This window comes from Croceitalea dokdonensis DOKDO 023, assembly GCF_001306415.1.
In the GTDB taxonomy this organism is placed as follows: Bacteria; Bacteroidota; Bacteroidia; order Flavobacteriales; family Flavobacteriaceae; genus Croceitalea; species Croceitalea dokdonensis.
This window is the reverse complement of sequence record NZ_LDJX01000001.1, coordinates 173,015-230,685: the sequence shown is the minus strand read 5'-3', so window position 1 is coordinate 230,685 and position 57,671 is coordinate 173,015. Positions and strand designations below refer to the sequence as shown.

Annotated in this window: 52 protein-coding genes (2 of these 52 running past the window's edge); 34 read left to right on the top strand and 18 right to left on the bottom strand. The window is 41.3% G+C overall.

All coding sequences use genetic code 11. The features are described from left to right. The 15 genes from I595_RS00955 to I595_RS00885 all read left to right on the top strand — a co-directional run. A protein-coding gene (locus I595_RS00955) for an acyl-CoA reductase (protein ID WP_054557515.1) crosses the window boundary here: on the top strand, positions 1-735 show its 3' portion. 327 nt of this gene lie to the left of the window's left edge; 735 of the gene's 1,062 nt are visible here — the last part of the coding sequence; its start codon lies off the left edge, out of view; its stop codon occupies positions 733-735. 313 nt (positions 736-1,048) lie between these two features. Further along, complete coding sequence (serC, locus tag I595_RS00950) at positions 1,049-2,113, top strand: 3-phosphoserine/phosphohydroxythreonine transaminase (protein WP_054557514.1); 1,065 nt, start codon at positions 1,049-1,051, stop codon at positions 2,111-2,113. A gap of 18 nt (positions 2,114-2,131) precedes the next feature. Continuing rightward, positions 2,132-3,082, top strand: a complete 951-nt coding sequence (locus I595_RS00945; protein ID WP_054557513.1) for a D-2-hydroxyacid dehydrogenase — start codon at positions 2,132-2,134, stop codon at positions 3,080-3,082. A 69-nt stretch (positions 3,083-3,151) separates the two neighbouring features. Then, the gene (locus I595_RS00940; RefSeq protein ID WP_054557512.1) at positions 3,152-3,793 is read left to right on the top strand and encodes a DUF937 domain-containing protein; all 642 of its coding nucleotides are present in this window, start codon (positions 3,152-3,154) and stop codon (positions 3,791-3,793) included. Between the two features lie 69 nt (positions 3,794-3,862). Next, positions 3,863-4,357, top strand: coding sequence for a DUF6146 family protein (locus tag I595_RS00935; RefSeq protein ID WP_054557511.1), 495 nt, complete (start codon positions 3,863-3,865; stop codon positions 4,355-4,357). Between the two features lie 29 nt (positions 4,358-4,386). After that, positions 4,387-4,707 (top strand): DUF6787 family protein, encoded by a 321-nt coding sequence (locus I595_RS00930; protein ID WP_054557510.1) that lies wholly within the window; start codon positions 4,387-4,389, stop codon positions 4,705-4,707. 60 nt (positions 4,708-4,767) lie between these two features. Then, complete coding sequence (locus I595_RS00925; protein WP_054557509.1) at positions 4,768-5,070, top strand: hypothetical protein; 303 nt, start codon at positions 4,768-4,770, stop codon at positions 5,068-5,070. Positions 5,071-5,121: 51 nt separating this feature from the next. Then, positions 5,122-7,521, top strand: a complete 2,400-nt coding sequence (locus I595_RS00920; protein WP_054557508.1) for a TonB-dependent receptor — start codon at positions 5,122-5,124, stop codon at positions 7,519-7,521. 20 nt (positions 7,522-7,541) lie between these two features. Continuing rightward, the gene (locus I595_RS00915) at positions 7,542-8,093 is read left to right on the top strand and encodes a hypothetical protein (RefSeq protein WP_054557507.1); all 552 of its coding nucleotides are present in this window, start codon (positions 7,542-7,544) and stop codon (positions 8,091-8,093) included. Between the two features lie 149 nt (positions 8,094-8,242). Beyond that, positions 8,243-8,554: a hypothetical protein gene (locus I595_RS17495; RefSeq protein ID WP_172675894.1), complete on the top strand. Its 312-nt coding sequence runs from the start codon at positions 8,243-8,245 to the stop codon at positions 8,552-8,554. Positions 8,555-8,697: 143 nt separating this feature from the next. Next, positions 8,698-9,414 carry an ABC transporter ATP-binding protein gene (locus I595_RS00905; protein ID WP_054557505.1) on the top strand — a complete coding sequence of 239 codons (717 nt, stop codon included), beginning with the start codon at positions 8,698-8,700 and terminating at the stop codon, positions 9,412-9,414. Beyond that, positions 9,411-10,817, top strand: coding sequence for an ABC transporter permease (locus I595_RS00900; RefSeq protein ID WP_054557504.1), 1,407 nt, complete (start codon positions 9,411-9,413; stop codon positions 10,815-10,817). Before I595_RS00905 ends, I595_RS00900 begins: the two co-directional genes overlap by 4 nt. Before the next feature lie 113 nt (positions 10,818-10,930). Continuing rightward, positions 10,931-12,250, top strand: a complete 1,320-nt coding sequence (locus I595_RS00895) for a DUF3526 domain-containing protein (protein ID WP_470290475.1) — start codon at positions 10,931-10,933, stop codon at positions 12,248-12,250. Positions 12,251-12,262: 12 nt separating this feature from the next. Then, complete coding sequence (locus tag I595_RS00890) at positions 12,263-14,473, top strand: DUF5916 domain-containing protein (RefSeq protein WP_054557502.1); 2,211 nt, start codon at positions 12,263-12,265, stop codon at positions 14,471-14,473. A gap of 7 nt (positions 14,474-14,480) precedes the next feature. Next, complete coding sequence (locus I595_RS00885) at positions 14,481-14,891, top strand: MerC domain-containing protein (RefSeq protein ID WP_172675893.1); 411 nt, start codon at positions 14,481-14,483, stop codon at positions 14,889-14,891. A 26-nt stretch (positions 14,892-14,917) separates the two neighbouring features. Here the strand turns inward: I595_RS00885 and I595_RS00880 are convergent, their stop codons facing one another. Genes I595_RS00880 through msrA form a run of 4 tightly spaced genes read right to left on the bottom strand, consistent with a single transcriptional unit; the run spans position 14,918 to position 17,510 of the window. Further along, entirely contained in the window at positions 14,918-15,994 is a 1,077-nt protein-coding gene (locus I595_RS00880) for a succinylglutamate desuccinylase/aspartoacylase family protein (protein ID WP_083467449.1), read from the bottom strand. A gap of 16 nt (positions 15,995-16,010) precedes the next feature. Next, a complete protein-coding gene (locus I595_RS00875) occupies positions 16,011-16,292 on the bottom strand; it encodes a hypothetical protein (RefSeq protein ID WP_054557501.1) in 282 nt (93 codons plus the stop codon). A 51-nt stretch (positions 16,293-16,343) separates the two neighbouring features. Further along, entirely contained in the window at positions 16,344-16,943 is a 600-nt protein-coding gene (gene folE / locus I595_RS00870) for a GTP cyclohydrolase I FolE (RefSeq protein WP_054557500.1), read from the bottom strand. A gap of 3 nt (positions 16,944-16,946) precedes the next feature. Further along, positions 16,947-17,510 (bottom strand): peptide-methionine (S)-S-oxide reductase MsrA, encoded by a 564-nt coding sequence (gene msrA / locus I595_RS00865; protein ID WP_054557499.1) that lies wholly within the window; start codon positions 17,508-17,510, stop codon positions 16,947-16,949. 153 nt (positions 17,511-17,663) lie between these two features. On the opposite strand from msrA, the gene I595_RS00860 reads away from it, so the two are divergent. Together I595_RS00860 and I595_RS00855 are read left to right on the top strand one after the other, a co-directional pair. Then, a complete protein-coding gene (locus I595_RS00860) occupies positions 17,664-18,323 on the top strand; it encodes an ABC transporter ATP-binding protein (protein WP_054557498.1) in 660 nt (219 codons plus the stop codon). A 12-nt stretch (positions 18,324-18,335) separates the two neighbouring features. Further along, positions 18,336-19,100, top strand: coding sequence for a TIGR02757 family protein (locus tag I595_RS00855; protein WP_054557497.1), 765 nt, complete (start codon positions 18,336-18,338; stop codon positions 19,098-19,100). Here I595_RS00855 and I595_RS00850 read toward each other — a convergent pair. The 3 genes from I595_RS00850 to I595_RS00840 all read right to left on the bottom strand — a co-directional run bounded on the left by I595_RS00850 (position 19,097) and on the right by I595_RS00840 (position 23,935). Next, positions 19,097-20,845, bottom strand: a complete 1,749-nt coding sequence (locus tag I595_RS00850) for a cytochrome-c peroxidase (protein WP_172675892.1) — start codon at positions 20,843-20,845, stop codon at positions 19,097-19,099. The two genes, I595_RS00855 and I595_RS00850, sit on opposite strands and share 4 nt — an antisense overlap. A gap of 161 nt (positions 20,846-21,006) precedes the next feature. Beyond that, positions 21,007-22,614: a PhoX family protein gene (locus I595_RS00845; protein WP_245628198.1), complete on the bottom strand. Its 1,608-nt coding sequence runs from the start codon at positions 22,612-22,614 to the stop codon at positions 21,007-21,009. 211 nt (positions 22,615-22,825) lie between these two features. Beyond that, positions 22,826-23,935, bottom strand: a complete 1,110-nt coding sequence (locus tag I595_RS00840; protein ID WP_054557495.1) for a Gfo/Idh/MocA family protein — start codon at positions 23,933-23,935, stop codon at positions 22,826-22,828. A 197-nt stretch (positions 23,936-24,132) separates the two neighbouring features. Between I595_RS00840 and I595_RS00835 the strand changes: the two genes are divergently transcribed. From I595_RS00835 to I595_RS17265, 10 genes are all read left to right on the top strand, one after another. Next, the gene (locus tag I595_RS00835; RefSeq protein WP_054557494.1) at positions 24,133-25,620 is read left to right on the top strand and encodes a S10 family peptidase; all 1,488 of its coding nucleotides are present in this window, start codon (positions 24,133-24,135) and stop codon (positions 25,618-25,620) included. Positions 25,621-25,649: 29 nt separating this feature from the next. Further along, positions 25,650-26,282: a hypothetical protein gene (locus I595_RS00830; protein ID WP_245628197.1), complete on the top strand. Its 633-nt coding sequence runs from the start codon at positions 25,650-25,652 to the stop codon at positions 26,280-26,282. Positions 26,283-26,284: 2 nt separating this feature from the next. Then, positions 26,285-26,968, top strand: a complete 684-nt coding sequence (locus tag I595_RS00825) for an SGNH/GDSL hydrolase family protein (RefSeq protein WP_054557493.1) — start codon at positions 26,285-26,287, stop codon at positions 26,966-26,968. A 3-nt stretch (positions 26,969-26,971) separates the two neighbouring features. Continuing rightward, positions 26,972-27,973, top strand: coding sequence for a glycosyltransferase family 2 protein (locus tag I595_RS00820; RefSeq protein WP_054557492.1), 1,002 nt, complete (start codon positions 26,972-26,974; stop codon positions 27,971-27,973). 96 nt (positions 27,974-28,069) lie between these two features. Further along, positions 28,070-29,998, top strand: coding sequence for a BatA domain-containing protein (locus tag I595_RS00815; RefSeq protein ID WP_054557491.1), 1,929 nt, complete (start codon positions 28,070-28,072; stop codon positions 29,996-29,998). Then, entirely contained in the window at positions 29,995-31,254 is a 1,260-nt protein-coding gene (locus I595_RS00810) for a dihydroorotase (protein WP_054557490.1), read from the top strand. The genes I595_RS00815 and I595_RS00810 overlap by 4 nt, the downstream gene beginning before the upstream one ends. Continuing rightward, positions 31,251-31,580: a hypothetical protein gene (locus I595_RS00805; protein ID WP_054557489.1), complete on the top strand. Its 330-nt coding sequence runs from the start codon at positions 31,251-31,253 to the stop codon at positions 31,578-31,580. Before I595_RS00810 ends, I595_RS00805 begins: the two co-directional genes overlap by 4 nt. Positions 31,581-31,595: 15 nt before the next feature. Continuing rightward, positions 31,596-32,255, top strand: a complete 660-nt coding sequence (locus I595_RS00800; protein ID WP_054557488.1) for an alpha/beta hydrolase — start codon at positions 31,596-31,598, stop codon at positions 32,253-32,255. A gap of 46 nt (positions 32,256-32,301) precedes the next feature. Further along, positions 32,302-33,537, top strand: a complete 1,236-nt coding sequence (locus tag I595_RS00795) for a VOC family protein (protein ID WP_054557487.1) — start codon at positions 32,302-32,304, stop codon at positions 33,535-33,537. Positions 33,538-33,683: 146 nt separating this feature from the next. Beyond that, entirely contained in the window at positions 33,684-33,839 is a 156-nt protein-coding gene (locus tag I595_RS17265; RefSeq protein WP_157449612.1) for a hypothetical protein, read from the top strand. Between the two features lie 73 nt (positions 33,840-33,912). Here I595_RS17265 and I595_RS00790 read toward each other — a convergent pair whose 3' ends face one another. Continuing rightward, on the bottom strand, positions 33,913-34,407 hold the full coding sequence (locus tag I595_RS00790) for a hypothetical protein (RefSeq protein WP_054557486.1): 495 nt from the start codon (positions 34,405-34,407) through the stop codon (positions 33,913-33,915). A gap of 1 nt (position 34,408) precedes the next feature. After that, on the bottom strand, positions 34,409-35,173 hold the full coding sequence (locus I595_RS00785) for an MBL fold metallo-hydrolase (RefSeq protein WP_054557485.1): 765 nt from the start codon (positions 35,171-35,173) through the stop codon (positions 34,409-34,411). Positions 35,174-35,261: 88 nt separating this feature from the next. On the opposite strand from I595_RS00785, the gene I595_RS00780 reads away from it, so the two are divergent. Continuing rightward, entirely contained in the window at positions 35,262-36,731 is a 1,470-nt protein-coding gene (locus I595_RS00780; protein WP_054557484.1) for a hypothetical protein, read from the top strand. A 246-nt stretch (positions 36,732-36,977) separates the two neighbouring features. Here I595_RS00780 and bcp read toward each other — a convergent pair whose 3' ends face one another. Further along, positions 36,978-37,436, bottom strand: coding sequence for a thioredoxin-dependent thiol peroxidase (gene bcp, locus I595_RS00775; protein WP_054557483.1), 459 nt, complete (start codon positions 37,434-37,436; stop codon positions 36,978-36,980). A gap of 45 nt (positions 37,437-37,481) precedes the next feature. Here bcp and I595_RS00770 point away from each other — a divergent pair, with 45 nt between their 5' ends. After that, entirely contained in the window at positions 37,482-38,156 is a 675-nt protein-coding gene (locus I595_RS00770) for an endonuclease III domain-containing protein (RefSeq protein WP_054557482.1), read from the top strand. Between the two features lie 470 nt (positions 38,157-38,626). Here I595_RS00770 and I595_RS00765 read toward each other — a convergent pair whose 3' ends face one another. After that, entirely contained in the window at positions 38,627-39,208 is a 582-nt protein-coding gene (locus I595_RS00765) for an RNA polymerase sigma factor (RefSeq protein ID WP_054557481.1), read from the bottom strand. Positions 39,209-39,455: 247 nt separating this feature from the next. Between I595_RS00765 and uvrA the strand changes: the two genes are divergently transcribed. From uvrA to I595_RS00750, 3 genes are all read left to right on the top strand, one after another. Beyond that, a complete protein-coding gene (uvrA, locus tag I595_RS00760; protein ID WP_054557480.1) occupies positions 39,456-42,233 on the top strand; it encodes an excinuclease ABC subunit UvrA in 2,778 nt (925 codons plus the stop codon). 10 nt (positions 42,234-42,243) lie between these two features. Beyond that, positions 42,244-43,971 carry a tetratricopeptide repeat protein gene (locus tag I595_RS00755; protein WP_054557479.1) on the top strand — a complete coding sequence of 576 codons (1,728 nt, stop codon included), beginning with the start codon at positions 42,244-42,246 and terminating at the stop codon, positions 43,969-43,971. Between the two features lie 208 nt (positions 43,972-44,179). Then, the gene (locus I595_RS00750) at positions 44,180-45,391 is read left to right on the top strand and encodes a hypothetical protein (RefSeq protein WP_054557478.1); all 1,212 of its coding nucleotides are present in this window, start codon (positions 44,180-44,182) and stop codon (positions 45,389-45,391) included. Between the two features lie 207 nt (positions 45,392-45,598). On the opposite strand, the gene I595_RS00745 is transcribed toward I595_RS00750, so the two are convergent. From I595_RS00745 to I595_RS00730, 4 genes are read right to left on the bottom strand one after another with little or no spacing between them, the layout of a single operon-like run. Continuing rightward, positions 45,599-47,056 carry an oligosaccharide flippase family protein gene (locus I595_RS00745; protein WP_054557477.1) on the bottom strand — a complete coding sequence of 486 codons (1,458 nt, stop codon included), beginning with the start codon at positions 47,054-47,056 and terminating at the stop codon, positions 45,599-45,601. Further along, on the bottom strand, positions 47,044-48,327 hold the full coding sequence (locus tag I595_RS00740; RefSeq protein ID WP_054557476.1) for a glycosyltransferase family 4 protein: 1,284 nt from the start codon (positions 48,325-48,327) through the stop codon (positions 47,044-47,046). The genes I595_RS00745 and I595_RS00740 overlap by 13 nt, the downstream gene beginning before the upstream one ends. After that, positions 48,327-50,768: a YfhO family protein gene (locus I595_RS00735; RefSeq protein ID WP_054557475.1), complete on the bottom strand. Its 2,442-nt coding sequence runs from the start codon at positions 50,766-50,768 to the stop codon at positions 48,327-48,329. The genes I595_RS00740 and I595_RS00735 overlap by 1 nt, the downstream gene beginning before the upstream one ends. A gap of 23 nt (positions 50,769-50,791) precedes the next feature. Beyond that, positions 50,792-51,049 (bottom strand): DUF4834 family protein, encoded by a 258-nt coding sequence (locus tag I595_RS00730; protein ID WP_054557474.1) that lies wholly within the window; start codon positions 51,047-51,049, stop codon positions 50,792-50,794. 84 nt (positions 51,050-51,133) lie between these two features. Here I595_RS00730 and I595_RS00725 point away from each other — a divergent pair, with 84 nt between their 5' ends. Together I595_RS00725 and I595_RS00720 are read left to right on the top strand one after the other, a co-directional pair. Continuing rightward, positions 51,134-52,099 carry a transporter gene (locus I595_RS00725; RefSeq protein WP_054557473.1) on the top strand — a complete coding sequence of 322 codons (966 nt, stop codon included), beginning with the start codon at positions 51,134-51,136 and terminating at the stop codon, positions 52,097-52,099. A 104-nt stretch (positions 52,100-52,203) separates the two neighbouring features. Then, positions 52,204-53,325, top strand: coding sequence for a hypothetical protein (locus I595_RS00720; protein WP_054557472.1), 1,122 nt, complete (start codon positions 52,204-52,206; stop codon positions 53,323-53,325). A gap of 34 nt (positions 53,326-53,359) precedes the next feature. Here the strand turns inward: I595_RS00720 and I595_RS00715 are convergent, their stop codons facing one another. The 3 genes from I595_RS00715 to I595_RS00705 form a co-directional block, all read right to left on the bottom strand. Further along, entirely contained in the window at positions 53,360-56,074 is a 2,715-nt protein-coding gene (locus tag I595_RS00715) for a carboxypeptidase-like regulatory domain-containing protein (protein ID WP_054557471.1), read from the bottom strand. Positions 56,075-56,118: 44 nt separating this feature from the next. Then, positions 56,119-56,964 (bottom strand): GLPGLI family protein, encoded by an 846-nt coding sequence (locus tag I595_RS00710; protein ID WP_054557470.1) that lies wholly within the window; start codon positions 56,962-56,964, stop codon positions 56,119-56,121. 186 nt (positions 56,965-57,150) lie between these two features. Continuing rightward, a protein-coding gene (locus I595_RS00705; protein WP_054557469.1) for a cysteate-C-fatty acyltransferase crosses the window boundary here: on the bottom strand, positions 57,151-57,671 show its 3' end. 739 nt of this gene lie beyond the right edge of the window; 521 of the gene's 1,260 nt are visible here — the last part of the coding sequence; its start codon lies off the right edge, out of view — the gene reads right to left on this strand; the stop codon is at positions 57,151-57,153.

The following is a 57,671-nucleotide window of genomic DNA, read 5'->3' as shown; positions in this document are numbered from 1 at the left end:
GTGACAGGGAACAAAGTCCTGGCAAAACTATCATCCAATGATGAGGTGCTTTTACCGCTAATCGCAGAATTTCTGATGGAAAGGGAACCCGCATTGAGCGGACAGATGGCATTTACCCAAGAAAAACTAACAGGTTTTGATGCGGTCATAGCAACGGGAAGCAACAATACCGGAAGATATTTTGAGTACTATTTTGGTAAATACCCCAGTATTATAAGAAAAAACCGGAACTCGGTGGCAGTGCTTACCGGTAATGAGACAAAAGCCCAACTGCGAGCTTTAGGCATCGATATCTTTACCTACTTTGGGTTGGGATGCCGCAGTGTCTCCAAAATTTTTGTGCCCAAGGACTATGGTTTCGATGTTTTTTTTGAAGCTATTTATGGGTTTAAAGACATCATCAACAACCACAAATACGCCAATAATTATGATTATAACAAGGCGGTATATTTAATGTCTGAATACAAGATTTTGGACAATAATTTTCTACTCCTCAAGGAAGATACCCAATACGCCTCTCCCATCGGCACCCTTTTTTACGAGTTTTATGATACTATCACACAGCTACAAGAAAGATTTAGGGAAGACCGGAATCAGTTACAGTGTATTGTTGCCAATGGCTGTATGGGAAATTGCATGGATTTTGGCCAGACCCAACGGCCAAACTTGGGTGATTATGCAGATGGTGTGGATACCGTGTCGTTTTTGTTGAATTTACAAGCACAGCAAGGGTAATGTTAATTCATCTATTGTGAACCCATTGTGCATCACCAGCTGCCTACACAACAACATGGCACGTCTAATTCTTTGGCGTTAGCAAACGGTTTATTGAACTAAAATTTTGATTAGGCTTAAATACATTACTTTTTACATCGGTAATTTTCGCCTGAATTGACAAAATTTTTAAAAATACGCTAGGATTTAACGCAGGATTTAGGGTAGCATCAACATCAACCAAAAAAATTAAAGTTTAGAATGCAGTGGCTTTCTTTTAACTTCATTAATATTTTCTGACCTTTACCCCTTTTATACTTAAAACCTTTAACGCATGCAAAAACATAATTTTAGCGCAGGACCGTGTATCTTGCCCAAAGAAGTCATGAAAAAAGCTTCGGAGGCGGTTGTTGAACTTGAAGAAAGCGGACTTTCCCTCATTGAAATCTCCCATAGAAGTGACGCCTTTGTAGAAATTATGGAAACAGCACGTTCCTTAGCGCTGGAACTACTAGGACTTACTGGCAAAGGGTACAAAGCGCTGTTTTTGCAAGGTGGTGCTAGCATGCAGTTTTTAATGGTGGCTTACAATCTCTTGGAATCCAAAGCGGGATATCTTAACACAGGCACCTGGAGCTTAAAGGCAATAAAGGAAGCGAAACTATATGGAGAGGTGCTGGAAGTGGCCTCCTCCCAAGAGCAAAATTTTAATCATATCCCTAAAAACTATGTCGTACCACAAGGGTTGGATTACCTGCATGTTACCTCTAACAACACCATTTTTGGAACGCAATTAAAATCCTTTCCCAAGGTAGATTGTCCTCTGGTCTGTGATATGAGTTCTGATATTTTCTCCAGGCAACTGGACTTTTCAAAATTTGACCTCATCTATGCCGGCGCGCAAAAAAACATGGGACCGGCCGGAGCCACCTTAGTGGTGGTCAAGGAGGATATTTTAGGTAAGGTTAGCAGACAAGTGCCCTCAATGCTCAATTACCAGACCCATATCTCAAAAGACAGTATGTTCAACACACCGCCGGTTTTTGCCGTCTATGTATCCATGCTTACCCTACAATGGTTAAAGGATTTTGGTGGCATTGCGGCCATTGAGGAAATCAATACAAAAAAGGCCAATCTCATCTACTCAGAAATTGATTTAAATCCAGTGTTCTCGGGTTTCGCGGCAAAGGAAGATAGATCTGTGATGAATGCAACCTTTACTATTACGGATGACACCCTTAAGGATTTGTTTGATGCCAAATGCATGGAAGCGGGAATTAATGGCATTAAAGGCCATAGGTCCGTTGGTGGTTACCGAGCTTCCATGTACAACGCGCTAAGTTTGGATAGCGTTGGCGTTTTGGTGGATATTATGAGCGATTTGGAACGAAAAGGGTAGCAACCAAGAAAAGTTTATATGAAAATACTAGCAAACGACGGGATTTCAGCAAAAGGTAAAACTATCTTGCAAGAAGCCGGTTTTGATGTTGTTACCGTAAAAGTGGCCAACGAACAATTAGACACGTATATCAATGAAAATGAAATAGATATACTTTTGGTGCGGGGTGCTACACAGGTAGATAAGAAAATCATAGACTCCTGCCCAGGTCTTCAACTTATAGGTAGGGCTGGTGTTGGCATGGACAATATTGCCGCGGACCACGCTACCTTAAAGGGCATTAAGGTCATCAATACGCCAGCGGCGTCATCTGCGTCAGTGGCAGAACTTGTTTTTGCACATTTGTTCAGCGGTGCACGGTTTTTACATGATGCCAACAGAAATATGCCCTTGGAAGGTGATTCTAGGTTCAATCAACTTAAAAAAGCATATGCCTCGGGGATGGAATTGCGAGGCAAGACGTTGGGAATCATCGGTTTTGGCCGTATTGGGCAAGCTGTTGCCAACATTGCCATTGGAATTGGGATGAAGGTTATTTTTACGGACCACCGGATAACATCAAAACAATTGACACTGGAAATTTTTGATGGGCAAAGAATCATGGTAACTTTAACCGCAAGCTCCTTTTCAGAGGTATTGGAAAGTTCGGATTTTATTACGTTGCATGTCCCGGCGCAAAAGGGATACCTCATTGGTAAAAAAGAATTTGCAGAGATGAAGGATGGTGTGGGGATTATCAATGCGGCGCGTGGGGGCATTTTGGACGAGGTAGCTTTAATAGATGCCATGGAATCTGGCAAAGTAGCTTTTGCAGGTCTTGATGTGTACGAATCGGAACCAAAACCAGAGATAAGAATATTAATGCATCCCAATATATCCTTGACACCACACATTGGGGCGGCTACCAAAGAGGCCCAGGATAGAATTGGTCTGGAATTGGCGCATCAAATTATAAGCCTATTAAAATAGCTTGTTAAGAATCCTTGGCAGTCAACTTCTTTTTGTATTTTACCACACTAAAATTTAAACACTAAAAACATGTCAGGATTATTGGATTTATTAAATAGCCCAATGGGCAAACAACTTATCAGCGGAGTATCTGGCCAGACGGGACAACCAGAGAACAAAACAGCGGACGTATTGGCAATGGCCATGCCCTTATTAATGGGAGCGATGAAAAAAAATGCCACAACGCCCGGTGGCGCACAAGGTTTAATGAACGCTTTGTCCTCCAAACATGATGGAAGCATCTTGGACAACCTTGGTGGTCTTTTTGGAGGCGGTGTGGACCAAAGCGTCATGGATGATGGCGCAGGTATTTTAGGGCACGTATTGGGGGCCAAGCAGCCTCAAGTAGAAAACGCATTAAGTAGCAAAACGGGTATCGATGCCGGTTCCATAGGTCAGATTTTAAAAGTGGCCGCCCCTATCCTTTTGGGAATTTTAGGCAAACAGACAAGACAGCAAAACGTAAACAGTCCAGAAGGCTTAAACGGTTTGTTGGGCGGTCTCATGGGCGGTGGTAGTGCGGCCAATAAACAACAATCACTGATTGAAAGCTTTTTGGATTCTGATGGTGATGGCAGTATTATGGACGATTTGGCCGGGATGGTATTGAACAGCGGTGGACAAAAGAAAGGCGGACTAGGTGGCCTTTTGGGCGGTTTGTTTGGGAAATAAAAAAATCAACCGTTAAAATTAACAAGCCGTTTAGTGTATCTAAGCGGCTTTTTATTTATTTTTCTGCTAATGGATTATTCCCGATTAAAATCGCTGACGCCTATAGCATGTTTCCTACTTTTTGTCCTTTCCTGTACCACAAAGCAAAACCTCACGAAAGCCACCCAAGGTAACCTGCCCGTAGTTCTTTCTGAAGAGGAAACCCAACTCTTTGAGCAGTTGGACGACCCTAATAAGGCAAACATAGAAATGGAAGCGGACAGTACGGAATATGATATCATTATCATAGATATTGGGTTTAATGCTTGGCTACAGGGCATTGCCAGGCCTAAGGGGTATTATTCCCAGAGTTTTATGGAATCCCGCAATTATATCTATGTTCTGGAGTGGAACAGGCGCGTATTACAGCCAGACCAATTCCCACCATTATTGTATGAGCTGCAGATAGATTACGACCCAACTATTGACTATGGCTATGATGTAAACTATCAGCTTTACAATTATTTTATTTATTTCCAACGACGCTACAACCAAAGGCTTGGCCCTTTTCTTCCTAGGATTTAAAGCCTTATTTTTGCCCAGAATTTAACCTTATGGAAAAATTAAAAGAACGTTGGGGCATTACCTCCAATTTTCAGATACTGATTATATTCATTGTTTTTGGAATCACAGGATCATCATCCCTTTTTGTAGCCAGGCCCTTTCTGGACCTTATTGGACTCAAAAGGGAGGTTTTCTCCCCGGATTTCTGGTGGGGTGGGTTTTTGTATGGGTTTTTAAGGCTTGTTATCATCTTTCCTATTTACCAAGTGCTTTTAGTGGGTTTTGGTTGGCTTTTTGGACAGTTTAAGTTTTTTTGGAATTTTGAAAAAAAAATGCTCAAACGCATGGGTCTAGGTCGCTGGGTTTCTTAGAATTATGATTTTGTTAACTAAATTTAGAACCAGGAAAACGCTAAATTCGCAGTTCTTAGGATGAAACAGACCATTAATCTTATTTCTGCAATGCTTCTATTGGTTTTGATACTATTTAAAGTATCAAACTTCCATATATATTCCCATTTGGATGAAGTGGACGAGAATCCCATTGAGCATTGTGAAGGCTGTGAACTGGCCATTGAAAACCAGCACACACCTGCACTTCTTCAAGGGGAGATAGCTATTCAACAACCCCCTGTTCTCTCCGTAACAGGTACAATTCCATCTTACGTTTTTGACATTTTTGTGAGCGAGCTGGATCATACTATCTGCTCCAGACCCCCTCCTTTTCTGGTTTAGTTATCCAGCACCCTAGTAATTCTTTGTACACTTTAATGTTTTTCACAACAAATGAGAAGTTTGTTCTTCATTTTGTTTTGTTTTCTTGTTGTTGTTATTGCCAAAGGGCAGTCCGTTTGCGATGCTAAAATTGAAGGCAAGATATCGGATTACCATAGCAAAACACCCCTTGGAAATGCCACAATAGAAGTATTGGACAAGTCCATTACCGTGTACTCAGACACCCAAGGTAGTTTTGAGATAACCAACCTTTGCCCAGGAACCTACGATTTAGCCATTTCGCATCCAGAATGTTCAGATACCATGATTTCCGTCCGTTTAGACACCTATAAAAACCTAACCATAAAACTAGAGCACCATTTAGAAGAGCTTAGTGAGGTGGATGTTGTTGGGAAAGTGGCCAAAACCACCAATTCTGCCCAAGAATTGGCATTGCGACAGCAAACTTTGGAAGAATACAGCAGCGGCACCTTAGCAGATGCCCTAGCTACCATAAACGGTGTTTCTACATTAAATACGGGAGCTACCATAGTAAAGCCCATTATCCATGGCTTAAGTGGTAGCAGGATTCTAATATTGAACAATGGGGTTCGCATGCAGGATATGGAATGGGGAGATGAACATGCCCCTAATGTAGACATCAATTCCGTAGATAGGATTGCTGTGATCAAAGGAGCTGCCGCCCTGCAATACGGTGGTGATGCCATAGGTGGCGTCATTGTTATGAAACCCCAACTACTGGCAGCTAAGGATACCCTCTTTGGACAGACCATGTTTACCGGAATGACCAATGGCCAAGGCGGCAACGCCAATACCGAAATCACCAAGGTATTTAAAAACGGACTCTTTTTAAAGGCACAGGGCAGTTACAAGCAACTGGGAGACCAAGAAGCTCCGGATTATGTGCTGTCCAATACGGGAATGAATGAAATTGCCGGAACACTTCATCTGGGAAAAAAGGAATTTACTTGGGGATGGGACGCCCAGTATAGCTATTACGAGGCAGAAATAGGGATTTTAAGGGCCTCACATATTGGTAATGTGGACGATTTGATCAGAAGTATCAACAGCGGTAGTCCAAATGTGATCAATTCATTTACCTACGATATCCAAAACCCTAAACAACAAGTGACCCACCATTTGGCCAAGGGCAGTTTTTACAAACGATTTGAAGGTCTTGGAAAATTAAACCTCCAATATGATTTTCAACAAAACAACCGTTTGGAATTTGACGTGCGCCGCGGTGGGCGTGGTGATCGTGCAGCCCTGGATCTGCAATTAACCACCCATAGCCTGTTGGCCGATTTTGTCTATGACGCTCCAAAGAGATTTTCTGGGCATTTTGGGATGATGGGTAGGTATCAGAATAATTTTGCCAATCCTGACACCGGGGTACGTAGATTGATTCCGGACTACGATAAATATGATTTAGGGGTATTTGCCATTGGGGAATATGAACTATCCGATACTTGGAAAGCAGATGGCGGCCTCCGATACGATTTTACACAAATTGATGCTAAAAAATTCTATCGTAGCTCTCGCTGGGAAGAACGCGGTTATGATAGTGAGTTTGAAGATTTGGTGATTGATAATCTTGGAACCCAATTATTGGTGAATCCCGTATTGGATTACCATAACTTTTCAGCATCAACAGGAGTGCGGTACCAACCTACGAATGAACGTAGCTTTAGGTTGAATTATTCGCTTTCCCAACGTGCGCCAAATCCTGCCGAGCTTTTTAGCGACGGTTTGCACCACTCTGCGGCACGGATTGAACTTGGTGATCTCCGTATTGGGAATGAAACATCGCACAAACTATCTGCCTCCTATCAACATGACTTTAAAAAAGGTGGCTTTTTGGTGGAACCATACATCAACCGTATCCAAGACTTTATACTGTTGGAGCCCACTGGTGTTGAATTTTCCATTCGTGGTGCGTTTCCCGTTTGGGCGTACCGCCAAACCAATGCCAGTTTAATAGGACTGGATGCATCGGGTTACTACACCTATTCCAACCATCTTACCAGTAACCATCAATTTTCCATTGTAAAAGGCAGGGACAGCGGTTTGGATATTCCACTGGTCAATATGCCATCGGCGAGAATGGAGAATCAGCTTACTTACTCCCAACCCAAATGGAACAATTTTGAGCTTTCATTGCGGAGCGAATATGTTTTTCGTCAAAACGAATTTCCAGAAAACATCATGGTATTCTCACCGCAGCAGCAAGAAGAGGTACTGCTGGAAGTAAACACCCCGCCAGATGCATACCATGTCATGGGGCTAAACGCCAGGGCAGTTTTTGAGCTGCACAAAAAACTAAAGTTAACCACCAGTTTAACCATCAATAATGCATTGAATACAACCTACCGGGAATACCTGAATAGGCAACGTTTTTTTGCTGATGACCTAGGAAGAAATATCATTTTACAATTAAAACTCAATTATTAATTTCAATTAAATTCAATGTTATGAGAACTATTAAATTTTTAAGTATGTTGGCTACGGCCAGTCTGTTATTTGTGTCTTGCTCGGATGACGATGACCCAGAGGTTGTGAACGAAGAGGAAACGATTACCACCATGACCGTTACCCTTATTCCCGTAGGTGGTGGGGATACCGTAACCTTACAGACGCAGGATTTGGATGGTGATGGCCCGGCCGCACCAACCGTGAGCGTGTCTGGTCCATTGGCAGGCAACACTACCTATGGAGGTGCCATTCTATTGTTGGATGAAACCGACACACCGCCAGAAAACATTACCGAGGAAGTAGCGGAGGAAGATGATGAACACCAATTCTTTTTTCAGACTACGGGTTCCATCAACGGTGTGACCTATGGTGATTTTGATGGGGACGGTAACCCACTGGGCATTACTTTTGGTTTGGAAACGGCCACAGCTGGTGCCGCCTCCTTGACCATTACATTGCGTCATGAGCCTAAAAAGCCAAACGATGGTACCTTGGCCGATGCCGGTGGTGAAACGGATATTGCACAGACCTTCAATTTAACGGTACAATAAATTGGTCATTCAATAAATTGCATAAGGTTGTTGGATTGTCGGACACGGACAAACCGTGTTCGACGACCCTACTACCGATACCTTTCTTTCAATGCATCCAACTACCAATAAGATAAAAATTTTAAGAATTGCCCCTAAATTCAATGGAAATGTCACCTAGAAGAAACCATAACTTGGCGTTCTTTTTCCTAGCAGCCTTCCTACTGTTGCAGGTAGTGAATATCCATACACTTTCCCATCTTTTATCAGATGACGAGTTACCACATTGTGAGCTTTGCGACTTTGTAAACCACACCAAGCAAGGTACGCCCTTGCAGCCAATTTCCACGGACGACGCTCTTAGTCTTAAAGAGCCAGTGGATTGCGACAGTCCCCAATCGATTCTTTTATACCGTGGACCGAACCAAAAAATACAACTCTCCGATTATTTTCACAACAAACCTCCCCCTACTTTATTGTAGTGGATAATGACCTCTTTAAACTCAACCTCTGTGAGTAATTGTCAACGGTGCCCAAACTGTTGGCCAAGGTCATCACTCTATTATTTTATGCGATTCATTACGAATTAAAAAATAGCAATTTAAAATGACCAAAATTTACATTAATGATCATCACAAACAATCTCACAAAAAAGTACGGCGACCAGATTGCCCTTGACCAGCTAACCCTAAAGGTGGGCGAAGGTGAAATCTATTGCCTTTTGGGTGCCAATGGTGCTGGTAAGTCCACAACTATAAATTTACTTCTAGGTTTTACGGAACCAACCTCTGGCAATGCTTCCATTAATCAATTGGACGTTCATAAAAACCCAAAGGCAACCAAACAACTTTTAGCTTATATCCCAGAAAATTTAATGTTATACCCAAGTTTGACGGCCGTGGAGAACTTGGACTATTTCTCTGGGATTTCAGGTAAAAAGCTATCAACCCCCATATTAAAGGATTTTCTTGAAGAAGCGGGTCTACAGTCCGAAGCCTTTGACAAACGTATTTCAGCCTTTTCCAAAGGGATGCGCCAAAAGGTGGGCATTGCCATTGCGTTGGCAAAAGACGCCAAAGTCCTCTTGTTGGATGAACCCACTTCAGGATTGGACCCCAAGGCCAGCAATGAATTTGGACAGCTTTTACAAAAACTTCGGGATAAAGGGGTGGCCACCTTAATGGCAACCCATGACCTTTTTAGGGCAAAGGAAATTGGCACCCACGTCGGCATCATGAAAGATGGGCGATTGAAGCAGGAATTCATTGTGGACAACATTACGCTCAATGAATTGGAGATGTTCTATTTAGATACGATGACCTATAAAGAGGAAACGCTATGATTTCAAAAACGTTTATCAAGGAAACTAAAGAGCTTTTCCGGGAAGGACGGGTAAGAATATCATTGTTCATTGTCCTTTTGCTTCTTGGGGTAGCCGTTTGGATAAGTGCCAAACAATATCAAAACATCAACGAGCAATACGCAATGGCAAAAACTGCAGAGCGGGAAGTTTGGGACAACCAAGGTGAAAAAAATCCGCATTCTGCCGCTCATTATGGCACTTATGCATTTAAGCCAAAATATCCGTTGTCTTTGGTGGATCAAGGAGTAGATAAATACGCAGGCACTTCCATCTTTTTGGAGGCCCACAAACGCAACGAGGCCCAATTTAGTGCCGCGGCAGATCAGACTGGACTGGCCAGATTTGGTGATTTGACTCCAGATTTTATCCTCTTATTCATTATTCCATTACTCATCATTTTATTGGGGTACAACAGTTTTACCAAAGAAAGCGAAATGGGTACCTTAACCCTACTCAAAAGTCAAGGTATTTCTTCTTTTTCATGGATGATGGGGAAATGGAGCGCCCTATTCTTTCCCATTTTTGTAAAAACTGCGGTATTGTTTTTGATTGCCGGAATAGTGCTAAACAATCTTAATGATTTTGGGGTCTTCAACTGGACTTCCCTAGGAGTCATGTTCTTGGTCTACATAGGGTACTACATCATTTTTATCAATATTGTTCTCCTGATTTCATCCTTGGTCAAAAAATCCGGGATTTCGCTGGTGCTTTCATTGTGCGTTTGGATTCTGGCCTGTTTGGCAGCGCCTAAAGCAGCCAGTAATATTGCAGAAAGTAAACACCCCTACCCTACGCGACAAGAATTCGCTGCCAATGTGCTCAAAGACAAAAAAGAGGGGTTGGATGGGCACGACCCTTGGAGCAAGGAATCCAAACTATTGGAAAAGAAAGTATTACAAGAGTATGGTGTGGATAGCCTGCATCAATTGCCCTTTAATTTCAGTGCCTATCGCATGCAAAAAGGTGAAGAGCACGAGGCCGAAGTTTATTTTAAGCATTACAATTACCTCAAAGAACAATATGCAAACCAGTCCAAGGTTTACAGAAACCTCGCGGCCATTTCGCCGTACTTGCCCACACGATTCCTAAGTATGGCGATAGCGTCAACGGATTATGATACCCATTGGGATTTTGCAGACGCAGCGGAGACCTATCGCATCGCGACCCAAAAGTTTTTAAATGACAATACAGCGCAGAATACCAGATATGGAGAAAGGGGCTATAAGGCCAGTGCCAACTTTTGGCAACAACTGCCTGCCTTTGCATACGAACCGCCAGAATTGGATACCGTTCTTCATCGCAACTCCTCAAACATGATGGTCCTTGGCATCTGGCTTTTCGCTTCTTTTGGATTAATGTTCTTCACCACTAAAATCATTTAGCCATGTTTTCTTATAATTTTAAATACGAACTAAAACTTTTACTCAGAAGTCGATGGATCCAACTCCTAAGCTTAGTTTTATTGCTAATTTTTGGTTTTGCTACATATAATGGTTTGCAGAAAGTTGAAAAAAGGAAGAGCGACATCCTTGCGGCAAAAAATGAGGTCAAGGAAAATGACGAAATGATGCTGAAGTTACTGGATTCCGTGGAACGGGGCCTTTCTGTCAATGCCTCACCATGGACCATACCAACCAGCCCAATGGCCGTTGGAACCTATCATCCAAGGGTGGCAGCCATGGAGCCGCGGCCCATGGCATTCCTGTCAACGGGACAGGCCGACCTTTTCACGCATTTTGTAAAACCCACAGTGCGAAGTGACGCTTTTGATTTAAACTTTACCGAAATGACCAGTCCCGTACAATTGCTGTTCGGAAGTTTTGATTTGGCATTTGTAGTAATTTATTTGTTGCCTTTGCTGATTATAGCCTTTTCCTACAATGTGCTATCGGCTGAAAAGGAAAGCGGTTCCCTACGATTATTGGCCGCACAACCTATTCGTATCCAAAGTTGGGTCTTACAGAAATTAGGACTTCGGTTTTTTTGGTTAGTGCTCTTGGTCGTCGTTTCTTTAATTTTGGTTTTTGTTGTTTTGAGGTTGGATTTCTTATCGGAGTTCTCCACTTTCTTGGGGCTAGTGGGGTTAATCTTAGCATATACACTTTTTTGGTTTGCCATTGCCTTCCTTGTCAATCTTTGGGTAGGTAGCTCTGCTAAAAATGCGGTCGCGCTTTTGGGGCTGTGGGTGACTTTTGTGCTTTTGATACCATCGGTCTTGAACCAACTGGGAAATACCATATATCCCATGCCCTCCCGCAATTTAATGATTAATGAAATGCGTAGCTTAAAGGCTGAAGTTACCGAGAGGCAAGATGAAATATTGGATAACTTTTTACGTGACCATCCAGAATATGCCCTAAATGATTCGACCCAAGCTCGCGGCTTTTATCATCGCTACATGGCCTCCCAAAAATTAATACGTGAAGAATTGGCTCCTTTGGTAAATTCCTTTGAAGAACAATTGCAAAAGCAACAAAATTGGATAGCAAGATACAAATGGCTTTCCCCAGCAGTCCTTAGCCAAGAATCCTTGAACAAAATGGCAGGAACGGCAAAAAGCGACTATGAAGACTACAGGAAGCAGGTGGTAGCTTTTGCTGAAAAATGGCGAGAGCATTTGATTCCCTTTTTGTACAATAATCAAGACTTTACCCAAGCGGACTACGGCGACTTACCCTCATTTGATTATCAAACTAAAAGCAATAACCCTTGGATGGTCATAATAGCCATATTACTAATGTCGATAGGGTTATTTGCCACGGGATTCGTCCTGTCAAAGAATCGCGGTCGCAATATTATTTTGAATCAGGGATAGCATAAAATAAAGATGAAAAATGCACTACTAGTTTTTCTTGTTTTGGGATGTTTTGCAGGACTGGCGCAGGAGGATGAAACTGACAACTTCCCCCCTCCTGAAGTTCCGGTTAAAATAAACGCCTCAAAAACCAGTGGTACCATTACTATTGATGGAAGATTGGAGGAACCCGATTGGGACATGGCCGAACCTATTACCGATTTTTTTAGGGTGGAACCTGACCAAGGGGGACGTATAAAAAACCCAACTGAAGTTCGTGTGCTCTTCGACGACAAGAACATTTACTTTGGGGTTTTTGCCAAAGACTCCATGGGCAAAAAGGGGGTGCGAATGCAAGACTTGAGCAGGGATTTCAATGGCTTGGAAAATGATGTCTTTGGTATTCAGATTGATGCACAGAACACCAAGCAATATGCGGTTTCCTTTCAGACCACACCTTATGGTAACCAGCAAGACGTCCAAAATTTTAACGATAACAATCGTGATGAAGATTGGAACGCCCTTTGGCGTGTTCGTACCCAACGCACTGATAAGGGCTATTATGCTGAGTATGCCATTCCGTTTAAATCTATTAGGTATGATAATCCAATCGATGGAGTTCCGGTAGAATGGGGTATCACCTTTTTTAGATTGGCTAGAAAGGACTATGAGAAGACCGTTTTTCCGGCCATACCACAGTCCTTTTCAGAAAACCGAATGACCTATGCGGCCAAATTGACCGGATTGGAAGTGCCTCCGCCATCGGCCAATATTAGAATAGAACCCTACGCGCTCTACCAGTATGATGAAAACAGGACCGGTAACGCGTTGACCAATAAACTCAATGATCCTAAAGTTGGGGTTGATGTAAAATGGGCCATCAATCCTAATGCTGTTCTAGATTTGACCATAAATACAGACTTTGCCCAGGCTGACGTTGACCAAGCTGTAAACAACTTGGAACGGTTCAATATCTTTTTCCCTGAACGAAGGCAGTTCTTTTTAGAAAACTCTGGCATATGGGCAGGAAGCAACAGTAGCTTTATTCGTCCATTCTTTAGCCGAACCATTGGGCTTTCCAATAGTTTTAATGCAGCACCCGCCCCATTGGATTTAGGGGCAAGATATACGGATCGTGATGAAAAGCGAACGCTTGCCGCATTAGTGGTTAGACAACGTGAGACCAGTGACAGTCCCAGTGCTACTTTTGGTGTTGCTCGGTACACGAAAAACTACGGAAGGGAAAACAATTTTGGGGCTATGGTCACTTACAGAAGAGATGATTCCTTGGTAGATTTAAATGTTACAAGTCAAGATAACACTACCGTCTCAGTAGATGGCCTGATACGGCCCAAGAGCGAATTGTCTATCACCTACATGCTTTCTGCATCATGGGATAGTGAAGTCAATTCAACCGGATATGCTGGCCAATTTTTTGCCGGGCAAACTACAAACAAGTCATATTTGGGATACCTGAATAATTTTGTCAGCAAAAATTATAGTCCAGATATGGGCTTTGTCAGTCAAAAAGATGTGATGTACCATAGTCCCGGAGGTTACGCCATATTACGTCCCAAAAATCTACCTTTTATTCGCCGCTGGGATCCCGGTGTTTTTGTGAATTACTATCATGATTTTGAGGATTTTGGCCGTTTTCAGCAGGCCAACATATACATCTTCCCCATTTTCTTATGGTTTAAGGATAACAGTTTTATTGAAACTTCCTTCACCCCAACTTGGCAAAATATCAATTTTGATTTTGCCCCTTTGGGCCTAGACATTGAAGAGGGTCGTTACCGCTACACCCGCTACACCCTTCGTTATAATTCCGATAGATCCAAAAAGTTTTCAGGTTCCATTCGATATGATTTTGGTAATTTCTATAATGGGGTGAGAAATTCGGTGACCACCGGACTACGATATGCTCCCGTGCCACATGTGGCCATGAACATAGATTATGAACACAACAACATTAACAATGTTGGTATTCGTTCTCAAGATCTAAACACCGATTTATATACTGCAAGTGTACGTTTAGCCTTGAATCCCCGGGTTCAGTTATCCACTTTTTATCAGTACAATAGTTTTGACCAACAAGGGCGATGGAATGTCCGTTTTAGTTGGGAATATATGCCCCTTTCCTTTATTTACCTTGTATTTAACGATACACAAACAGAATTGTTTGACCCGGTGCAGCGTAGCATACAAACGATAAGTAAAATAACACTTCTAAAACAATTTTAATTACGATATGAGAGCAATTGTGAGATTTAAAAATCAACCAAATATCTGGGGAAGTTTTGCTAGCGGTTTATGCTTAGCGCATTGTATAGGCACACCTTTTTTATTTGCTGCACACGCGGGGCATGTTCAAGGTCATCATTCGGCCCCACAATGGTGGGGATTTATAGATATACTATTTTTAGTGATTTCTTTCTTTAGCGTGTTCTTGTCATCTAGGCATACTTCAAAAAAATGGATTAGTTATTTATTGTGGCTGAGCTGGGCTTCTCTTGCACTAATTATTTTAAATGAAAAAATAGGCATGTTTCACATAAAAGAGGAGGTGATTTACATTCCATCTATTTCATTGATTATCTTTCATTTATACAATACAAAGTATTGTCAATGCCAAGATGAAGAATGTTGTGCGCTTAATTAATTTCTATGAGAAAACCCACGATCTTCTTATTCATTTGTACTGATAAAAGAACTAAGACACATTAACGTTTCTCCTTTATTAATAGTTGGTGTTGCAAGCATATATAAAATTAGACCTGTTTTTGAGGCCTTGTATTCTTCCAATACCGCACCAAACTCATCCGTGGTATAACCAACGACCTGCTCCTTTTGAACGGAATCACCAGCTTTTAGGGAACTATAGAAAATGCCCTTGGTTTTTGATTTTATGTAAACCTGGTCATTTAATCTGGTAATTGTGTGGTTTGAATCAGAAACCTTACGATACATCTTCATTTTGCCAAGCATGTTAAAAACACCCTTTTTTATCAAGGCAACTGCTTCTTCTTGCACAATCCCCAATTTACCGGCTTCAATACTCAATCCTGTTTTACCATCTTGAACAGCCTGCTTAAAAACATATTTGGCGGGCTCTTCATCCGTAATCGTGTAAGGATAAGAAACCACATATTCAAATCCGCTAACATCTGACAGTTCTTTTGCTAGTTGGGTTTGTTCAGGTCGGTTTTTATTGTTGTAATAACAAATAAAAGGCAATAGGTCCTCAGGGGCATCACCTCCGTGTATATCTAAAAATACATCGCTTACCGGAATGATATTTTTAGTGATTAAATAGGCCGTTTTTTGGGTTATGGAACCGTCTTTATTTCCTGGGAAAGCCCCGTTTAAATTTACCCCATCTTCGCCGTTCTTATAGGGTGTACGGGTATAAAAGGACCCCCTACTGGCTATGGGGATAAAAATTATCGTACCGTATAGCAAATCTAAATCCACCTCTTGCATGATTTGTTGTACTGCAATAATCGGGGCATATTCTAAGCCATGTACCCCGGATATTATGGTAAAGACCGGGCCATCCACTTTTCCTTTAAATATGGAAACCGGCAAATAACCTTCATTGCCAAAACTATCTGAAACAGCAATCTTAAGGTTGTGCCGCGAGGGTCTTTCCGCGTTTTCAAAACGAAGTCTGAAATCATTTTGGGCTTGTAAACAATGAACTAGTAAAGTACCTAAAATTAGTAGTCCCCTTTTCAACCTTCTGTTCGTATGGATTAATATCATTGTACTGATTTGGAAACTATTTCTTTTTACCAGATAACAAATAGGTATACACCCACATAATGGTAAAGGTAGGTACTACATCCAACCCTGGGATCAACTCCTCCACAAAGGTCACCACACCTGCTGCCTGCCCCAATTTTCCCTTATACATTCTGGTCATCAGCCAGCCAGCCAGAGGAGCCCAAATAACATCGGAGAACTCTCCAATGGCAGGTACCGTAAAGGAAAGCATTCCTATGGCATCAAAAAGCAAACCCAAGAAAAGGTTGCGAATTTTGTTCTCTTTTATTTTTGACATGTTGAAAAATAATGATTTCACCCGTATTGGAGCAAAACCAATGCCAAAAAATTAGGAAAGGGTAGAACTGATCAGCTTCAGAAACTCGTTACGGGTTTCAATTTTTTCAAACTGTCCCCTAAATCCTGATGTTGTGGTCACGGAGTTTTGTTTTTGCACCCCACGCATCATCATACACATATGTGACGCCTCAATGACCACCGCAACCCCTTTAGGTTTTAAGGTATCATTCAAACATTCCAAAATATCATGGGTCAAGCGTTCCTGTACCTGCAATCTTCTTGCAAAAACATCAACAATCCGTGGTATTTTGCTCAACCCTACAATATGTCCATTAGGAATGTAAGCTACATGGGCCTTCCCAAAAAAGGGAAGCATATGGTGCTCACAGAGGCTATAGAGTTCTATATCCTTTATAATCACCATATCATCGTAGTCCTCCTTGAACATGGCCCCTTTTAAGATGGCAGCTGCGTCCTGTTTATAACCCTGTGTTAAAAAAAGCATGGCCTTGGCGGCACGTTCCGGGGTTTTAACCAAACCTTCACGTTCCACATCCTCGCCAATCTCATCTATGATTTTTGAAAATCTGTCCTTTACCTCGTTGGTAATGCTGATATTATATTCTTCTAAATTTTGGTATGGAGCCATATGTTATGTACTAACGGTTTTTAATTTGTTGGGGAAGTATTTCCTGATCTTATGTAGTTTTGGTTTAATGATATATTGGCAATACGGTTGGTTGGGGTTGTTGTTATAAAAATTTTGATGCTCCTCCTCGGCCTTATAAAACGGGGCTTCGGGGGTTACTTCGGTTACAATGGGCGCACTAAAAATACCTTCTTTATCCAATAGTTGAATATAGGATTTGGCAATCTTTTCCTGTTCAGCGTTGGTGTAAAAAATTCCACTGCGATACTGGGTCCCAACATCATTCCCCTGGCGGTTGAGCGTGGTTGGATCGTGAGTGGCAAAAAATACCTCCAAGATTTCTGCGAAACTTACTTCCGTAGCATCAAAAACAATTTTTATGGCCTCTGCGTGACCCGTACGACCGGTACAAATTTCCCGATAGCATGGGTTTTTGATGGTACCCCCAGTATACCCGGAGATTACTTCTTTTACCCCCTTAAGTTGCTGAAATACAGATTCCGTGCACCAAAAGCACCCATTGGCCAAAATAGCCGTTTCCAATTGATTTGTGTTTTGTTTACTCATATAATGTAAATGTTAAACAAATTGCGTTATTACGCAATAGTACTTCTATTTTTAACTTTTGCTTAATAGTCGGTTAAAATTTCATATTCTTTCACCTTTGTGATTGCAGTACTGGATGTGTTTTACGTATTTTCACCTTAAATTTTACTATTGATGATAACGGCAACCAATATTAAAAAAAATTATGGGGACCTTAAGGTGTTAAAGGGTGTTTCCATCAGCATAAAAAAAGGTGAAGTCATCTCTATTGTAGGACCCTCTGGAGCGGGTAAAACCACCTTGCTACAATTGGTGGGCACCTTGGACACGCCCTCCAATCCAAAAGACAGCAGCATTATGATCAATGGGGTTGATGTTACCGATTTGAGAGACAAACAATTGGCAAAATTCAGAAATGAAAACATCGGTTTTATTTTTCAGTTTCACCAGCTGTTACCGGAGTTTACGGCACTTGAAAATGTATGTATCCCTGCATTCATCAAAAAAACACCAAAAGCCAAGGCAGAGGTGCGGGGCAGGGAATTGTTGGATTTTTTAGGCTTGTCCCAAAGGTACGATCACCGTCCAAGGGAATTATCCGGTGGAGAGCAGCAGCGGGTTGCCGTCGCAAGGGCATTGATTAACAACCCCTCTGTAATCTTTGCGGACGAGCCCAGCGGGAACTTGGATTCAGAAAGTGCAGAAAATCTGCACCAATTGTTCTTTAAATTGCGTGAAGAATTTGGACAGACCTTCGTCATTGTGACCCACAACAAGGAATTGGCCAATATGGCCGATAGAAAGCTGATCATGGTCGATGGTCAAATTCAGTAAAATACTAGAAGGGTGACCAAAAAAGAAATCAAAATCTTCTTGGATGAAAAAGCAGCGCAATATGAGCATCCAAAATTCCTGGAAGATGATCCCATCCAAATTCCACATCGGTTTACTAAAAAGGAGGATATAGAAATTAGTGGGTTTTTAACTGCGACCATTGCTTGGGGCAACCGTAAAAGCATTATTAACAATGCCTCCAAACTCATGGAAATGATGGACAACGCACCGTATGACTTTGTCCAAAACCATACTAAAAAAGACCTTGCACGTTTAGGGCATTTTGTTCACCGTACATTTAATATGGAAGATTTGCACTACTTTTTGTGCTCACTACAAAATAGCTACGCCAATCATGGTGGGTTGGAAGCCATGTTTACAAAAGCACCCCAGAAGGCATCCATACAAGATGGGATAAGTGCCTTTAAACAATTATTTTTTGAGCTTCCACACCAGCCTAGAACCCAAAAACACGTGTCCGACCCCCGAAAGGGATCAGCCGCAAAACGCATAAATATGTACCTACGGTGGATGGTACGCCCCGCGGAAAAGGGGGTTGATTTTGGGCTTTGGAACTCCATTTCCCCAAAACAACTTTCCTGTCCGCTGGACGTCCATTCCGGAAATGTTGCCCGGAAACTCAACTTGTTAAAACGCAAACAGAACGATGCTAAGGCACTGGCCGAATTGGATAAGAATCTTAGAAAAATGGACCCAGAAGACCCGGTAAAATATGATTTTGCCCTTTTTGGCCTTGGTGTTTTTGAGAAATTTTAATTTATTTTTTCAAACTGTTCATCATTAAGGGTTTTCATGAAGGCAATCAGTGCTTTCGATTCTTTATCGGAGAGATGCAATGAATCTGCCGGTAAGGTTTGATAAGGTACTTCTAAACCCATCCCTTGACCCCCGCCAACGTTATAAAAGTTAACAACTTCCTCAAGGGTGCCATAAACACCGTTGTGCATATATGGTGCCGTAAATTCAATATTCCTTACCGTAGATGTTTTAAAGAAACTTCTTTTTTCCTCCACCTTGTAAGGATAGTATTGCCCTGGGTCTTCATCTAAAACCGGATGCTCAAAACTTGCATTTTTTGGAACCCCTAAATTTTCAAATTCAGACTCCATATATTTTGGGGGTACCGTACCGTTAAATGCCGGAGGAAAATGACAGGTAGCACATGCCGCTTTCCCCATAAAAAGATTAAATCCTAAAATTTCTTCTTGGGTCATGGAGTCTTCCACACCTTGCATGTTTTTATCTAATTTTGAATCAAAAGGCGCTAAACTTCTAATATACGTGGCAATTGCGTGCCTCGCATTTCTATTGGTTATTTGTCCATTGTAAAGGGAATCGAACATAACAACATACCTAGGATTTTCCTGTACTCGCTTTTCCAAGGTATTTAAATCCAAATGAAACTCATTTTTGTCGTTTACCACATTCACAATTTGGTCCTCTAAACCCGTAGCACGGCCGTCATAGAACATAGTTTTTTGATAAACAGCGTACGTTAATGTTGGGGTGTTTCTTAAAAGTTCGATACCATCAATGCCTTTAGCCTTCTTAAAACCGTCCGTAAATGCTTTTTCTGTCTGATGACAGGTTGCACAACTAATATTCCCTGAGCTAGACAATGATTGGTCATTAAATAGCATCTTTCCCAAGGCAATACGATCCTGTGAAATTGCTGGGGCACCTGGTGGTGAAAATAATTTTATGTTGAAGAAGTCTTTATCAAAAAGGTTTGTCGCGCTTGGATTTAAAGCTCGGGAGGTATTTAATTTAATGTTCCAATCTACCGCAGTCTTATGAATTAATTTCAGTTGTTTGTTCGTATGTTCCTTAATAAAAGTGTACCTATCAAACGTATCAAATTCTCCATTCCCCAAATCTGAAATTGTCCGCCCTATCTCCGTTAACCACGTCTTGTAAAGTGCTTTGCTTGAGAAAGCGGGCTCGTAAATGTGAAGTACCTCTCGTATGGTCTCGTAATTATATATAGCCTCATTCAATGAATTGGCAAGCATGGGTGAATCAAAACCGGTAATGCCCTTGGTTGCGATATTGACAATGGCGTCACGGAGCATTTTTAAGTGATGCCGGTCATTTTGCCGAAATAAAATATGATTCCTTCTGATATAGGGAATTCTGACCTTGAGATATTCCAGCACAAAATTTAAATCTGCATTATCAAAACCATCCTCCGAATACAATAATTCTTCCAAAACTTGATAGCTTTTTGGCTTTAATACTTTAATGTCCGTATAATCATCTATCTCAACCTTCAATAGGTTTGGGGCATTCATAGAAAGATAATTTTCATAGTCATATGCCATAAGCATAGGTTCCATCCTTTTGTACCATTTTCTGCTTTCCAGAAAATTGGCCTTGTTATTGGCAAGTGTTTTTGTAGTGTCTATTTTTTGCATATAAAAACCTGCACTGTCCAAGGTTTTAAAATAATGGTTGCGTACGGGCTCATTGAACATTGAGACACCATCATCAGTTGTAGCCATGGCCAATAGTTTTTCTTGCTTTTTGCAGGAAAAAAAACTGACTAGCATGCTAGCTGCCAAAAAATAAATTATCGCCTTCATAAATACTTGGATTTAAATCATAAACAAAGAAGTTCCCTAAACAGGGAACTCTTTGTTTGTTTAATAAATAATTAGAAAAACTATCTTGGAAGGCCTGTAATCTTAAACAGAAAAGAACCTTCTAACCTTGCGGAGCCTTCATTTATCGCAGTTGGGTCATAAAATTTGGCTCCATCCGCCCTAACAGCCGTTGCTGGTGTTGTGGAATAATTCCAACCATGGACCTGCGCACCGCCCATGAAAGTTGGTTCACTTGCACCAATAATCTCCGTTACGTCAATGAGGCCCGTAATTTCCCAGTAGTTGGTTAAAGTACCAAAGCCTAAATCGGTTGCGGCTATCTGGTTACACTCCATAACCTCTGCCAAATTCCCCGTTGCAATTTCATACTGCCAAAGTTTGGCGTACCCTTGAATGTTGGGATTTAAATCTTGGTATCCGTTGGGGTCTTCTTGGATATATACGTAATTCTCTGTAACTAAAATATTATCTGGAGAGTGCATTCCATCACCCTTTCCTCCAACGCGGTCACCATCAACTACCACAGAAAGCTTGGCATCGCCCGTGGGGTCGTCTGGGTTTAATTCCAATTTATAGACCCTCCCAAAAGTAGTGCCTCTATTTGCCAAGTCAGGATTATCAGAACGATAGCGCCCGGTGGCATTAAAAAAGATGTTTCTATTATTCTCTGCCGATCCTCGCTGCCAGTCAATATCCTCTATTCTTTGGAAACCAATGGCAACGGAGTCAATGGCCTCTTGGTTAAGTTCCGCCAACGTTCTTTCGTTTACCTTTACCCATTCCACATCGTATTCATTATCCTCAACAGCACCCATTTCAAATTTAAGACCGCCGCCACCAATTGCTGTTTCCGTGGTATCTTTTCCTCGTAAAACATATAACTCGCCTCCATTAAGGTCACCACGACTACCTACATACATGGCAAAGTGGGCTTCTGGGTAGGTATTGTTACTGTCATCATCACCCATAAAAACAACAGTTTGTCGTGGATAAGCGTCTTTACCAATTACCACAGCGTTCTCTGTGGACCATTCCCCAAGGGCAGGTAAGCGTTGTGCTTCTACGCGATCTTCCGTATCTCTAAAGGGATTCACCCTGTAAACGCCCTTTGCATTACCACCCCATTCGCCTCCAGAAAGATATAAAGGTCCAAAACCGTGCTCTTGGGGGGTTATGGAAGAACCTGAACATTGCGCAGTAAATGCAGTTGCTGTGGCATTTACGATATAATCACCCTCTAACGGCTTTAAATCACGATTCATGCGAATACGTGCAATGGAATAATCCGATTCCAAGTTATTAATGAACGCATAAGTGCCATCATTGTTGGGAAAAAGGGCAGCACCATCCATAAACGACCCGTATACAAAAGTGGAATCTGATGGTAAAATGTCTGCAGAAGAAAGTAGCATTTCTAAATTGGCACTTCCCGCAAAGGCCCCTTTGAGTTCAAAAACATCGTCCGGCACAACGGAGGATTCCAAGGGCATTAAATCTGTGAGCGTTAAATCCTCGCCGTCCTCGCCGTCCGTTCCGTCACGTCCGTCAATACCGTCAATGCCATCCCGTCCGTCCATCCCGTCAAGACCATCTTCACCTTCGCAGCTGGTTAGCATTACTGCTAGCGAAGCCGACATAAATAATACTGCAATTTGTTTCATTTTCATGATGTTAAAGTTTTTAGGTTTTCATCTGAACCAAAAGTACTTTAGACCTCATGTTAGGCATGTTAAGGAAGTGTAGTCTTAAAATGAACAAGCCATAAAAAAAAGGTTAAGACTTAAAATAAATGTTAACCTTTAAGAATGATATAGATTTAGAATGATTTTTGATGTTTTCACGACCTAAATGAAAAGAGCAAGTACTTGTAACCCCATGCTAAGCCCCTAAACTTAAAACTTGCCAAGAACCCCCTTTTGCGATAGATCGGTATATGGCTTCCACAATGACCATATCCCGCCTGCCCATTTCCCCTGGAGCCAAGTTAGGGGCATTGTATAACACATGTTTGGCAAAGTCATCCATCTGGAGTTTCTGCTGGCTTTCATGCGGAAAGTTGAACTTTGTACCGTTAGACGTTATGCCGCTAAGGGGACCATAATTGTTGGCCGGCTCCAAAACAAACCATCCGTTGGAACAGTTTACGTGCAGTTTGTTGGCATTTATGTTATGGGACGTCATCATATGGCCCACTGCGCCACTTTTAAATTTAAATTGGGCGGTAATGGTCTCATCCGTATCCTTAAAATACTCAGGACGTGTACTGTACTCCTGGGCACAAACGGCAATGGGATTCTCACCGGTGCCATAGATAAGACTCTGTATGGAGTATACCCCCATGTTCACCAATGCCCCGCCCCCGGACAAGGCTTTGTTCAAACGCCATTGATTGGGGTTACCGCCGGAATAATAGGCCGCCTCTGCATTTACATAGCGCACCTCACCAAATGTTTTTTCCTTTATAAGCCGTTTTATCTCTTGGGTATACGGCTCAGAATGTAGACGGTAGCCCATCCCAAGCTTTACCTTGGCTTTTTTACAGGCCGCTAGTATGGCATCGCACTCCTCCACGTTCATGGCCATGGGCTTTTCACAAATAACATGCTTGCCAGCTTTGGCGGCCCTAATGCAGAAATCCGCATGCATACTATTGGGCAATACCACGTAAACTATATCTATGTCCGGGTTATTTTTAATGGAGTCAAAGTTTTCGTAGTCATAGCAATTCTTCTCTGGAATTGCATATTTTTCCTTCCAAATTTGCTTTTTATTTGGAGTTCCTGTCACGATTCCTGCCAAATAACAATGTTGGGTATCCTGCAAGGCAGGTGCTAATTGATACGTGCTATAGCTGCCCAGGCCTACCAATGCAATACCCAATTTTTTATCGGATGACGCTGGCATTGCACATGACAAGGCAAGATTGGGGGTCACCACCGCTGCGGTGGTTCCCAATGTGATTGACTGTGTAAATGTTCTTCTGTCCATAACTTTTCCTTTTTATTGCTACACCCTTTAACGGATAGGCTTGGGTAACATGACGTTATTATTCCGCGATCAACAGTATCTTCATGGTCAATTTACCCAATGATCCTTAAAAATACCAAAGAATAGGATTGGATGCGATTCATTTTAAATTTCATTATCTAAATTGTACTTTTAAGAATTGACTAAAACCATTTACAATGTTGAATAAATTATGCCTTTTAGTGTGTACCTCCGCCTTTGTTGTGGCGGCTGCGCAACATAGAAAATTACCTATTGATACTACTGTGACCACACAACATTCCGTCACGGTAAACGGGAATACCTTTACCTATACGGCAAGCACGGGCACCCAACCCGTTTGGGATGAAATGGGGAAACCCATTGCTGCCCTACATTATACCTACTACACCAAGAACAATGTAAAAAATAGGGAAAGTAGGCCATTGTTAATTTCCTTTAACGGAGGTCCGGGATCGGGTTCCGTTTGGATGCATTTAGCCTACACAGGTCCACGAGTACTTAAAATTGACGACGAGGGCTACCCTGTACAACCATACGGGGTTAAGGAAAACCCATACTCGGTTTTGGATGTGACGGATATTGTTTACGTAAATCCGGCCAATACCGGCTACTCTAGAACCATACCGGAAATGGGCAAGGAAGTGGACCGTGAAAAGTTTTTTGGCATTAATGCGGATATCAAATACCTAGCGGAATGGCTAAATACCTTTGTAACCAGAAATAATCGTTGGAGATCTCCAAAATACATAGTTGGCGAGAGCTATGGAGGCACCCGAGTCATGGGGCTTTCATTGGCCTTACAAGACCAGCAATGGATGTATCTGAATGGGGTCATTATGGTTTCACCGGCAGATTACAAGCTTTACAATACCGGCGGTGCGGTTGAAAATGCCATTAGTCTTCCCTATTTTACCGCCGCAGCATGGCACCACAAAGCACTTCCAGCTCCCCTACAACAAAAAGATTTGTTAGAAGTGCTTCCAGAATCAGAAGATTATGCTATCAATGAATTGATTCCAGCATTGGCCAAGGGCGGCTTTATTGACGAGAGCAAAAAGAATGAGGTAGCAGAAAAAATGGCCTACTATTCCGGACTTTCCAAACAGGGGATATTAGACCAGAATTTAGTGGTACCTGTGCAGTATTTCTGGAAAAACCTACTTAAAGACCGTGGATATACGGTGGGAAGATTGGATTCTAGATATTTAGGGCTGGACAGGCAACTGGCCGGCATGGGCCCAGACTACAGTGCCGAACTAACTTCTTGGTTGCATAGCTTTACCCCCGCAATTAATTATTATCTGCAAGAAGAGCTCAACTTTAAAACGGATATTAAATACAATATGTTTGGCCCCGTGCGGCCTTGGAACAATGAAAACGACAACACTCGTGACAACCTAAGACAGGCCATGGCACAAAATCCCTATCTCAATGTTTTGATACAATCTGGTTATTATGATGGGGCAACCACCTATTTTCAGGGTAAATATACCATGTGGCAAGTAGACCCCAGTGGAAAAATGAAAGATAGGTTTGAGTTCAAAGGATACCGTTCTGGACATATGATGTACCTACGTCGCGAAGATTTAAAAAAGGCTAACGATGATTTAAGGGCCTTTATTTTAAGGACATCCAACACCAATAAAAGTGCGAAATATGAATAGGGATAACCACTCATAAAAGCAGGGAAGACATGCTAAAAGAATACTGTTTTAAGGAGCGTGACGTTGCGTCACCTCCCATGACTAAGCCGTTTAAGTTGATTTTGATTTGCTGCCTTCTAACTTTTGCCGGCGTTGGACTGGCGCAAGAAATACCTGCAAAAGATTGGCAGATAAAAACCGCGCTGATGGCCGTTCCTGATGAATTTAGAAAGGGAGCCAAAGTATATGGCTATGGTGCTGATGGAAAATTTATCACCTTAAAGGAAGGAACAAACGACTATATTGCCATAGCATCCGACCCGTACAAAGAGAATTTTTCTACCGCAGCCTACCATAAAGATTTGGATGAATTTATGGAGAGGGGTAGGCAACTTAAGGCTGAGGGCAAAGAATTTCAGGAGATTTTTGATATTCGTGAAACAGAGGTAAAATCTGGAAAGCTTAAAATGCCCGATAAGGCCACGCTCTGCGTTTTTACGGGAGAGGTCAATAAAACCACCATGCAAATTGAAAATCCCTACGTACGCTACGTATTTTACATTCCTTTTGCGACTGGGGAAACCACGGGTTTACCAACCACTCCCTCCCCTCCTGGCCATGCGTGGTTAATGAATCCCGGTACCCACAGGGCACATATAATGATAACACCTCCTAAGGAATAAGTATGGAGACCAAAAAAACAACCCCTCTAATTATACTGCTTGTGCTTTTTTCATTTTCTAAACCGCTCAAGGCTCAAGATTGGGCAAATCTCACAAAATATCAAAAGGCCAATAAAGCTGTTGAATTTGATGAAAGTCAAAAAAACCGAGTGGTTTTTATGGGCAACTCCATCACGGAAGGGTGGCCAAAGGAATTTTTTGAAGGTAAAACATACCTTAATCGCGGAATCAGTGGACAAACCACCCCACAAATGCTGCTGCGGTTTAGGCAAGACGTCATCAATTTACAACCTAAAGCAGTGGTCATTTTGGCCGGCACCAATGATATTGCCGGAAATACCGGCCCAATGACCTTGGAACAAATTAGGGACAATATAGAATCCATGGTAGAATTGGCCAAATCCAACAAGATTGTTCCCATTGTTTGTTCGGTGCTTCCTGCCTATGACTATCCATGGAGGCCAGGTTTACAGCCCAATATTAAAATACCAAAATTAAATGCCCTTTTGTTGGCCATGGCACAAGAGCAAGAGGTCCCGTATCTGGACTATTTTTCCGCAATGGCGGATGAAAGGAACGGACTTCCCAAAAAATGGACCACGGACGAAGTACATATTACCCCAAAAGGATATGAAGTTATGGGCGACCTTGTTGAAAAAGCAATTGCCCAAGCCCTAAAAGAATAAGTTTTGGGCAAGGTTAGTATTGTTGTACCCTTTAAAAATACATCGAAATTTCTAGTTGACTGTCTGGAGAGCATTCAAAACCAAACCTACCAAGAATGGGAAGTACTGGCGGTAAATGATGGCTCTACGGACCCTAGTGCAGCAGTGGTTTCGCGCTTTGCCCAAAAGGATGGTAGAATACGCTGTTTTGACAATAAAGGCAAAGGCATCATCCCCGCTTTGCAGACGGCTTACGGCTACGCCTCCGGTAATTATATCACCAGAATGGATTCTGATGATATCATGAAAACTCGGCGTTTGGAGTTAATGGTCAATGCCCTGCAGCAGAAAGGTGTTGGCCATATTGCCGTAGGGCAGGTGGCGTATTTTTCGGACCAAGGCATCAGTAATGGGTATCAGCGCTATGAAGCTTGGCTCAACCAGTTAACAAAAAAAGGAGCAAATTTTATTGAAATCTACAAAGAATGTGTAATCCCATCGCCCTGTTGGATGGTCCATGTGGAGGATTTTGAACGCTGTGGCGGGTTTGAACACAACCGATATCCCGAAGATTATGACCTTACTTTTCGTTTTTACCAAGAAGGGCTTCAAGTAATCCCGTGCAAAGAAGTCCTGCATCTGTGGCGAGATTACCCTACGCGTACTTCTAGGACCCACTTGCACTACGCACAAAATTATTTTTTGGACATCAAGCTATACTATTTTTTAAAATTGCACTACACGCCCAACAGGGCCTTGGTGATTTGGGGAGCTGGCTTTAAAGGGAAACAGATTGCGAAAAGCCTGGTTGAGAAAAAAATTGATTTTACCTGGCTTTGCGACAATCCCAAAAAAATTGGCAAAAAAATCTACGGACAACCCTTACACCACTTTTCCAAACTCACCGCCTTAAATGAACCACAAAGTATTATTACAGTGGCAAATACAATAGCGCAAAAAGAAATAAGACAGTATTTGGATGCCTTGTCCCAACACCCCATGGAAGACTATTACTTCTTTTGTTAACCCTTTTAGGCCAATCCAAAATTACCAAAGCATTAACAAGGTACACCGCCCAACAAAATTTCATAATACTGTATCTTTGGGCTTTCAATCAAAGGAATGCAACTAAAACATCCGGAACTTCTTTGGGCCTTATTGCTGCTGTTGATTCCTATCATTATCCACCTATTCCAACTTAGAAAATTTAAGCGCACGCCCTTTACCAACGTGGCCATGCTCCAAAGGGTGGAATCGAAGTCCCGCAAGAGCAAACGCTTAAAAAAATGGTTGTTGCTGTTCGCTAGATTGGGGCTTTTGGGTTGTATCATCCTAGCCTTTGCACAGCCCTTTTTTGCAAATAAAACGGCTCTGACCAAGAAAGAGACGGTTATCTACGTAGATGATAGTTTTAGCATGCAAGCCAAGGCTGCTGGTTCCAAGTTGTTGGAAACAGCTGTTCAAGAATTGGTTACAACACTACCAGATGACCGTAAATATCATTTTATCACCAATACCAAAACCATTAGGAACGCTACGGTTAAGGAAGTTAAGAATAGGCTTTTGGGCTGGGAAACACAACAAAGGCAAATCTCCCTACAAGAAATCTTGATCAAAGCGCAAGCCCTCTTCACCAAGGACAAGTCTGTGCAAAAGGAGGTTATTGTCATTTCGGATTTTCAAAAAGAAGCTTTTGAGGCGTCTTTGGACAGCCTTCAGGATGTACAGCTACACCTTGTACAAATATCACCGGACAAGCAGGAGAATATAAGTATCGATTCCCTCTACCTCGGGGAAAAAGTCAACCAACAACTAGAGCTGGTTGTTAAAATTTCTGGCCTGTCACAGGAAGGTCAACTTAATTTACCCATTGCCCTCTATAACAACAATACCCTTATTGCAAAGACGGCCGTAGAACCTTTGTCCGGTAGCTTGGGTGAGGCTCTACTGTCCATACCCGTTGACCAACCCATTAAAGGGAAGCTGACGATTGATGACAACAGCCTGACCTTTGACAACCAACTTTTTTTTAACATTGAAAAGCGGCCCTTGATCAAGGTGTTGGCGATTGATGACGGCACCAGTGATTACTTAAAAAGGCTTTTTGACAATGAAGAATTTGAATTTACCACTACCCCCTTGGCCCGTTTAAATTATGGAAGTATTTCCCAGCAAAATCTGATTGTACTTAACGAAATTGAAAGACTTCCCAATAGTTTGGTGGATGTTCTAGTGGCCCACCAAAAAAATGGCGGGGTTTTAGCGGTGGTACCTCCCACCCAAATAGACCAACCATCCTATGATACACTGCTAATAGCAACCTTAAATTCACGGATTCAACAGGAGGTAGAGATTCCACAGAATGTAACGGGCATTTCCTTTGGTCATCCACTTTACCAAAACGTATTTGAAGAAAGGGTCACTAACTTTGATTATCCCCAGGTGAGCCTAAGCTACACTTTATCGGGAAATGCTCCCAAGGTGCTAAAATTTGCGAATGATAATGGTTTTTTGGTCAATAAGGGCAATACCTATTTCTTTACGGGTTCCCTTAACTTGGACAACTCCAATTTTACCGCTTCACCACTGATAGTCCCAACGTTTTATAACATGGCCCAATCTAGCCTTAAACAAGGGGACCTATACCACACCATTGGCACTAACAGCAGTATTGATATTGCAAAAACCTTGGACCGGGATGATATTATCACTTTGGTTTCCACATCTTATAAGTTTGTTCCGCTCCAACAAAACTTAAATACCAAAACCAGACTTTCGTTCTTTGAAAACCCTGAAACCGCCGGAATTTATGCAGCAGTCCATGAGAAGGATACCATACGCCACATTGCTTTTAACCACCAACGGAAAGAAAGCCTATTGGAATACCAGTCCTTGGAGAACCTCAATGCTACCACTAAAAACAACTCCATTACCGCCCTATTTGACAACTTAAGCCGCAACAATGAAATTACTAACTATTGGAAATGGTTTGTTATTTTTGCCTTAGCTTTTCTAGTGTTTGAGCTCTTGATTCAAAAATTCATTTCATGAACCTATTTCTAAAATCCGCCACGCTTATTGACGCTTCCAACACAAGCCTGCATGGTAAGAAACGGGATATACTCATAAAGAATGGCAAAATTGAAAAAATTGCGAGCCGACTAGAAGCAGTTTCGGGCTATAAGGAGATCCTTTTAGACAACCTCCATGTTTCCAAAGGTTGGTTTGATAGTGGCGTTTGTTTTGGGGAGCCTGGTTTTGAAGAACGTGAGACCATTGCCAACGGATTACATGTGGCAGCTGCAAGTGGTTTTGCAGATATTTTATTGAATCCCAATACGGCGCCCAAGCCAGACAGCAGTTCCCATATCGTATTTTTAAAGGAACGTGCATCTGGACAGTCCTGTAATTTGCACCCCATGGGGACAATGACTGCTAGGGCAAAAGGTGAACATTTGGCAGAACTTTTTGACATGCAAAATGTAGGTGCCAAAGCATTTTACGATTTTAAAACGCCCATCACCAACGCCAACCTCCTAAAGATTGCCTTGTTGTACGCACAAAACTTTAACGGGCTGGTATGCTCCTACCCGATGGACAACCATATTAAAGGGAAAGGCTTGGTCAATGAAGGTGAGGTCTCCACAAAATTGGGGTTAAAAGGGATTCCAGCATTGGCGGAGGAACTACAAATTGCAAGAGACCTTTACATATTGGAGTATACTGGAGGCCAACTTCATATCCCAACCATTTCAACCGCCGGAAGCGTAAAGCTCATTGCGGCTGCCAAAAAGAAAGGATTGAACGTGAGCTGCAGTGTGGCATTGCACCATTTATGCCTTACTGATGCTATTTTGGAGGAATTTGATACGGACTTTAAGGTACAACCGCCTTTACGCACCCCTAGGGACGTAAAAGCCTTGATAAAAGGTTTGGAGAATGGCACCATTGATCTAGTGACCTCGGACCACACACCCATAGATATCGAAGAAAAAAGGATTGAGTTTGACAATGCTGCTTTTGGTTCCATAGCACTTGAAAACAGCTTTGGGGTGCTCAACAAGATTTTTGGTAAGGAAAAAGCCATAAGCCTACTTACCAAAGGGAGAAAACGGTTTAACATCGCGGAGCCAGAACTTAAGGAAGGAGCATTGGCCTGCTTGGCACTTTTCAATCCTGAAGGGGAACTTACCTACGATGTAGCGCACAGTGCATCAACCTCAAAAAATAGTTTGTATAAAAACATGCCGATGCACGGGAAGGTGTACGGTAGCATCAACAACGGTAGATTAGTTTTAAATCCATGAATCAAAAAGAAATAGCTGCCGGTAAAAATACCGCCCTCATAGGATATTTCACCATTGTAGGAAGCTTAATAGCGCTTACGATGAACAATGAGCCAAAAAATGCCTTTGCCAGATTTCACATAAGGCAAGCCTTTGGCATCCATTTGTTATACCATGCGCTTGCCATTGGCATGTCTTACGCAAATATTTCCATCGTTTCCCTCCTTTTGTTTATAGGGTACCTCATGCTTTGGGGCTTTGGTTTTTGGCAGGCCATTAAAGGAAAAACAGACCCCTTGCCTTTTGTTGGTAGGTATTTTCAAAAGTGGTTTACATTCGTACAATAACTAAAACACCTATTAATGACTCCCAAATCTTTACAATTACACCATATCATTAGGGAAGCTAAAACTAAGAAATCCAACCCTCCTGTACTTTTTATGTTACATGGTTATGGCAGCAATGAAGAAGATTTGTTTTCATTTGTGGAAGAACTTCCGGAGGAACTATGTATCATCTCCGTCCGGGCCCCATACGATTTACAACCTTTTGGACACGCTTGGTATGCCATAAATTTTGATGCGGTAAATGGAAAGTGGAGTGATGATGAACAGGCCGTCGAATCACGTGAAAAAATTGTGGGTTTTATAGATGAAGCGTGCAATGCCTACGACTTGGACCCTAACAGGGTGACCCTGCTTGGCTTTAGCCAAGGAACCATTCTGAGTTTTTCCGTGGCCTTGTCCTATCCAGAAAAGATTAAAAATGTCATTGGCCTAAGCGGCTATATCAATGAACAGATACTGCTGGACGGTTACCAAGAAAAAGACCACAGCCAACTTCAGGTTTACAGCTCCCATGGGCAGGTAGACCAGGTACTACCGCTTGAATGGGCCCAACGCACCCCTATTTTTTTGAATCAGCTCAATATCCCAAATGTATTTGAGGAATATCCTGTTGGGCATGGGGTGGCACCACAAAATTTTTATTCCTTTAAAGACTGGCTGTCCAAGCGTATTTGATTTAATTGGTTATCTTTTGAAGAGTAATTAACCAATTTCTTTTTCTATGCACCTTACATCTTTTATGGGTAAACGCTGTTTCCTTGGTTTGGCCGTTACCATCTTGTTCAGCGCTTGCACTTATGATAAGACAGCAGTCACCGAAGCTTTTACCGTATATACGGAAATGGTTGCCAATGGGGCCAAACCTATGGCGTTCCATTATCCCATGAACCGCAATGAGATTGATAGGTATTGGGAAGAATTTAAAACGATAGCAAACGAACATAAGGTTTCCTTATTCCGGGAAGACAACTTCCCCGCTACCCTACTTTTTGCCCAGACGGATACCAATGACAAAACCGTGGCAATCATTTATAAAGGAGATAGATTAATCCAATACCAGCAGTGGAAGGTGGATGCATTGGCAGCTGACACCACTAATAGGTATACCCAAGAAAAGTTAGCTAGGCGCCTAGGCAGGCTTTTAGGGTATAGTGACTTGGGCATCAATCAACTTCTTGAAAAAAATTCCAATATCAAAACCCTAGCAAGCTTTGGCACAAACACGCAAACCACACATCTTTATTATGAAAAGCTCGAGGAAGCCACAGCATTTTACGAAACTATTTTAGGGCTTTCCAGCCCTGCAGCCAATACCTTTAAGATATCTAAAGATGGTTTTTTAAAACTACATTCCACGGACAGTGCACATCCCATAGGGCAACCCAAATCTACCGCAGTGGCCTTGCTCACCAATCAACTCCCCGCTTGGTACGCCATAATGAAAGACAAGAACATTCCTTTAAAATATAGCTTTAATCCAAAACAGGGAGGACCACATGATGGCTTTGTCGCTATTGATCCAGGAGGATATTTTTTGGAGTTCGAAACGTTTAAACAACATCCTGAAAATGAGCTGTTCATGGCCATTCTATCAAAAGCTGAACGCATTAGTACATCCCACAACAATCTTGATTTCTTTGGCACCATTACATGGACATACCATAAGGACATGCAAAAAATGCAGCGGTTTTATCAAGAAAAATTAGGTTTTGAACTAGTTGCCGACCAAGGCTGGGCCAAAATTTACCAAACTGCCGAAAATAGTTTTGTGGGTTTGGTAGATGAATGTCGCGGAATGGAAAACTATGCGGACCAAAAAGCTGTAGAGCTAACATGGGGGCTAGCCAAGGTAGAAAGCTTTTACACCCATGCACCAACCTTATTCAACCAGTATGATGCTAGCAGGAAAAGCTTTGTAGGACCAGAAAATTACCGCTATAACCTAGGAAACGACTAAGGTCATGGGGCTCTTTAAAAAACTCGTTTTTACTGCTTTCTTATTGTTAATTGGCATCCTCTTTTTTATTAGCGAGACCTTTACGGAAATTGCTGCAGGGGTAGCCATTCTTTTGTTTGGGATGATCATGTTGGAAGAGGGTTTTAATGCATTTGTTCAAGGGCGGCTTCAACAATGGTTACAGTGCCATTGTTTCCGATATCTGCGAGAGGTTAATCACAACGGCCGAACTACTGTATATGGACAAGGACGTAAGCATAGTGGAAGATAAGGCTTGGAATGGGGATACATCAATCCTGTAAAACAGCGCTTTTACTAAAAGTCAAAACCACTAAGGACCCATTGGGCAAAAGACTTCAAAAGCCTTCTTCCGCTTTAGTTGCTTCGGGTATAGAGCAAATGGTCCAGTAAGGTAAAATCTACGCTCATATCATCCTTCAATTCGTATTTAATAATGATGTCGCCCCAGTATTTTCCATCAGAAAAATCGGCAACAATCCACCTATGGTTCATTACCTTAATTTTATTGATTTTAAAATCGCTTTCCATCCCTTCATAGGGGATTAAAGGATTATCCCCTTTTTCTTCATTGGTTTCCAATAACTTATCCTCAATATATCTGGTAGGGTTTTCCAAGGTTAAATGATCGTAGTAGGCTAGGGCATCATCATTATTTTCGAGCGAAAAGTACTGCATGTCCAGACGTTGCAAGGTTTCTTTCTGCAAGGAATCCTTTAACCCTTTGTTCTCCGACATCAATTCCTGAATTTCGGCAGCATTGGACTCCTGTATTTTATTACCATTGACCAAAGTGTACAGCAATATCAACCCCACAAAAACAAATAAATATAGAAAGATGTTCTTTTTCATGTTACAAGGTAATTTTTAAATTATCATAGGCTAGAAATACGTTCTCCGGCAAGGTGGCCTGCACTTGATCATGAAAACCTAAGTGATGGCTAATATGGGTAAAGTAGGTACGCTCTGCCCCTACTTCTTTTGCAAAGGCCACTGCTTCGTCCAAACTAAAGTGGCTGTGGTGTGGCTCTAGTCTCAAGGCATTTACCACCAATACCTTGCAGCCCTTTAATTTTATCATTTCCTCTGGTTCCACCTTTTTTGCATCGGTGAGGTATACAAAATCCTTTATTCTAAAGCCCAAAACGGGCAATCGGTTATGCAAGACCTCCACGGGTACCACCTTAGCCCCGTTCAATATAAAAGAACTGTCTTTATCTATGGGGTGCACGGAAACCGCAGGAGCACCGGGATACCTATCCTCATCTGCAAAAATATAATCGAACCGCCTTCGTAAAGCCGTAATCACCCGCTCATGGGCATAAATATCAATATCTCCCTGTCTAAAAAAAAAGGGGCGAATATCATCAATCCCAGCGGTATGATCAGAATGTTCATGGGTAAAAAGAATACCATCCAAACGGTCAATGGGATTTTTAAGCAATTGCTGTCTAAAATCGGGACCACAGTCAATCACATAGTTTTGGCCCTCCCATTGCACCAAGACAGACACCCGCAAACGTTTATCTTTCTGGTTGTCACTTAAACAGACCGGATGTTTGCTTCCCAATATGGGTATCCCTTGGGATGTACCGGTACCCAAAAAAGTAATCTGCATCCTTTGGCTCATCATTATCAAAATTATAACATATTTATGGAAAAGACCGGACTATCTTATTAACTTTGTTTACCATAAAACGGCTTACATGGCACCAGTAAATACAAAGGTTTTGGGGTTTGAAAATGTTCCTTCAATTAAAGCGAAAACCCTTCGCATCAACTTAAATCCAGATATCTATGGCACCTTTGCGGAAATAGGCGCAGGCCAGGAAACCGCGCGGCATTTTTTTAGGTCCGGTGGTGCCTCCGGCACCATTGCAAAGGCCATGAGCGCCTACGACAAATCCTTTAGTGATGCCATCTATGGGGTGGAAAAGGATGGACGGTACGTGACCCAGGCACGTTTAAAAACCATGCTGCGCCATGAAATGAGATTGGTGGAAGAACGCATCAGTAGGGAAAACAAACCTGAAATGTTGTTTTTTTCCTATGCGAACACCGTGGCCACCATAGATTTTTCCAAGCGTTACAAGGGCCACGGTTGGGTAGGACTCCGTTTTCAGTTAGATCCCAAACAAAAGGAATACGATGAAATTATCTTGCATGTGCGTTTTAAGCAGAACGAAGCGCGCTTACAACAGGAAACCTTAGGTATCCTAGGCGTAAATTTAATTTATGGTGCATTTTTTAAATACGATAAGCCCAAAAAATTATTAAAATACCTCTACGACCATATTGATAAGGACACCCTAGAGATTGATATGATCAATTTTACCGGTCCTAATTTTAGGAACGTGGACAATCGTTTAATGAGCCTTCAACTTGTCCGTAATGATATGACTGATGCGGTCATGTTCGGTTCTGATGGCCACAACCTATTGCCGGCAGCCATCCTATACAAAAAAAATATCTTGGCATTGCGCGGTAGTTTTAGACCGGTGACCAAGGTGAACATGGATATGTTCCAAAAGTCCTATGATATTTTTATTCGCGAGCAAACCGTGGATGTGGACAACACCATAGTCATCTTTGAAATTACCCTATCCAATCTTAAAGCTTCTGGCGAAATAGATGAACAAGATTTTCTAGACCGTGCAGAACTACTAAGTTCTCTGGGCCATACGGTAATGATTTCCAAGTTTCAGGAATACTACAAACTTGTAGAATATTTTAACAATTACACCAAAGCAAGAATTGGGCTCACCATGGGTATCAACAACTTGGTGGATGTGTTCGATGAAAAATACTACCGCCATTTAAGTGGTGGTATTCTGGAAGCATTTGGTAAATTATTCTTTAAAGACTTAAAAGTCTACCTCTACCCTATGAAAGATGCGGAAACTGGACAGATTATGACCAGTAATAACGTAAAGGTGCATCCCAGAATGAAGGAACTGTACAAGTTTTTTAAGTATAACGGAAAGGTGATGGACATTATAGATTATGACCCCGATATCATGGATATTTTTTCTAGGGAGGTCCTAAGACGCATCACCCAAGGTGAAAAAGGTTGGGAAGAAATGCTACCAGAAGGCATTGCTGAAATGATTAAGAAGGATAATCTTTTTGTTAGACAAAAAAATAAGGAAGTTGAAGAAGAGGTGAACGAAGAATAAAAAGACAAAATTACCTGTTTTTCCAACCTCATGAACACTACAGAAAGTAATTTTAAACTCACAGCCCACTGCCCACAACATTAGATGAGTTTTATGCAATACTATGTAAAAGTGCCTTTTAAAATGGAATAACCCCCTTGTGGTATAGCTTAGGATGGTGACAGTTGGTAATGATAAAAGTCAGCCAGGGCGCACCAGGTGTAAATTGTCAGGTAAACTAAGGTTACGCCCTGCTAACAGTCTCTTTTAAGCTTCCTCGAGTATTTGTGCTGCGTGGTCCTTGGTCTTTACCTTAGAAATTACCCGTGCTACGGTGCCATCCCCGTCAATTAAAAAAGTAGTTCTATGTAGACCATCATACTCTTTTCCCATAAATTTCTTTGGTCCCCATACACCAAATGCATTAATTACTGTGTGGTCTTCGTCTGCCAACAGTGGAAAAGGGAAGTCATATTTATTTTTAAAATTGGCTTGCTTTTTTTCTCCATCTTCACTTACCCCCAAAATATGGTACCCGTTAGCCTGCAACTCTTTATAATTGTCCCTTAGGTTGCATGCTTCTGCCGTACAGCCGGGAGTATTGGCCCTTGGATAAAAGAATATTATAAGTTTTTTACCCTTATAGTCACTTAATTTAACAGGGTTGCCGTCTTGGTCTTTGGAAGAAAAATCAGGAACTTTATCCCCTACTTGTAAGGTATTCATAAAACAAGTTATTTGTTTATCATATTTTTGATAAAATTAAACAAAATGACCAAAACAGACAAGGTAAATTTTGCAATAAAAACCCTTAGGGAACTTTACCCAACCATTCCGGTGCCTTTAGACCATACAGACCCATATACCTTATTGATTGCCGTACTTTTATCCGCCCAAAGCACGGATGTGCGGGTGAACAAGATTACCCCACTTTTATTTAAAAAAGCCAATAATCCATTTGATATGGTGAAGATGAGCGTAGAGGAAATCCGGGATATCATTAGACCAGTTGGCCTATCACCAATGAAATCCAAGGGAATTCACGGTCTCTCTAAAATTTTAATCGATAAATATAATGGTGAGGTACCCAAGGATATTGCTCTTTTGGAAGAATTGCCCGCTGTAGGTCATAAAACCGCCAGTGTGGTGGTATCCCAAGCATTTGGCATTCCTGCTTTTCCCGTGGATACCCATATCCATAGGTTAATGTACCGGTGGGGGTTCACCAATGGAAAAAATGTGGTACAAACAGAACGGGACGCCAAGCGGTTGTTCCCAAAAGAACTTTGGAATGATTTGCATTTGCAAATCATTTGGTATGGAAGGGAATATTCCCCTGCCCGCGGGTGGAATTTGGAAAAGGATATCATTACCAAAACCATTGGAAGAAAAAGCGTCACCAATGCCTACCATAAGTCAGCCAGGGCAAGTAATAAAAAAGGATGACATTAGGTTTAAAACCTTAGCTACGATTATGGCGGCATGAACCTCATAAGATTTGGAGGTATTGTGCAGAAATTAAACATCATACCTCTTTTATATTGCCAAAAAGCCGCTTACCTAACATCATAGGGGCCAACAGGGCTGCTCAAAATAATTTAATATATAAAAAATGTATCGCGTTACACCCCATTTGGCGAACCAACAAAAAAAGACCGCCTAAAGGCGGTCTTTTCAACATTTTTTAGGAAGCTAAGTCTAGTTTAACATAGTTTCAAATTGCATATTCTTGTAATCAACGACTCTCATCGATTTTGAAAATCCTAACAAAAACTGGATAGTCTCAGGTCTAGCTTTTGCGATTTTACATGTTTTTTGTTCTTCAGAGTAAATTTCTTCCATATTCTCTAGCATTATTGTTATGATAGGATAACGCCGGTAAGATGGAAATATTGCTCCGTTCGTTCTACTACAAATTAATTCGTTAAAACGATATTATTCTTATCTACAATCTTTCTAAGGTTGATGAGTGCATAGCGCATACGGCCTAAAGCGGTATTGATGCTTACCCCAGTGTTTTCGGAAATTTCCTTAAAGCTCATATCCTTGTAGATACGCATGATCAATACTTCTTTCTGGTCGTCTGGCAATTCTTCTATTAACAGGCTTAAATCGCTATCAATTTGATTTTTGATCAATTGCTTTTCCGCATTTAATTTATCGTCCTTGATCACAGAGAAGATATTAAAGTCATCGCTGCCTTCAAATTTTGGCATTCTCTTGTTCTTTCTAAAATGATCTATGATAAGGTTGTGCGCAATACGCATTACCCATGGCAAAAACTTACCTTCTTCATTATAGCTTCCTTTTTTAAGCGTTTTAATTACTTTAATAAAGGTATCTTGAAAAATATCTTCGGTGATATCCCTATCCAAAACCTTGGAGTAGATAAAACTGGAAATTCTTTGATTGTGGCGGTTGATTAAGACTTCAAGGGCTTTTTCGTCTCCAGAAACATAATTGCTTACGAGTATCGAGTCATCGATTTGTAGTTCCATACGAATTACTTTTTTGTTAATAGTAAAGTCAATCCACCACTGGGTGGGACTTTGAGTTATTAGTTAAATTTTAAAAAAGTAATTATCTCTGTATAGGCCTATAAGAATTTAATTACACCCCAAATATAGTTCAAGGTTAAAGCCTTGAAAAAACTATGTTGTGAGATGCTAGATTATCGATGTCAACTATACCAAAAATAGACATTAACTGTCTTGAGTCGTATCTTTGCCCAAATTTTTTCGACGAATGACACTATTAAAAGATGTAAATCCCAAGGAACATATAATCATAAAAGGTGCCAAACTCCACAATCTTAAGAATATAGATGTTGTCATTCCAAGAAATAAGCTAGTGGTCATTACAGGATTGTCCGGTTCTGGCAAGTCTAGCTTGGCATTTGATACCTTATATGCAGAGGGGCAACGCCGGTACGTGGAAAGCCTGTCTTCCTACGCCCGCCAATTTTTGGGGAAATTGGACAAACCCAAGGTAGACTACATAAAGGGCATAGCCCCAGCGATAGCCATTGAGCAAAAAGTAAATTCCACCAACCCACGTTCTACCGTTGGCACTACTACAGAGGTATATGATTACTTAAAATTATTGTTTGCCAGGATTGGGAAGACCATATCCCCCATTTCCGGTAAGGAAGTGACCAAAGATACCGTTACGCATGTAGTCAATTATGTCAAAGGTTTTGGGGAGGGTTCCAAACTTCTATTGCTCGCACCTATACGTATAAGGGAGGACAGGGATACCTTAAAGTCACTTCAATTATTTTCAAAACAAGGTTATGCACGTATCAAATACCTTAATAAGGTACTACGGATTGATCAGGCTCCAGAAGATATTGGTAAGGAATTTCATCTAGTAGTAGACCGGATTGTGGTGAAGGACGATGAGGATTTCTGGAACCGATTGGGAAATGCAGTAGATAATGCTTTTTTTGAAGGGAAGGGCCGGTGCAGCGTTGAAGCCCTTGATACCGGATTGGAACAGGAATTCAGTAATCAGTTTGAACTGGATGGAATGAAATTTTTGGAACCTAATGTCCATCTTTTTAGCTTTAACAATCCCTATGGCGCATGCCCAAAATGCGAGGGCTATGGGGACGTAATAGGCATTGACCCAGACTTGGTCATTCCCAATACGGCCCTATCCGTTTATGAAGAGGCCATTTTCCCCTGGCGCGGAGAAAGTATGGGCTGGTACCGTGAACAATTGGTAAACGCTGCCTACAAATTTGATTTCCCTATCCATAAGCCTTGGTTTCAACTTTCAGAAAACCAAAAGCAGCTGGTTTGGGATGGTAACGACCATTTTATTGGCATCCACAAGTTTTTTGACCAGCTCGAAGAAAAGAGCTATAAAATTCAAAACCGGGTGATGCTTTCCCGTTACCGAGGAAAAACCAAATGTGGGAGCTGCCACGGCAAACGCTTGCGCAAAGAGGCAGATTATGTAAAAATTAGCAACAAGTCCATTTCTGACATCATAGAACTGCCCATTAAAGAACTAGGTCCATTTTTTAACGGACTACAACTATCTGACCATGATAGTACCATTGCCAAACGATTGTTAAAGGAAATCCAAACCCGTTTAGAGTTTCTAGACAACGTGGGGCTTAACTATCTTACTTTAAACAGAAAGTCCAATACCCTTTCTGGAGGGGAAAGCCAACGCATTAACTTGGCCACATCCTTGGGAAGCAGTTTGGTGGGCTCCATGTATATTTTGGACGAACCCAGTATTGGCCTGCACCCTAAAGATACGGAGAATCTGATAGCGGTCTTAAAATCTCTTCGCGATTTGGGCAACACGGTAATTGTTGTGGAACATGATGAGGATATTATGAAAGCAGCGGACGAGGTCATTGATATAGGTCCGGAAGCAGGCACCCTTGGTGGTAAGGTGGTTGCCACCGGACCCTTGAATTCTATTTTAAAATCAGAATCTTTAACCGCCTCTTATCTAAACGGTAACCTAGCGATAGAAGTTCCCAAGGAACGGCGTATTTCTAAAAATTACGTTCAGATTATTGGGGCACGGGAGAATAACTTAAAAAACATTGATGTGACCTTCCCCTTGAACATGCTTACGGTAGTGACCGGGGTTTCCGGCAGCGGTAAAAGCACCTTGGTCAAAAAGCTACTGTACCCGGCCATGCTAAAGGCCGTAGGCGGTTACGGTGAAAAAGCGGGGCAATTCACTAAAATTGATGGAAAATTTAGTCAAATTAAACATGTGGAGTTTGTGGACCAAAATCCTATTGGCCGCTCCTCACGGTCCAATCCGGTGACCTATATCAAGGCCTACGATGATATTCGTTCACTTTTTGCCTCGCAGAAATTGAGCAAGCTACGCAATTACCAGGCAAAACACTTTTCGTTTAATGTGGATGGAGGTAGATGTGAAAAATGTAAGGGCGAAGGTGAAATCACCGTAGAAATGCAGTTTATGGCAGACGTGCATTTGGAGTGTGACGTATGTAACGGGAACCGGTTTAAAAAAGAGGTACTGGAAGTGAAATTTGAAGGAAAGAGCATTACAGATATCTTAATGCTCACCATTGATGATGCCATTGCACATTTTAAGGAGCACAAGCAGGACAAAATTGTTAGAAAACTCCAACCCTTACAGGACGTTGGGCTTGGTTATGTTACCCTTGGGCAAAGCTCCTCTACCCTATCCGGTGGTGAGGCACAGCGCATTAAACTTGCTTCTTTTTTAGTAAAGGGCAACACTAAGGAAAAGGCCCTATTTATCTTTGACGAACCCACTACGGGACTTCACTTTCATGATATTAAAAAGCTCCTAAAGTCCTTTAATGAACTCATTGCCAAAGGCCACTCCATTGTGGTAATAGAGCACAATATTGAATTGATAAAATGTGCGGACTATATCATTGACCTTGGCCCCGAAGGTGGTGAAAATGGTGGGCACCTACTTGCCGAAGGTACGCCAGAAGAAGTAGCACAACGTAAGGAGTCGTATACGGCTGGGTATCTAAAGGAGAAAATATAAGGCCTCATGTATGAAAAGAAGATGTTTAGGCCTTACTTCCTTATTAAACCTCAAAAGATGCAAACGAAATGTAGATGGGAAAAATTTCTATTGTGATGACCATAAAAGACAGCCTATATACTATATTTTCTTTTTAATTCTTATACCATTGGCGGTAAATTATTCTCCAAAATGGTTTCAGTCAAATGAGTCATGGCAATACCCTGAAAAAGAAACAATGAAAGTATTTACGCCTATATTCAATGACGAAGATTCAACTTCATTGAATATTTTAATTCTTCGTTTTGAGGATTTTGTTGCAGATAAGAATACCTACTGCATTGGTAGAACCATTGAAGATATTTTGAACACTGACGATTTCCAAAATGATAGAAGTTTAAATGTCTTTTACGCAGATTCAATATTATCACCTAAAAACCTGTATGAGGCAAGAATAATTGAAGAAAAGCACAATGCCGATTTGGTCATTTTTGGTTTAGTCAATGATATTAAAAATAATTGCGAGGAAGCCCAAGTGTGTTATAGATATCAGATAAGTGAATCTCTTGTTAAATCAGTCATTTCACCAATCGAGCTTAAAGGGAAAAAATTTGATAGGTCTTTTCAATCCGTTATTCCCAGCCAATTGGACAATACGCTATCATTTGATAATACAACACTTAAAAGTTGGGTGATTGGCTTATATTCTATAAAAAAAGGTGAAACCTATCGAACTTTGATAGAAATTGATAAAGTTGTAGGAAATCACTCTTTACCTCAAAAAACTAGAAGTGAAAGACTAGCATATTTCGGTCAAACTTTTATACAAATCAGGCAAGATAGTTTGGCATATTTTGCTTTGGAAAAATCTATGAAATTGGATTCTGTAAATCCTATCTCATATCTGTTTCTGAGTAGACTCCAATTTCTAAATAGGAGATACGATAAAGCGGAAGAAATTTTAAAAAAAGGTTTGAATATAACCGATAATAGTGCCTGGAAATCCAAATTTTATTTGGATTTAGCCAAATTATATGTTGGAACCATCGAGCCGCGAGAAATTCTAAGGGAAAATCCGACTAATTTTACGGAACTACATCATAACCTAAACACTAAAAATGAAAACGCAAGGTTTTTTTTCAACAAAGCCATCGAAGTTGATAGCCTTAATGCAGAAGCGTTTCTGGGAATGGGAATACATGAACTCCATAATTCCCCTTCCGGCTTCGAATTGATGTTCGCAGGAAAATATTTTGATAAATTCATGGCCCTAAAACCTGAACTTAAGTATTTAGTTTATTCTAATCTTGGGGTTTATTACAGTGTAAAAGGTAATTATTCTAAATCACTTGAATATCACGAAAAAGCTATTCGCCAAAACTCAACAGATTACAATAATTATATAATGCGCCAAAATGTTTTTCGTAAAATAAAAGATTTTGAATCAGCAATTAATGACCTCAATATTGCTATAACTCTTGAGTCTAATAATTATTTAGCCTATCAGCAACTTGCAATGGTTTATAAAGGCTTAGGTGATTTCAATCAAGCAGAAAACCAATTTATAAAAGCTATTTACTTAAATGAAAACAACCCTCTCCCGCGATTAAATTTAGGTGAATTATACTATAATCAAAGAGACTTAGCAAGAGCGGAAAAAGTTTTATTAGAAGCTAAAAAACTAGATGTAAGAAATGATTGGTTAAGAATCGATTTATTACTCGACCAGATTCAATCCACAAAAATTCAAAATAAATAAACGAGTCCCTTTCCATTGTTCCGTTGTTAATCATGAAGGTTAAATTTAATAACTGTTCACCATTAAACATTAAACCCAAAAACAATTTAAAAAAATACAATTAACTGATTTTTAATTAGTTATTAGTTGGAAATAAAATTTGGCACGCTGTTTGGTATGTACTAAGCGGAAAGTAAATGGTTACTTCCAAAATTTAAAACCTTATACGATGAGAAAGTTTGTATGTATTTTGACAGCGGTCTTTTTTGGTTCTTTAATGACCCAAGCCGTAGCAGCAGAAAATAAGGTTACTTCCGTCAACTTTAACGCAGGTAATTCCTTCATTTTCGTAGAAAACGGGGTCACATTTTCTGTGTTTCCTGACGGTGAATTCGATTTTTATGTGGATAACCGTATTAATGTAGGTGTTGGTGCCAATGTAGGTAACCTTGGTATCACCTTTAACTCTGGGTTTAATTACAACCCATTTGTACAGTTTGATGATTTTGGCGCCGTAATCCAAGTAGAGAACGTTCCTGTTTTTTATGATTTTTATGGACGTGTAAACCAGATTGGCAACATCAATATTAATTATAGAAACGGTTTTGTGCACCGGATAGGCGGTATGCGATTGTTCTTTAACGGTGGGATATTCAGTCACCATATTGGATTCATTAACCCATTTAACAGACACTATGTATGGAGACCGTTCCATAGATGGTTCGCCAGACCGGCAGTAGGTTTCTTTAACGTATGGCACACGCCCTATAGAAGGTTTTACAACCCAATCCGGTACACTTGGCACAGGCCATACCGAAACAATGTGAGACGTGCCTGGGTCAATAGGGGAACGGAATACCGTTTCAATAGGAACAGAAGGGACAGGATTTACAGAAATGATAGACGTGTAGCCGTACGGGACAATAATGGTAGGCGAAATACCGTGGCTAGGACCACCAATACCGTAGCTTCCAGGAATAGCGGGAGATCCGTGAACAATGTGAGAAGAAATTCCACCACGGCCAGAACCAATAATAGAAGTAGCACGGTTAGGAATAACAGTGTTGGAAGAAGTACCACTGCCAGAAGTAGTGCCAACAATAGAAGCACTGCGGCCCGTAGCAATAATGCAGTTACAAGCAGGCCTAACAGGAACACGACGACTAGGAGTACGCAGCGAACGGTACAGCGTTCGCCACGAAGTACAACTGTTACCAAAAGGGAAGTGACGCGGTCACCGCAGAACAGGTCGGTACGTAAATCGAGTAATACGGTAAAGCGGTCGAACAATAGAAGTGCGGTGAGCAGCAGAAGCTCCAATAGGGCCAAAAGCGTACAAAGGTCTACTGCCCCGCAGAGAAGAACCGTAAGCAGAAGTACTTCTTCCAACCGAAGTAATTCTGGAAACACAAGAACTACACGTAGTTCTAGGAGGAGATAGGAATTAAATGCTGGGCACTAATGAAGCAAATGCTTCGGCCAGGCTCAGCATTTGTTAGACCCGCAATGTTGTTCTTTGCTACCATAGACAACATGGCGTTACACAAAGTTTTTAGGTTGGTTAGTTGTTTACCCCGTAGATGGATTTATCCGCTACGGGGTTTTTCTTGGTATACCGCTTCTGAACGTTTCCAAACTGAATGGAAACCTAAGGCTTTCGTTTTAAGAATTTGTTCATTATGGCCGAAACGTCGTCCGAGATGTTGAATCGGTATAAAATACCCAGATACATGGCAATGATAAGCATGGACTTTATTCCAATATTGATAATAGGATGGAAATAAAACCGTAGATAGGCAAAAAGAAACGCTAAAAAAAAGATCAACAACGCCACTTTAACCGTATCCTTGGTGAACGGAAGCATATCAAACTTCAGCTTTACAAAAACCATTTTCAATAAATTAAAGATAAAAAGCGCACTAAAGCTTGCCAATGCGGCACCTTCAATACCAAAAAGGGGAATGAGCCAAAGGTTAAGCACTATAGTGGTCATTGCCAAAAGCACCCCAAACATTAGCACTGTCTTATAATATTTGGAATTGAACAAAATGGAATTAATATTCCCTAACATGGATTCGAAAACCTTGGCCATCCCAATCAAAAGGACTACATAAAACCCTTTGGAGTAAGCTGTTGGAAGCAATAGGTAAAGTTCTTCAATATTCAAAACAATCAGTAGAAACAAAAGTCCCGAAGCTATGAACAGGGTCAACGAAGACTTTTGGTACAATTCCCCAAGCCCAAAAATATCACCCTTGTTGATAAGGCTTGCGGTTAATGGGTAGGTAATCTGGTGCATTGCCCGGTACGGCACAATAATTACTGTGGCAATATAGACCGCAACTCCATAATAAGCCACATTCTCAATGGCTTTAAATTGATTGATCATCACCTTGTCAATTTCCAACAAAATTAAAGCCGCAGAACCACCAAGAATAATCAATAGGCTATACGTGAGTATTTCTTTGGTCTGCTCGGGAAAATTAAAATTTAACCTAGGCCATCGCAAACGGTAGGCATACAACTTCATGATGACCGTACGCAACAGGTACATCCCAACCACCATTTTTAAAAACATATCCAAGGTGATGAAATCAAAGTAATACAAGGTCAATAACAGTGTAATACCAACACGGGCAAAAACCTCCTTCATAAAATTGCCAAAAACCGATTTTAACTGTACCCTGCTCCATGCGAAAAAGACCTCAAAATATGCCATGGACATTCCTACTAAAAAGATGTGCCAGACGTAATCTTTAACCAAAGCATTCTCATGGGACAAAAAACCCGCAATGACATCATAAAACGCATATGTAAGCAGGCCGAGTGGCAATATGATGAGTATGGGGCAAAGTAGCATTAGGGTTAGAAATGCATCTTTCTGTTCCTCTTTTTGGGCACTGTAAAATTTCACAAGGGTATTATGCACGCCAAAAGCCATTAACGGCATAATGATGGCGCCTGATGCTAAAATTAAAGTAACAAGGGCAAAATAGGTGTCTTCCAAAATTTTGGTGTACAAGAACAAAATGTTAATGGCACCAACACCAAAACCAAGGTAAGTGACTACCGTATTTCTAAGGCTTTGTTTTATTACGATTCCCATTCTAAGGTATTTGCTAGTCTTCTGGTAAGTTCCCGCCGGCTGTATTTTACAATTCCGGTTGGGGTGCACCTTAATTGATTTTTTTGAAAAGCCTTGTAATATTCTAGAAGGGCCTTTTTTAAACCCTCCCTATCCCCGGACACCAAGCATTTTCCAGATTTTGTATCTGAGATGATATCCGCTGCCTCCCAATGCTTTGGACCAATAGCCAAAATAGGCCTGTTTGCATGCATATACTCAAATAATTTTCCGGGGATGATGCCCACGGTCTCCGGTGCATCTATTTCCAATAACAATAATACTTGGGATTGGCGTTGTTTATGTAATACGGTCTTATGGGGAACGTAGCCCAAAAAGGACACTTGGTTGACCAACCCATATTTGGCAATGGATGCTTTTACCGCATCGCCTACCACCCCAATTAACTGAATGGATAATTGTTCCCTAAACTTTGGGATTTCTTCGCATAGCTCTTGCAATAGTTCCCATAATAGCTCTGGATTTCTATCGGTTAATAATGACCCTATATGGGCAATGCTAAACGCATCATCCAAGGCCACTTCTACAAGCTCGCCGTCAAACCCGTTGGTAATTACCGTTATGGGCCTCTTGGAAAGTGAGGCAAACTCTTTTTTGGTGGTCTTACTTGTGGTAATGATATGGTCTGCGTTTTCCAGTACCGCTTTTTCCAGTAGCTGGTGTTTTTTTTGTGATGCCTTGGTGAGTTTTAGTTTTTTATGGTAGCCTATACTAGTCCACGGATCCCTAAAATCTGCCACCCACTTTAATTGATGTAACTGCCTTATCTTTAGACCGATAAGATGAACGCTATGCGGTGGGCCTGTGGTAATAATGGTAGTAATGGATTCCTTCCGTATGATGTCTGAAAGGTATTCCACAGAAGGCCCCACCCAGAATTTTCTGGCATCAGGAATAAACAGGTTGCCGCGTACCCAAAGCATCAGGCGTTCCAAGAAGGATTGTTTACTTGACCTCGGTATAAGCCCGGAGCTTATGCGTTTTGTCTTTTTTTCAGAAAGGAAACTGGCTAACTGGTAAGGCTCAAAAATGGGTTGTTTAATCACCCTTAATCCTTTTGGCACTTCATTTACCAAACTATCGTCAATCATTGGGTAGTTGGGGTTCTCCGGTACATATACCAAAGGTTCAAAACCAAATTCTGGAAGGTACTTCACAAATTTTAACCACCGTTGTACTCCTGGCCCACCTGCCGGTGGCCAATAGTAGCAGATGATGAGCACTTTTTGCATTAGTCTTTCTTCCGTTTTTGTTTGGGTCTGATAAAAGCGGTGATAACACCTCCCAACAACACTATGCCCAATAGAATATTACTGCCAAGGGCAATTTTGCTCCCTGTGGCAACGACCTCTGGTGCAAACTTGAATTTTATAGTATGTTGCCCAGCGGGAAGTGACATTCCGCGCAGTGCATAGTTGACCTTGATGATTGGGGTTTCCCGCCCATCTACAGTGGCCACCCATCCCCTTGGGTAATGCATTTCCGAAAAGACGGCAAAACCGCTGTTGGGATTGTTATAGCGATACTCAATAAAATTAGGCCTATGGTCCACCAATGATATGGAGGCCGTGGAATCTACTTGGAACACCTTTCTAGTTAGCTTGGGATAGCTTGTGGTGTTTACTACCGCCGTTGTCTTGGTGTCCAAGTTATTTAATGCCAAAATTTCCTCATTGGCCGTGGTCACCGTTCTAAGGCTATCTACAAACCATGCGTTTCCGTTGGCATCGGGATTTAAACCTGGGTAACGGTTGCCTTCCTCGTCTTGTTGTACTATATACTTTACATTGAGCATGTTCAATACCTGAAGATTGTTTTGGTACAAATGGAATTCTACTAAATCCTGCATTTTTTGAGGCTTGGCCGCATGGTAGCCCCCTAGGGACTTGTGAAAGTACGAGCTACGGGCACCATTAAGGCCCTCCTGCGGATCAAACACCCTAAAAACGGATTGGTCCTTTAAAATCTCCTTGTCCACAGCGGTCATTTGATAGGGTTGATCCACGGCACGCTGTCTTACAAAATCATCTTTGTCCACATACCTTTTGGCAACCCCACCTAAATCTAATATCAGTAATACTCCCAGCCCAAGGGATAGTATGGTTTTGGTAATTTTTCCTTTATAATAAAGGTACAAGGCCAAAGCTGTCAATATCACAAAGACCAAACTCCTTATGGTATCATTGACATACACATCCATGCGGTCCCGTTCTATCATAGCCATGATCTGTTCCCCGTACGCCTGGGCAAAACGTCCGTCGTTGGGACCTTCAAAACCAAAAGTACCTTTGATCAAAAATAGGGCCACCCCAAGCCCAACGGTAATGTATGTGGTATATTTTAATGCCTTCCATTTGTCCGATGGTGTTGTTTTTTTGGACGAAACAAACGCTTTTAGCCCCAATATCGCCAAAATGGGTACACATAGTTCAATAAGAACCTGTATGGAAGATACTGCCCTAAATTTATTGTATAAAGGGAAGTAGTCTATCATAAAATTCGTAATCACGTCAAAGTTCTTGCCCCAAGATAAAACCAGTGCCACTATTGCCGTGCCTAAAAGCCACCATTTCCTTTTTCCCTTCACCAGGAAAACACCCAATATAAACAGAAAAAATACCATTGCACCAAGATAGGCCGGTCCTGCTACAATAGGTTGATCTCCCCAGTATAAGGGCAAGCCTTCTGCAAATTCCATAGCAGTGGACGGAGAGATTCCCTGTTGCAACAAAAACTCATAAGTATTGGAATCTTTGCCCAAATCCTCCGCGTTGCTGCCCCCAAATAACCTAGGCACAAATAAATTAAAGGTTTCTGTAATACCGTAACTGTACTGGGTAATATATTCCTTATCCAGTCCTACAACATCTGCCTTGGGATTGCCTTGGTAGTCTATGGTTAAATCAGATTTGCCACGTGTGCTCCAATCTGCATATTCCTTTGTTGCCATTAAACCGGTGGCATTGGTGGCAATACCCAATACAACGGCCATGACCAAGATGCCCACTGAAGTTAAAAAGTGTTTTAATTGTTGGCTCTTAATGGCATACACAAGATACACCAACCCCAACACCAAGACCAATAACATAAAATAATAGGTCATTTGGTAGTGGTTTGCGCTAATTTCCAATGCCATGGCAATGGCGGTCAATAAAAACCCAGCAAGATATTTTTTCCTAAAGACCAGTAAAATACCGCCTAGCACCATAGGAATATACCCCAAAGCATGGGCTTTGGCGTTATGTCCAACGCCTAATATAATAATAAGATACGTAGAAAAACCAAAGGCCAATGCCCCAAGAATGGCCAGTCTGTATTCTACCTTCATGCAAAGCATCAAAATATAAAACCCTATGAAATAGAGGAATAGATAGTCTGCAGGGCGAGGTAGAAAACGGATTAAACGGTCTAGCTTCTTTACATAATCATGCGGATAATTGGCACCTAATTGATAGGTAGGCATGCCACCAAAAGCACTATTGGTCCAATACGATTCTTGTCCCGTAGTTTCCTTAAACTCATTTCTTTCTTGGGCCATGCCCTTATACTGCGCAATATCTGACTGATATAAGGCCTTTCCCTGCAACACGGGATAGAAATAAGCCAATGCGGCAACAACAAAAAAACCTAAAACCAAAATATGGGTCACAATGGTTTTAAATGAGAATTTCATAGAATAGAATTGAGAATCAAAGGTCAGTTAATTTCCTCAAAATCTATATATTCTCCAACTTTTTTTGAAGGATTGGATTTTCTCATCGGTTTCTTGGTCACCGTTGTTTTGCCCGTTGGGGTATTTTGATGCGTTTGCTGATATTGTCCAAACTGCTGCCCAAAACGTTCCTCAGTTTTTTTTACCGCATACTTTAAAAGTCTTGGAGCCAGCCATTTTAAAAGTATTTTGATTCCGTAGTATACTAATATGAGTATTAGAATCGTTTTTACTAAAACCATAAAACTGTTGCTATTGGTTCAAAATTACCCCCTAAGTCTCAAAGTGCCCTATCAAGTTTCATAAAATAGTATTAAAATCAGTTTATGTTTACTATCCCAAGATTCCTAATCCTTATCGCTTTGCTGCCCTTTGCCATTACGGCACAGTACACGGATGTTATCAACTCCAACAGGCCCGGGCAATCCGTAAGCGCTTATGCTGTGGGCAGGAACGTTGTGCAGGCAGAATGGGGACTTTTGTACGAACAACGGGACCACATGGATTTAAATACGGTTTCCGACATTCTTGGTACAGACCTATCCCTCCGGTACGGTTTGTTTTTTGAAAACTTGGAAATAAATTATGAGGGCACATTTATCAACCAAAATATTACCTTTAACAACTTTGACCGTTCTGAAAACCGAACCGATTTTTCCAGAAACCGACTAGGATTAAAATATTTGGTATACGACCCTTTCAAAAACCCTGAACGAAACAAACCAAATTTACTAAGTTGGCGTGCCAACCATAAATTCCGGTTAAAAAACTTACTGCCAGCTATCTCGCTATACGGTGGAGCTACGTTTAACCTGGGGGACAACCCCTTTTACCCTGAGGATGCCACCCTGTCCTACCGCGCCATGATTGCCACCCAGAGCAGGTTAACGCCACGATGGGTGCTCATCACCAATGTGGCCTATGATAGGATCACAACAGATTTTCCAGAACTCAATTATGTCATTTCCCTCTCCCATGCCTTTAGAAATCCAAAATGGAGCTTGTTTGTGGAACACCAAGGTATAGACAGCGATCGTTATACAGATCAACTTTTTAGAGGCGGAATTGCGCATCTGTTCAGTGAAAATTTCCAAGCAGACCTAAGTTTTGGAGGCAGTATTAAAAACACCCCATCCAGATTGTTTTTTAACACAGGGATTTCATATCGATTGGATTTCCACAAAGACACTTTAAAGCCCATTGATGATCAAAAATCAGTGAACTCCATTAAAAAGAAACCGCTGAAAAAGAAGAAAAGAGCAAAGAAAAAGAAAGGTGAAATAGATTTTTAGGTCAGCGCTTATAGCTCATTTAACCTTCTTAACTAATAAAGACCACCCGTCCTCAAAAAGACTTCAGGATAAAATTGTAATATTGACCTGCTAAAGACAAAGGTATGGTCACCATTAAGGAAGTTGTCACAAAACAGGATTTCAAGAATTTCGTCAAATTCCCATTTATATTGTACAAGGACAATCCTTATTGGGTTCCTCCTATCATCAAAGATGAGCTGGAAACCTTTAACAAGAACAAAAACCCTGCGTTTAAAAATGCCGAGGCACGTTTTTTCCTTGCCTTACAAAACGGAAAAACGGTGGGCAGGGTCGCCGCCATTGTCAATTGGCTAGAGGTAAATGATCAAAATGTAAAAAAAATGCGTTTTGGTTGGTTTGATTTTATAGATGACCTTGAGGTTTCCAACAAGTTGCTGCAGCAGGTACAAGAAATTGGACTCAGGCATCAACTGGACTACATGGAAGGTCCTGTGGGGTTTTCAAACCTAGATAAGGTAGGTTGCCTAGTTGATGGTTTTGACCATATTGGCACCATGATCACTTGGTACAACCACCCATACTACCAAAAACATTTTGAAGCCCATGGATTTGTAAAGGAGAAAGAATATTTGGAGAATAAGTTCCTTTTTTCTGCCGCGGATCCTAAGTTTTTTGTTAAGGCAAATTCCCTAATCAAAAAACGGTACGGCCTAAAAGCCCTTAATTTTACATCCAGTAAGGAGATTATGCCTTGGGTAGACCAGATGTTTGACCTATTTAACGAATCTTACGCCAAGCTATCCTCCTTTGTTAAAATTACTGATGTACAAAAAGCCTATTTCAAGAAAAAATACATCAGCTTTATAAATCCGGAATACATCAAATTTGTGGTGGATAGTGAGGACAGGCTTGTCGCCTTTGCCATTGTTATGCCTTCTTTCTCAAAAGCGTTACAGAAAGCCAACGGTACATTATTCCCATTTGGGGTTTTTCATCTTTTAAAGGCAAGAAAACAGAGCAAGGATGTTATTTTTTATTTGATAGGCATACGACCAGAATATCAAAGCAAAGGAGTGACGGCCATTATTTTTAACGAATACTACCACACCTTTAAAGAAAAAGGCATCACCAACTGCATTAGAACCCCAGAACTGGAAGATAATGTGGCCATACGCCAATTATGGAAAAATTTTAATCCCATTACCCATAAAAGGAGGAGGACCTATAAAAAGATGCTTTCTTAAGGTTGGAAATCCATGGTAGTACCTGCAACCAAACTCAAAGGGTATACACAAACCTAAAGGTTACAAACCTAGGTTGTATAAAGGTCTCTGAGGTAAAAACGGAAAGATTATTGGCATTGTTCCGTACTTGTGCATCAATGTTTAAAATATTGGTGGCCTTTAGTTCGTATTCCCATTTGGCATCCTTGTCTTTGCGATAGGATAAAGTGGCATCCCAGTTTTGAAAGGACTGTGAATTGCCATTGCCCAAATCCTGGTTGGTATAACTATAGTCCGTTCTAAAGGTCACAGACTTCCAGATATAGGCATCAAATTCAAAAGTGGGCGCATTGGTTACAAATTTGGTTTCCCTGCCGCCTTGGTTGTTATTGGTAACACTGTAACGGTAAGATAGGCTAACGTTTGGAGCCACCTTAAAATTGGTACGCAATCCTGGGGTATAGGTTTGGGTAAAACCTTCGTTCAACGATTGTTGGCCTTGTATAAATTGATTGATTTTACTGTAGTTAAACCTACCGTTAAAAGACGCGCGCACCTTCCCAAAGGTTCTTTGTACCCTGCCAAACAAACTGGCAGTCTCATCCGCAAAGGGTGAGTTAAAAAAGGTACTGGTACGTATAACGTTCTCAAAATTGGTCAAGCCCCTAATTTGGTCAATATTATTGGCGTACGCAGCACGTGCAAAAACATTGGTATAGTTAAATAGGTTAAAACTACTATAGAAAAGGCTAAGGTTGTGGGACAAGGCATTTTGTAGCTCGGACTCACCAAATTGAATACTATTAAAATTGTTCAGCACCAATCCCTCCGCTATCCTGGTAACATCTGTAAACTGGTTCCGCATATTGTACTGAAACGTAAGCTGTTCACTCTTTTTAAATTGGATACGCGTCTCAAAATCTGGTAATATCCTAAAAAAGTTGTCTTCAAAAACCTCATTGAACTGTACATTCTTATTTCCGTAGGCATGTACGGAAAACCCTGGGGTAATGGTGAACTTTCCCGTTTTCACCCGGTAACGCAGCCCTAGGTAAATATCACTAAAGGTATATTCCGTATCGTTTTGGGCCAAGCCATTGTTAATCGTTGGGGTAGGTTCCAAGATTTCATCATTATCCAAAAATTGAAAAATATCGGAGTTGAAGTTTTGTCGGCTAAATATTGCGCCCAACGTTATGTTCAAATTACTTTTGGCATTAAGGATGTTGTAATAATCCAACTTCGCATCCAATTGATTGGACTGAATTCGTCTATTTTGGCCTATATCATAAACATTCAGTGTATTATCAAGACCAAGGGCATCCGCGGTGTTGTCAAAGGCATCCATACCCGTTGGATCGTTAATTAAGATGGCATTGTAAAATGGGTCTTCATCACGAACCAAATGTTGGGCTTCCAAAGCAAAAATATTGTTCTCGTCCAAGGTATGGTAATAATTTAGGTTCTGGCTAAAACTAAAAGGGGTGACGGCTTCTTCCTGCACGGTATTGCCAATGACCGAGGAAAACACATTTTGGTTTTGCCTATCATTCGAAACCCTGGCCAACACATCATAATCCAACTGATTGTTCACATTTGGCTGGAAGGAAGCACTTAATTTTAATAACGCTTGGTTGGACCGTTCCCGGCTAGACTGATCGGTTGCCTCATCCGGTATGCCCAATTCTTGGTTGGTATATTGGATAAAACTGGTTTGTCTGGAGATAATCCTGCTGCTGTTATAAATAACAAAACCACTTAAGTCCAAAGCTTCGGTTGGGGAATAACTAAAATTACCAGTGGCAAGTTTATTTTCTATTTCCAGGGCATTTGCCTGAGTGGTCAAAAAATTTAAGCTGTTGTCCCCCAAATTGATATCGGTACCACTATTTCTGCTTGGAGAGCGAAAACCACCACCAAAATTCCTAATATCCCTTCGGGTAAGCGCTACCTCACCGGTATTGTTTAAATCCCCAATAAAATTTAAACTATACTTTGGACTGTAATAGAAAAGTTTAGGCTGTAGAATATAAAGCTCATTCGTTGGCGATGCACCAGCACCCGCCGTAACATCACCAAACCAGAAATTCTCTTTTCCTTCCTTTAGTTTGATGTTAAGGGCCACATTGTCTTGATTGTTAGCTACGGCCCTAAGTTGCCCCACTTCCGCGTAATTCCTTAACACCTCAATCTTATCCACTGCCTTGGAGGGAATATTCTTGGTGGCCAGTTTAGTATCCCCATCGAAAAAATCTTTCCCATTTACCATGAGCTTGTTAACCACCTTACCTTCTACCTCTACCTGCCCGTCCTCATTGATTTCTACGCCGGGAAGCTTTTCTAGCACATCCTCCAGCTTACGTTCCGTACCGTTTTTAAAGGAGTCTGCGTTATAGACTACGGTATCCCCTTTAATGGTCACTGGCATTTCATAGACAAGCTCAACCTCATCCAACTGGTTTTCTGGCTGCAGCACAAAATCTTTGATGATGTCATCCTCGCTAGTGGTTAGCGCCTCTTTATAGGTAACCATGCCCACATAGCTGATTTGAAGGTCATAGGTAGTATTTTTTTTAAGCTCCAGTACAAACCTTCCTTCCTCACTGGTAATTCCATAGGATTCCAAGGCCCCCGATCCTTGGTTTATAGCAATTACATTGGCCAATTCTAGCGGATTGTTTAAACTATCCTTAACGGCACCTTCAAACTTTATTTGTGAGCATAATGGAAAAGCTATGAGCACAAGCAGCAAAAAAAGTCTATTTCTCATGGAGTTATTTAATGAAGGCTGTTTTAGCTAGGGATGGCTCTTGGTTAACGACTTCTTCTTCTTCCCCTCATATCGCGCATTTCCTTCATTTTGCCGGTGATGGTTTCTTGATATGCCATTTTAGTGATTTCCTTGCCTTTATCCGGTGCTTCCAATTTTAGTTTACCTTTTGGATTCATCGTAATCTTGGTGCAGAGCATTGTGGTGTTTCCAGCGCTAACCTCTAGGATTAAACCGGGTAATCCCCAATATTCGCCGGGACCATGGGATACCGGTATCTGTGGCGTATACCAAGCCTCAATGTCCGTCATTTGTACCTCAGGGGCTACAACAACCGGGTTGCCGTCTGGCCCAATGCTATCTTTTGGCTGTGATTGCCTTAAGTTGCTCCAAGAAAAATCATACCATGTTAACTCTAAAGTAGGTACGGAGGCCGTAGCCTTAAAACAGAGATATTGACCAATCTGCTTGGATTCTTTCCCCATTTTCCACTCAATTTCCTGCAATTTGTCCTTAACCAAAAACTGCTTTCCATAAAATTCTTGGCTTTGTACCAATTGGTTATCCTTTACGTTCTTATACTGGTCTCCCCGGGCAAAATTCTTGCCCCATGAGTCCGTCGCCCCAGACATCGCATCCAACTTATCTTCCTCATAGAAGAATGAAGCTTCCTTGTTAAAGTTTAACGTAAAGGTTTTTTCCAACCGATTTTTCATTCTGGCCATGACCTGTTTTTTTTGTGCCTCGCTCATACGAGCCCCCCATCTGCCCAGTTCCATAGTGGATTTTGACATATAGGTGGCCTGCCCTTGAAATTCTTGGGCTTGGCCAGTGGTTACCATTCCTGCAAAACACATGATAAAACAGAACGTATAATGGAAAATCTTCATAACAACACAATAATTAAAAGTAATGTCTAACTAAAGTAATTAAAGCTTAAACAGATAGATGAGTTTTATTAAAAGATTAACAGTAAAACTACTAATCCATTTCCCTTATAAATAAGCTCTTAAAAACAAAGAGGCCAATACATTTGTCTGTATTGACCTCACTATCATTTGTAGAATTAAAGACTACTACTCTCCCATAGCTGCGGCTACGGCAGCAGACAACCTCTTATAAGTTCCATTTTGTAACCGCTCCCTAATAGCAGAAAATGCATCTAGGGTGATGGCAACATCTTCTAAGGTATGCGTGGCTGTAGGAATCATTCTTAAAAGAATCAGACCTTTAGGTATTACGGGGTACACAACTATAGAACAGAAAATCCCGTAGTTCTCCCTTAAATCCTTCACTAACGCCATTGCCTCTGGAATACTGCCGTTTAAATAGACCGGAGTAACACAACTTGTTGTTGTTCCAATATCAAACCCACGACTTTTGAGACCATTTTGCAGGGCATCAACGTTCTCCCACAACTTCTCTTTAAGTTCTGGCATGGAGCGCAACATATCCAAACGTTTTAAGGCGCCCTTCACATAAATCATCGGCAATGATTTGGCGAACATTTGTGACCTTAGATTGTATTTAAGAAAATCTATAATTTCTTTATCCGCAGCCAAAAACGCACCAATGCCTGCCATAGATTTGGCAAAAG

Excerpts from the sequence above, each read along its gene's own strand:
- serC (WP_054557514.1), top strand. The coding sequence starts at position 1,049 with ATGCAAAAACATAATTTTAGCGCAGGACCGTGTATCTTGCCCAAAGAA.
- I595_RS00945 (WP_054557513.1), top strand. The coding sequence starts at position 2,132 with ATGAAAATACTAGCAAACGACGGGATTTCAGCAAAAGGTAAAACTATC.
- I595_RS00940 (WP_054557512.1), top strand. The coding sequence starts at position 3,152 with ATGTCAGGATTATTGGATTTATTAAATAGCCCAATGGGCAAACAACTT.
- I595_RS00935 (WP_054557511.1), top strand. The coding sequence starts at position 3,863 with ATGGATTATTCCCGATTAAAATCGCTGACGCCTATAGCATGTTTCCTA.
- I595_RS00930 (WP_054557510.1), top strand. The coding sequence starts at position 4,387 with ATGGAAAAATTAAAAGAACGTTGGGGCATTACCTCCAATTTTCAGATA.
- I595_RS00925 (WP_054557509.1), top strand. The coding sequence starts at position 4,768 with ATGAAACAGACCATTAATCTTATTTCTGCAATGCTTCTATTGGTTTTG.
- I595_RS00920 (WP_054557508.1), top strand. The coding sequence starts at position 5,122 with ATGAGAAGTTTGTTCTTCATTTTGTTTTGTTTTCTTGTTGTTGTTATT.
- I595_RS00915 (WP_054557507.1), top strand. The coding sequence starts at position 7,542 with ATGAGAACTATTAAATTTTTAAGTATGTTGGCTACGGCCAGTCTGTTA.
- I595_RS17495 (WP_172675894.1), top strand. The coding sequence starts at position 8,243 with ATGTCACCTAGAAGAAACCATAACTTGGCGTTCTTTTTCCTAGCAGCC.
- I595_RS00905 (WP_054557505.1), top strand. The coding sequence starts at position 8,698 with ATGATCATCACAAACAATCTCACAAAAAAGTACGGCGACCAGATTGCC.
- I595_RS00900 (WP_054557504.1), top strand. The coding sequence starts at position 9,411 with ATGATTTCAAAAACGTTTATCAAGGAAACTAAAGAGCTTTTCCGGGAA.
- I595_RS00890 (WP_054557502.1), top strand. The coding sequence starts at position 12,263 with ATGAAAAATGCACTACTAGTTTTTCTTGTTTTGGGATGTTTTGCAGGA.
- I595_RS00885 (WP_172675893.1), top strand. The coding sequence starts at position 14,481 with ATGAGAGCAATTGTGAGATTTAAAAATCAACCAAATATCTGGGGAAGT.
- I595_RS00880 (WP_083467449.1), bottom strand. The coding sequence starts at position 15,994 with ATGATATTAATCCATACGAACAGAAGGTTGAAAAGGGGACTACTAATT.
- I595_RS00875 (WP_054557501.1), bottom strand. The coding sequence starts at position 16,292 with ATGTCAAAAATAAAAGAGAACAAAATTCGCAACCTTTTCTTGGGTTTG.
- folE (WP_054557500.1), bottom strand. The coding sequence starts at position 16,943 with ATGGCTCCATACCAAAATTTAGAAGAATATAATATCAGCATTACCAAC.
- msrA (WP_054557499.1), bottom strand. The coding sequence starts at position 17,510 with ATGAGTAAACAAAACACAAATCAATTGGAAACGGCTATTTTGGCCAAT.
- I595_RS00860 (WP_054557498.1), top strand. The coding sequence starts at position 17,664 with ATGATAACGGCAACCAATATTAAAAAAAATTATGGGGACCTTAAGGTG.
- I595_RS00850 (WP_172675892.1), bottom strand. The coding sequence starts at position 20,845 with ATGGCTACAACTGATGATGGTGTCTCAATGTTCAATGAGCCCGTACGC.
- I595_RS00845 (WP_245628198.1), bottom strand. The coding sequence starts at position 22,614 with ATGAAAATGAAACAAATTGCAGTATTATTTATGTCGGCTTCGCTAGCA.
- I595_RS00840 (WP_054557495.1), bottom strand. The coding sequence starts at position 23,935 with ATGGACAGAAGAACATTTACACAGTCAATCACATTGGGAACCACCGCA.
- I595_RS00835 (WP_054557494.1), top strand. The coding sequence starts at position 24,133 with ATGTTGAATAAATTATGCCTTTTAGTGTGTACCTCCGCCTTTGTTGTG.
- I595_RS00830 (WP_245628197.1), top strand. The coding sequence starts at position 25,650 with ATGCTAAAAGAATACTGTTTTAAGGAGCGTGACGTTGCGTCACCTCCC.
- I595_RS00825 (WP_054557493.1), top strand. The coding sequence starts at position 26,285 with ATGGAGACCAAAAAAACAACCCCTCTAATTATACTGCTTGTGCTTTTT.
- I595_RS00815 (WP_054557491.1), top strand. The coding sequence starts at position 28,070 with ATGCAACTAAAACATCCGGAACTTCTTTGGGCCTTATTGCTGCTGTTG.
- I595_RS00810 (WP_054557490.1), top strand. The coding sequence starts at position 29,995 with ATGAACCTATTTCTAAAATCCGCCACGCTTATTGACGCTTCCAACACA.
- I595_RS00805 (WP_054557489.1), top strand. The coding sequence starts at position 31,251 with ATGAATCAAAAAGAAATAGCTGCCGGTAAAAATACCGCCCTCATAGGA.
- I595_RS00800 (WP_054557488.1), top strand. The coding sequence starts at position 31,596 with ATGACTCCCAAATCTTTACAATTACACCATATCATTAGGGAAGCTAAA.
- I595_RS00795 (WP_054557487.1), top strand. The coding sequence starts at position 32,302 with ATGCACCTTACATCTTTTATGGGTAAACGCTGTTTCCTTGGTTTGGCC.
- I595_RS17265 (WP_157449612.1), top strand. The coding sequence starts at position 33,684 with ATGCATTTGTTCAAGGGCGGCTTCAACAATGGTTACAGTGCCATTGTT.
- I595_RS00790 (WP_054557486.1), bottom strand. The coding sequence starts at position 34,407 with ATGAAAAAGAACATCTTTCTATATTTATTTGTTTTTGTGGGGTTGATA.
- I595_RS00785 (WP_054557485.1), bottom strand. The coding sequence starts at position 35,173 with ATGCAGATTACTTTTTTGGGTACCGGTACATCCCAAGGGATACCCATA.
- I595_RS00780 (WP_054557484.1), top strand. The coding sequence starts at position 35,262 with ATGGCACCAGTAAATACAAAGGTTTTGGGGTTTGAAAATGTTCCTTCA.
- bcp (WP_054557483.1), bottom strand. The coding sequence starts at position 37,436 with ATGAATACCTTACAAGTAGGGGATAAAGTTCCTGATTTTTCTTCCAAA.
- I595_RS00770 (WP_054557482.1), top strand. The coding sequence starts at position 37,482 with ATGACCAAAACAGACAAGGTAAATTTTGCAATAAAAACCCTTAGGGAA.
- I595_RS00765 (WP_054557481.1), bottom strand. The coding sequence starts at position 39,208 with ATGGAACTACAAATCGATGACTCGATACTCGTAAGCAATTATGTTTCT.
- uvrA (WP_054557480.1), top strand. The coding sequence starts at position 39,456 with ATGACACTATTAAAAGATGTAAATCCCAAGGAACATATAATCATAAAA.
- I595_RS00755 (WP_054557479.1), top strand. The coding sequence starts at position 42,244 with ATGAAAAGAAGATGTTTAGGCCTTACTTCCTTATTAAACCTCAAAAGA.
- I595_RS00750 (WP_054557478.1), top strand. The coding sequence starts at position 44,180 with ATGAGAAAGTTTGTATGTATTTTGACAGCGGTCTTTTTTGGTTCTTTA.
- I595_RS00745 (WP_054557477.1), bottom strand. The coding sequence starts at position 47,056 with ATGGGAATCGTAATAAAACAAAGCCTTAGAAATACGGTAGTCACTTAC.
- I595_RS00740 (WP_054557476.1), bottom strand. The coding sequence starts at position 48,327 with ATGCAAAAAGTGCTCATCATCTGCTACTATTGGCCACCGGCAGGTGGG.
- I595_RS00735 (WP_054557475.1), bottom strand. The coding sequence starts at position 50,768 with ATGAAATTCTCATTTAAAACCATTGTGACCCATATTTTGGTTTTAGGT.
- I595_RS00730 (WP_054557474.1), bottom strand. The coding sequence starts at position 51,049 with ATGGTTTTAGTAAAAACGATTCTAATACTCATATTAGTATACTACGGA.
- I595_RS00725 (WP_054557473.1), top strand. The coding sequence starts at position 51,134 with ATGTTTACTATCCCAAGATTCCTAATCCTTATCGCTTTGCTGCCCTTT.
- I595_RS00720 (WP_054557472.1), top strand. The coding sequence starts at position 52,204 with ATGGTCACCATTAAGGAAGTTGTCACAAAACAGGATTTCAAGAATTTC.
- I595_RS00715 (WP_054557471.1), bottom strand. The coding sequence starts at position 56,074 with ATGAGAAATAGACTTTTTTTGCTGCTTGTGCTCATAGCTTTTCCATTA.
- I595_RS00710 (WP_054557470.1), bottom strand. The coding sequence starts at position 56,964 with ATGAAGATTTTCCATTATACGTTCTGTTTTATCATGTGTTTTGCAGGA.